50 protein-coding genes, 1 pseudogene, 1 riboswitch and 1 other annotated feature are annotated in these 56001 nt (G+C 28.9%); of the genes and pseudogenes, 7 read left to right on the plus strand and 44 right to left on the minus strand.

The window, feature by feature from the left end; genetic code table 11:
- Positions 1-39 precede the first annotated feature (39 nt).
- The 3 genes from htpG to RH99_RS03540 all read right to left on the minus strand — a co-directional run bounded on the left by htpG (position 40) and on the right by RH99_RS03540 (position 3654).
- On the minus strand, positions 40-1920 hold the full coding sequence (gene htpG / locus RH99_RS03530; protein WP_010234045.1) for a molecular chaperone HtpG: 1881 nt from the start codon (positions 1918-1920) through the stop codon (positions 40-42).
- 399 nt (positions 1921-2319) lie between these two features.
- Positions 2320-2550: a DUF3892 domain-containing protein gene (locus tag RH99_RS03535; RefSeq protein ID WP_010234047.1), complete on the minus strand. Its 231-nt coding sequence runs from the start codon at positions 2548-2550 to the stop codon at positions 2320-2322.
- Positions 2551-2700: 150 nt separating this feature from the next.
- Positions 2701-3654 (minus strand): carbohydrate kinase family protein, encoded by a 954-nt coding sequence (locus RH99_RS03540; protein WP_010234050.1) that lies wholly within the window; start codon positions 3652-3654, stop codon positions 2701-2703.
- Positions 3655-4001: 347 nt separating this feature from the next.
- A riboswitch (cyclic di-AMP (ydaO/yuaA leader) is annotated at positions 4002-4135 on the plus strand.
- Between the two features lies 1 nt (position 4136).
- On the opposite strand from RH99_RS03540, the gene RH99_RS03545 reads away from it, so the two are divergent.
- Both RH99_RS03545 and RH99_RS03550 read left to right on the plus strand, forming a co-directional pair.
- Positions 4137-4982 (plus strand): cell wall hydrolase, encoded by an 846-nt coding sequence (locus RH99_RS03545; RefSeq protein ID WP_010234053.1) that lies wholly within the window; start codon positions 4137-4139, stop codon positions 4980-4982.
- A 354-nt stretch (positions 4983-5336) separates the two neighbouring features.
- Positions 5337-5744, plus strand: a complete 408-nt coding sequence (locus RH99_RS03550; protein WP_010234055.1) for a 5-fold beta-flower protein — start codon at positions 5337-5339, stop codon at positions 5742-5744.
- A 133-nt stretch (positions 5745-5877) separates the two neighbouring features.
- Here RH99_RS03550 and RH99_RS03555 read toward each other — a convergent pair whose 3' ends face one another.
- The 4 genes from RH99_RS03555 to RH99_RS03570 all read right to left on the minus strand — a co-directional run bounded on the left by RH99_RS03555 (position 5878) and on the right by RH99_RS03570 (position 10876).
- The gene (locus RH99_RS03555) at positions 5878-6813 is read right to left on the minus strand and encodes an NAD-dependent epimerase/dehydratase family protein (protein WP_010234057.1); all 936 of its coding nucleotides are present in this window, start codon (positions 6811-6813) and stop codon (positions 5878-5880) included.
- Positions 6814-6859: 46 nt separating this feature from the next.
- Positions 6860-7417, minus strand: a complete 558-nt coding sequence (locus RH99_RS03560; protein ID WP_010234059.1) for a GNAT family N-acetyltransferase — start codon at positions 7415-7417, stop codon at positions 6860-6862.
- A 382-nt stretch (positions 7418-7799) separates the two neighbouring features.
- Positions 7800-8414 carry a serine/threonine-protein kinase gene (locus tag RH99_RS03565; protein ID WP_010234061.1) on the minus strand — a complete coding sequence of 205 codons (615 nt, stop codon included), beginning with the start codon at positions 8412-8414 and terminating at the stop codon, positions 7800-7802.
- Positions 8411-10876 (minus strand): WG repeat-containing protein, encoded by a 2466-nt coding sequence (locus tag RH99_RS03570; RefSeq protein ID WP_010234063.1) that lies wholly within the window; start codon positions 10874-10876, stop codon positions 8411-8413. The genes RH99_RS03565 and RH99_RS03570 overlap by 4 nt, the downstream gene beginning before the upstream one ends.
- A 272-nt stretch (positions 10877-11148) precedes the next feature.
- Here RH99_RS03570 and dapG point away from each other — a divergent pair, with 272 nt between their 5' ends.
- A complete protein-coding gene (gene dapG / locus RH99_RS03575) occupies positions 11149-12369 on the plus strand; it encodes an aspartate kinase (protein WP_010234065.1) in 1221 nt (406 codons plus the stop codon).
- A 349-nt stretch (positions 12370-12718) separates the two neighbouring features.
- On the opposite strand, the gene speD is transcribed toward dapG, so the two are convergent.
- From speD to larE, 7 genes are all read right to left on the minus strand, one after another.
- The gene (speD, locus tag RH99_RS03580; RefSeq protein ID WP_010234069.1) at positions 12719-13531 is read right to left on the minus strand and encodes an adenosylmethionine decarboxylase; all 813 of its coding nucleotides are present in this window, start codon (positions 13529-13531) and stop codon (positions 12719-12721) included.
- Between the two features lie 207 nt (positions 13532-13738).
- On the minus strand, positions 13739-14983 hold the full coding sequence (locus tag RH99_RS03585) for a sensor histidine kinase (RefSeq protein WP_243441440.1): 1245 nt from the start codon (positions 14981-14983) through the stop codon (positions 13739-13741).
- Between the two features lie 347 nt (positions 14984-15330).
- The gene (locus RH99_RS03590; RefSeq protein ID WP_010234074.1) at positions 15331-15603 is read right to left on the minus strand and encodes a hypothetical protein; all 273 of its coding nucleotides are present in this window, start codon (positions 15601-15603) and stop codon (positions 15331-15333) included.
- Positions 15604-16068: 465 nt separating this feature from the next.
- Positions 16069-17310: a class I SAM-dependent methyltransferase gene (locus RH99_RS03595; RefSeq protein WP_010234077.1), complete on the minus strand. Its 1242-nt coding sequence runs from the start codon at positions 17308-17310 to the stop codon at positions 16069-16071.
- A gap of 265 nt (positions 17311-17575) precedes the next feature.
- Positions 17576-18739 carry an MGDG synthase family glycosyltransferase gene (locus RH99_RS03600; RefSeq protein ID WP_010234080.1) on the minus strand — a complete coding sequence of 388 codons (1164 nt, stop codon included), beginning with the start codon at positions 18737-18739 and terminating at the stop codon, positions 17576-17578.
- A gap of 240 nt (positions 18740-18979) precedes the next feature.
- On the minus strand, positions 18980-20419 hold the full coding sequence (locus RH99_RS03605; RefSeq protein WP_010234083.1) for a DEAD/DEAH box helicase: 1440 nt from the start codon (positions 20417-20419) through the stop codon (positions 18980-18982).
- A gap of 226 nt (positions 20420-20645) precedes the next feature.
- The gene (larE, locus tag RH99_RS03610) at positions 20646-21470 is read right to left on the minus strand and encodes an ATP-dependent sacrificial sulfur transferase LarE (RefSeq protein ID WP_010234085.1); all 825 of its coding nucleotides are present in this window, start codon (positions 21468-21470) and stop codon (positions 20646-20648) included.
- Between the two features lie 214 nt (positions 21471-21684).
- Here larE and RH99_RS03615 point away from each other — a divergent pair, with 214 nt between their 5' ends.
- Entirely contained in the window at positions 21685-22827 is a 1143-nt protein-coding gene (locus tag RH99_RS03615) for a DEAD/DEAH box helicase (protein WP_010234087.1), read from the plus strand.
- A 43-nt stretch (positions 22828-22870) separates the two neighbouring features.
- On the opposite strand, the gene RH99_RS03620 is transcribed toward RH99_RS03615, so the two are convergent.
- The 14 genes from RH99_RS03620 to RH99_RS03675 form a co-directional block, all read right to left on the minus strand.
- On the minus strand, positions 22871-24037 hold the full coding sequence (locus tag RH99_RS03620) for an aminotransferase class I/II-fold pyridoxal phosphate-dependent enzyme (RefSeq protein ID WP_010234089.1): 1167 nt from the start codon (positions 24035-24037) through the stop codon (positions 22871-22873).
- Positions 24034-24513: an Lrp/AsnC family transcriptional regulator gene (locus RH99_RS03625; RefSeq protein WP_010234091.1), complete on the minus strand. Its 480-nt coding sequence runs from the start codon at positions 24511-24513 to the stop codon at positions 24034-24036. The genes RH99_RS03620 and RH99_RS03625 overlap by 4 nt, the downstream gene beginning before the upstream one ends.
- A 58-nt stretch (positions 24514-24571) precedes the next feature.
- Positions 24572-24862 (minus strand) — a binding site (T-box leader).
- Between the two features lie 285 nt (positions 24863-25147).
- Positions 25148-25546 (minus strand): GerW family sporulation protein, encoded by a 399-nt coding sequence (locus RH99_RS03630; RefSeq protein ID WP_010234093.1) that lies wholly within the window; start codon positions 25544-25546, stop codon positions 25148-25150.
- A 75-nt stretch (positions 25547-25621) separates the two neighbouring features.
- On the minus strand, positions 25622-26275 hold the full coding sequence (locus RH99_RS03635; protein ID WP_010234096.1) for a DUF2953 domain-containing protein: 654 nt from the start codon (positions 26273-26275) through the stop codon (positions 25622-25624).
- A 169-nt stretch (positions 26276-26444) separates the two neighbouring features.
- A complete protein-coding gene (locus RH99_RS03640; RefSeq protein ID WP_010234098.1) occupies positions 26445-28295 on the minus strand; it encodes a PAS domain-containing sensor histidine kinase in 1851 nt (616 codons plus the stop codon).
- A gap of 56 nt (positions 28296-28351) precedes the next feature.
- Positions 28352-28489 carry a cyclic lactone autoinducer peptide gene (locus tag RH99_RS18480; protein WP_010234101.1) on the minus strand — a complete coding sequence of 46 codons (138 nt, stop codon included), beginning with the start codon at positions 28487-28489 and terminating at the stop codon, positions 28352-28354.
- Positions 28490-28494: 5 nt separating this feature from the next.
- A complete protein-coding gene (locus tag RH99_RS03645; RefSeq protein ID WP_010234103.1) occupies positions 28495-29148 on the minus strand; it encodes an accessory gene regulator ArgB-like protein in 654 nt (217 codons plus the stop codon).
- Complete coding sequence (locus RH99_RS03650; RefSeq protein WP_010234106.1) at positions 29135-29602, minus strand: hypothetical protein; 468 nt, start codon at positions 29600-29602, stop codon at positions 29135-29137. The genes RH99_RS03645 and RH99_RS03650 overlap by 14 nt, the downstream gene beginning before the upstream one ends.
- 550 nt (positions 29603-30152) lie before the next feature.
- The gene (locus RH99_RS18230) at positions 30153-30500 is read right to left on the minus strand and encodes a hypothetical protein (protein WP_010234108.1); all 348 of its coding nucleotides are present in this window, start codon (positions 30498-30500) and stop codon (positions 30153-30155) included.
- A complete protein-coding gene (locus tag RH99_RS18235; protein WP_010234110.1) occupies positions 30497-30922 on the minus strand; it encodes a hypothetical protein in 426 nt (141 codons plus the stop codon). The genes RH99_RS18230 and RH99_RS18235 overlap by 4 nt, the downstream gene beginning before the upstream one ends.
- Positions 30923-31093: 171 nt before the next feature.
- The gene (locus tag RH99_RS03660; protein ID WP_010234112.1) at positions 31094-31960 is read right to left on the minus strand and encodes a tRNA 2-thiocytidine biosynthesis TtcA family protein; all 867 of its coding nucleotides are present in this window, start codon (positions 31958-31960) and stop codon (positions 31094-31096) included.
- A 153-nt stretch (positions 31961-32113) separates the two neighbouring features.
- Positions 32114-33823, minus strand: coding sequence for an adenine deaminase (gene ade / locus RH99_RS03665; protein ID WP_026038389.1), 1710 nt, complete (start codon positions 33821-33823; stop codon positions 32114-32116).
- A gap of 152 nt (positions 33824-33975) precedes the next feature.
- On the minus strand, positions 33976-34374 hold the full coding sequence (locus RH99_RS03670; RefSeq protein WP_010234116.1) for a hypothetical protein: 399 nt from the start codon (positions 34372-34374) through the stop codon (positions 33976-33978).
- Between the two features lie 269 nt (positions 34375-34643).
- Entirely contained in the window at positions 34644-36071 is a 1428-nt protein-coding gene (locus RH99_RS03675; protein WP_010234118.1) for an MATE family efflux transporter, read from the minus strand.
- Between the two features lie 209 nt (positions 36072-36280).
- On the opposite strand from RH99_RS03675, the gene RH99_RS03680 reads away from it, so the two are divergent.
- The gene (locus RH99_RS03680; protein ID WP_373854697.1) at positions 36281-37603 is read left to right on the plus strand and encodes an FAD-dependent oxidoreductase; all 1323 of its coding nucleotides are present in this window, start codon (positions 36281-36283) and stop codon (positions 37601-37603) included.
- A 67-nt stretch (positions 37604-37670) separates the two neighbouring features.
- Here the strand turns inward: RH99_RS03680 and RH99_RS03685 are convergent.
- The 4 genes and pseudogenes from RH99_RS03685 to RH99_RS19160 all read right to left on the minus strand — a co-directional run.
- Positions 37671-37946: pseudogene (locus RH99_RS03685) on the minus strand (ATP-binding cassette domain-containing protein); the annotation flags it as partial.
- Complete coding sequence (locus RH99_RS03690; protein ID WP_081504368.1) at positions 37919-38182, minus strand: energy-coupling factor transporter transmembrane component T; 264 nt, start codon at positions 38180-38182, stop codon at positions 37919-37921. The gene RH99_RS03690 and the pseudogene RH99_RS03685, both read right to left, overlap by 28 nt.
- A 311-nt stretch (positions 38183-38493) precedes the next feature.
- Positions 38494-39945 (minus strand): SSO2105 N-terminal domain-containing protein, encoded by a 1452-nt coding sequence (locus RH99_RS03695; protein WP_243441442.1) that lies wholly within the window; start codon positions 39943-39945, stop codon positions 38494-38496.
- Positions 39946-39953: 8 nt separating this feature from the next.
- Positions 39954-40106, minus strand: coding sequence for a MerR family transcriptional regulator (locus tag RH99_RS19160; protein WP_158511930.1), 153 nt, complete (start codon positions 40104-40106; stop codon positions 39954-39956).
- Positions 40107-40120: 14 nt separating this feature from the next.
- Between RH99_RS19160 and RH99_RS18485 the strand changes: the two genes are divergently transcribed.
- The gene (locus tag RH99_RS18485; protein WP_243441441.1) at positions 40121-40381 is read left to right on the plus strand and encodes a DUF3842 family protein; all 261 of its coding nucleotides are present in this window, start codon (positions 40121-40123) and stop codon (positions 40379-40381) included.
- A gap of 86 nt (positions 40382-40467) precedes the next feature.
- On the opposite strand, the gene RH99_RS03700 is transcribed toward RH99_RS18485, so the two are convergent.
- From RH99_RS03700 to cobT, 9 genes are all read right to left on the minus strand, one after another.
- Positions 40468-41853 carry a SpoVR family protein gene (locus RH99_RS03700; RefSeq protein ID WP_010234127.1) on the minus strand — a complete coding sequence of 462 codons (1386 nt, stop codon included), beginning with the start codon at positions 41851-41853 and terminating at the stop codon, positions 40468-40470.
- A gap of 5 nt (positions 41854-41858) precedes the next feature.
- Positions 41859-43031, minus strand: a complete 1173-nt coding sequence (gene yhbH / locus RH99_RS03705) for a sporulation protein YhbH (protein WP_010234129.1) — start codon at positions 43029-43031, stop codon at positions 41859-41861.
- A gap of 4 nt (positions 43032-43035) precedes the next feature.
- Positions 43036-44964, minus strand: a complete 1929-nt coding sequence (locus RH99_RS03710) for a PrkA family serine protein kinase (RefSeq protein ID WP_010234130.1) — start codon at positions 44962-44964, stop codon at positions 43036-43038.
- Positions 44965-45108: 144 nt separating this feature from the next.
- Positions 45109-46554: an MFS transporter gene (locus RH99_RS03715; RefSeq protein ID WP_010234132.1), complete on the minus strand. Its 1446-nt coding sequence runs from the start codon at positions 46552-46554 to the stop codon at positions 45109-45111.
- A gap of 90 nt (positions 46555-46644) precedes the next feature.
- Entirely contained in the window at positions 46645-47091 is a 447-nt protein-coding gene (locus RH99_RS03720) for a MarR family winged helix-turn-helix transcriptional regulator (RefSeq protein WP_010234135.1), read from the minus strand.
- Positions 47092-47166: 75 nt separating this feature from the next.
- The gene (locus RH99_RS03725; RefSeq protein WP_010234138.1) at positions 47167-47763 is read right to left on the minus strand and encodes a histidine phosphatase family protein; all 597 of its coding nucleotides are present in this window, start codon (positions 47761-47763) and stop codon (positions 47167-47169) included.
- Entirely contained in the window at positions 47754-48497 is a 744-nt protein-coding gene (cobS, locus tag RH99_RS03730) for an adenosylcobinamide-GDP ribazoletransferase (protein WP_010234141.1), read from the minus strand. Before cobS ends, RH99_RS03725 begins: the two co-directional genes overlap by 10 nt.
- 1 nt (position 48498) lies before the next feature.
- Complete coding sequence (gene cobU / locus RH99_RS03735; RefSeq protein ID WP_010234143.1) at positions 48499-49041, minus strand: bifunctional adenosylcobinamide kinase/adenosylcobinamide-phosphate guanylyltransferase; 543 nt, start codon at positions 49039-49041, stop codon at positions 48499-48501.
- 4 nt (positions 49042-49045) lie between these two features.
- Complete coding sequence (gene cobT, locus RH99_RS03740; protein ID WP_010234145.1) at positions 49046-50113, minus strand: nicotinate-nucleotide--dimethylbenzimidazole phosphoribosyltransferase; 1068 nt, start codon at positions 50111-50113, stop codon at positions 49046-49048.
- Positions 50114-50381: 268 nt separating this feature from the next.
- Between cobT and RH99_RS03745 the strand changes: the two genes are divergently transcribed.
- Entirely contained in the window at positions 50382-51557 is a 1176-nt protein-coding gene (locus RH99_RS03745) for a M20 family metallopeptidase (protein ID WP_010234147.1), read from the plus strand.
- 184 nt (positions 51558-51741) lie between these two features.
- On the opposite strand, the gene RH99_RS03750 is transcribed toward RH99_RS03745, so the two are convergent.
- Genes RH99_RS03750 through RH99_RS03760 form a run of 3 tightly spaced genes read right to left on the minus strand, consistent with a single transcriptional unit; the run spans position 51742 to position 55789 of the window.
- Entirely contained in the window at positions 51742-52188 is a 447-nt protein-coding gene (locus RH99_RS03750; protein ID WP_010234149.1) for a hypothetical protein, read from the minus strand.
- Between the two features lie 18 nt (positions 52189-52206).
- Positions 52207-54060, minus strand: a complete 1854-nt coding sequence (locus tag RH99_RS03755) for an ABC transporter ATP-binding protein (RefSeq protein ID WP_010234151.1) — start codon at positions 54058-54060, stop codon at positions 52207-52209.
- On the minus strand, positions 54053-55789 hold the full coding sequence (locus RH99_RS03760; RefSeq protein ID WP_010234154.1) for an ABC transporter ATP-binding protein: 1737 nt from the start codon (positions 55787-55789) through the stop codon (positions 54053-54055). The genes RH99_RS03755 and RH99_RS03760 overlap by 8 nt, the downstream gene beginning before the upstream one ends.
- Positions 55790-56001 lie beyond the last annotated feature (212 nt).

The raw sequence follows: 56001 nt of genomic DNA on the forward strand, positions 1-56001 counted from the left end.
TAAAGCATTCTTTCACTGGTTATTTTTTAATATGATTTACTATATAAGTTTTGTTAATATTTTATTGCTTCTCGATATAAATTTAGCCATAGCTTCTCCATCAAGCTGTTTATGGCTCATCATAGCTAAATCATAGATATGTTCGCCTATTAATTTTATATCTTCTTTTTTACTTTCATCACTACTTTTTGACAATATAGCTTTAACTAGATTATTTTTTCTGTTAAGGACTAAAGTTTCATCATTTTGGAACATATTTGAAGTATCCATACCTTGGAACATACTGTTCATCTGCTGCATTCTTCTTGATTCCTCTGAAAGTAGTATTACTGCCGGAATATCCTCAGATTTTAGACTTTCCACATTTACTTTTACTTTATCATTACTTAAAATATTCTTAAATAGTCCCTCTAAAGTTTTAGTTTCTTCTTCTATTTCTTCTTTATTTTCATTGTCAGAATCCTTATCTTTAAGAGTATCAGATATATCAGAATCTATTCTGTTGAATTTAACTCCATTCTCCTTCATTTCAAGGAAATTTATAAAATGACTGTCTATTTTTGAATTTAAAATAATTGCCTCTAATCCATTTTCTTTAAACATTCTTATATATTGAGCTTGCTGTTTTTCATCATCTACATAGAATACTTTATTTTCATGCTTTTCTTTGTTAGCCTCTAAATATTCCTTTAGAGTCACATAATTTCCGTTAGTGTTCTTAAATATAATAATATCCTTTACTTTATCGTAAAAATCATCTTCTCTCATACAACCATATTTAATGAACATATTTATATCATTCCAGAAATTATTATAAGTTTCTCTTTCCTTCTTGTAAAGTTCTGTAAGCTTATCTGCTACTTTTTTACTTATATGCTTTGAGATCTTTGCTACATTTCTATCGTTCTGTAAGAAACTTCTTGAAACATTTAAAGGTAAATCTGCACAATCTATAACACCTTTTAAAAGCATTAAAAATTCTGGAATTACTTCTTTTATATTATCAGCTACAAAAACTTGATTATTAAATAGCTTAATTTGTCCCTCAATTGTATTCAATTCATGATCTAATTTTGGGAAATAAAGTATACCCTTTAAATTAAACGGATAGTCAACATTTAAATGTATCCAAAACAATGGATCTTTAAAATCATGGAATACCTTTTTATAAAACTCCTTATATTCCTCTTCTGTACATTCGCTAGGACTTTTCATCCATAATGGATGTATATCATTTAAAGGTTTATCATCCTCTTTATTTTCATCTTTATCTTTAGCTTTAGCATTTTCATTTTCTAAATATATTTCTGTAGGTAAAAATGCACAGTGTTTTTTGATTATTTCACGAAGCTTATACTCATCTGCAAATTCAGTACTCTCTTCATTTAAATGTAATACTATGGTAGTTCCTCGTTCAGTTTTATCAGAAGCTGACATCTCATACTCTGTACCACCACTACAAATCCATTTTACAGGCTCTGAACCTTCTTTATATGAAAGAGTATTTATTTCAACACTATCAGATACCATAAAAGCTGAATAAAATCCTAATCCAAAATGTCCTATTATCTGATTTGACTCATCCATTTTATCCTGATATTTTGCAATAAAATCTTCTGCCCCAGAAAAAGCTACTTGGTTTATGTATTTTTTCACTTCCTCATCAGTCATACCTATACCATTATCTATAAATTCAATAGTTTTTTTATCCTTATTAACTTTTACCTTAACAGAATATTTAGTATCGTCACTTACTTTAGCTTCTCCTATAGAGGACAATCTTTTTAACTTATTAACAGCATCACACCCATTGCTTATAAGTTCTCTTACAAAAATATCCCTATCTGAATATAACCATTTTTTTATTATAGGAAAAATATTTTGAGTATGAATTGAAATATTTCCTTTTTCTTGATTCACAAAAATCCCTCCTAATATTATTATATATAACAACTTAATCCTATGTTTTAAAATTTTTCATCATAGAATATTTTATTATTATATGAAAAATAAGTCAAGTTGCTTTATTGTTATATTATGTATATAACAATAAAAACATATTAATTGTATTTTAGAGGAAACTGCTTAGGCATGTGAAAATAAATAGTAAGTCAAAGATGCGACGAATATTTTGAAGTCTACAAGGAAACAGGTTCTGAGGATAGTGGGCTATCTGAGGGTTCTGCTGACGCAGTAGGATTAAAAATAGGCTAGCATACTGACTAGTTATTTATTTGAATATGCCTTAGTATGTTGAAAATTTTAGAGGGCTGTATAAAAATATACTTAATTGTATTTTTATACAGCCCTTTTTATTTATTAGAATGTGGGTTTACTGTCTAAATTATCACTTTCATCTCCATTAGGATTACTTCTTAAAAATTCTCTTCCATTTCTAGCTTTCCCAATGTTAACTCCATCTATATCTCCACTCTTTGTCATTGTAATAGCCTCTTCTATGGAATGAATACTTCCATTTTCAAGCATAACCTCTGTGATATCACCGTCTTTATTTTTCTTCACCTTAGATATTTTACCTTTATTACTCATGGTTATCCCTCCTGTATTATAATTAACAATAATTTGTTAATAGTATTATTTGAGATAACCATAATAAATATACCTATCTATATGTATATTTTAATAGGCCTAATTTAACAATTTATCATTTTATCATTTTTCATAATAATTTCATCTTTATTACATATTTTCTACTTCCTCAAGTGTAGGTAATGATGCTATTGCACCAAGTTTTGTGCAAACTATAGCCCCTACTTTGTTAGCAAATGTTACTATATTTTTTAGTTCGCCAAAGTCTTTGTAAAGCTCTTTTGAATTATTTAATAATGAAATCTTATAAAGTAAAGAACCTACAAAAGCATCTCCTGCACCAGTAGAATCAATGGATTTAATCTTAATACTTGGTACTATTTCTGTCTTCTCATCAGTACTAATCAAAGTACCATCTTTTCCCAAAGTTACTGCAACAATTTTATTTCCACCAGCTCTTAAAGCATCTACAGCTTCATACATATCCTCTTTACCAGTTATAATTTTTAATTCTTCATCACTAACTTTTATAAAATCTGCGAATTCAATACATTTCCTTGATATATTAACAAAATCCTCTATATTTCCAGCCCAAAGATTATCTCTAAAATTAGGATCAAAGGATACAAAAATCTCTCTCTTTTTAGCCTCTTGCATTATTCTTACATAGCTTTCTCTCATATCTCCACTAAGTAAAGCTGTTGCAGAGCCAAAGTGCATTACTTTATTTGAATATATTTTATCTAAATCTAATTCACTATATTTAAGGCATCCATCTGCCCCTCTATTAAATACAAAATCTCTTTCACCATTAGATTTAAGTGAAACAAATGCTAAAGTAGTTTTTTCAATTTTATCCATAAGTAGCATAGAGGTATCAACATTTAAAGTATCTAACGTATCTTTTAAAAATTTACCAAAAGGGTCATCTCCTACCTTACCAACAAAAGATGCCTTTCCCCCTAATCTGCAAATAGCAGCAGTAACGTTTGCAGGTGCTCCCCCCGCTTTTTTCTTAAAGTTTTCTCCTAGGTCTAGACTAGTATTTACATCTGAGCATATAAAATCAATTAATAATTCTCCTATACATAAAACATTATTCATATAAATTTTACCAAGATAAGCTTTAATATCTTGGCCTACACCTCCCTAATATTTTAATAATATAAAATGCCATGAAATTTAATTCTATGAATTAGATAGTATAAATAAAAAACTCAAACTAAAGTGAACTTCATAAATTCATTTTAATTTGAGTTCTACCTGCGTAACAGTTATACTTCCCATAAAGAATGTTAGCATTTTCATATATTTATGTCAATAAATTAAATATCTTTTTCATAATGTTTTTATAAATTATCATTATCCATAAAATTACTCCATAGTATTATTTCACTTGCTTTACCTATGATTTAATATAGCATACCAGTACAAGCTTTGTTACAATACCAATATAAATAAAGCCGAATCTCCATAAAGGAGTACGGGGGAAATCAATCTCTTGGGTGAATCTCATTAGACATATGAGTAGGGTACCTCAACCCGAACCCTTAAGCTAACCTCGAAGGCTAAGGAGGAAATTTTTTATGTTAAAATCAAACAAATTAAAGACGTTACTTTATACCTTTGGTATAACGCTAATGCTGGCTACGCCTGCGTATGCCAGCACTACTTACACTGTAAACCCCGGAGACTCGCTATTCAAAATAGGTAAACTATTTGGCACATCCTACACCACAATAATGAATGATAATAACTTGTCTAGCGATATTATATATCCTAATCAAGTATTTAAGGTTCATGCTGATACTTACACCGTTCAAAAAGGTGATAGCTTACTTTCAATATCCCAAAAATTCAATGTATCAATCAATTGGCTAAGAAAAGCAAATAATCAGTGGACAGACTTAATATATCCTAATCAAAAATTCAATGTACCTTCTACTGTAAAAACTGATACCAATACTTCAGTCTCTAATAAAAGTTCAAGTTCTAATGTAAAACCATTAGCAAAATCTAATACTACCTCTAAACAAACTACACAACAAACTTCTGCCAAGGTAGCTTACGCTCAAGCTGATGTAGATCTTTTAGCTAGACTTATTAACTCAGAAGCAGAAGGACAACCTTATAACGCTAAAGTAGCCGTTGGCGCTGTAGTACTTAACAGAATAAAAGATGCACGTTTCCCGAGCACAATAAGTGAAGTAATTTACCAGAAAGATGGATCTTATTATCAATTTACACCTGTTCTTAATGGTCATATAAATAAACCTGCAACTCAAGACTCTATTAATGCAGCTTATGATGCTTTAAAAGGCGAAGATCCAACTAAAGGAGCTGTTTATTATTTTGATGACAGTACCACTAATAAATGGCTTTGGTCAAAACCAGTAGCATTAAAAATAGATAGAATGATATTTACTTATTAAAAATGATAATTTTAAAGTCGTACAAGCCTTTATAGGTAAATGCGGCTTTATTTTTTATACTCATTCTATTCTACCTAATTTTTTTCATTACATTCCCCACTCTGTTAGGCATGTGAAAATAAATAGTAAGTCAAAGATGCGACGAATATTTTGAATTGAGCAAGGAAGCAGGTTCCGAAGATAGTATGGCTATCTAAGGGTTCTACTGACGCAGTAGGATTCAAAATAGGCTAGCATACTGATTAGTTATTTATTTGAATATGCCTTAATTAAATATTTAATATCCAATAATACTTAATAAGCATATATTATTATGGGATGATAAAGTAGTCAAACTAAAGGGGGGTAAAACAAGTGGAGAGAATATATAACCCAAAGGACTCAACTTGTGGATATTTACGAGGCAATGGAATTTATTGCAAAAAGAATAAGCTAATGGGGTATGTTTACGGAGCATATCTTTATAATTCTAATAGACAATTAGTAGGATATGTTGACGATGGTATTGTTTATAACTGTTATGGATACCCTGTTGGTTATGCTAGCCAGTCTGACTATACTGTTTATGATTCTAATCGTAGACACGTAGGCCACGTACACAGCACCTTTACTTCGTTAGTTGCTGCTGCTGGCTTATTACTTCTACTTGGCGGGATAATCGGCGGACGCAGAAGATATAATTATGGATATGGATATGGTTCCGGCTATAATAACTATGGTTACAATTATGGTTACAGTAACAATAGTGGTTTTTTCTGGTAGCCTTATAAGAATTTATTAAGTTTAAATGAAAGTTTGAAACATCTTTCTAGTTGGAATATTAGATTAATAAAAATTTTATTAAATCTCCATTTTTAATTTTTTATTCAACTGAGAAAGTTGTTTCATTACTTTCTTATATAATACTTTCACTTTTTGAATATTGTTTATAGTAATCTAAAGTTTCTTTAAGTCCTTCTAATATACTTTTTTCAGGTTTCCACCCAATAGCACTATTAATTTTATCATAGGTCATATAGCTATCCCTTATATCCCCTTCTCTTGAATCAGTATACACAGCTGTTACATCTTTATGTAAAATATGATTTATTGTACTTAGTAATTCATTAACGGTAATCTTAGAATTTGTACAAACATTAAATATTCCATGTATGTCAGATTCAATTGCCATTAAATAAGCCCTTGCCACATCTTTTACAAAAACAAAATCTCTTATTTGATATCCATCTCCATATATAAACGGTTTTTCATTATTCAATAGCTTTTCACAAAATATAGCTACTACGCCACCTTCTCCTGAATAATCCTGTCTTGGTCCATATACATTTGAACATCTTAAACTTACATAATCTATATTATAAAGCGATTTATAAACCTTTAAATAGTGTTCAACTGTATGTTTTGTAACTCCATAACCAGATAACATTTCAAGTGGATGGTCTTCATCTATTGGCAAATAAGATGGTTCACCAAAAATTGCTGCTGAAGCCGGATACAAAATCTTCTTTACATTGAATTTTCTAGATGTTTCTAATACATTTATGGTTCCAATAATATTTATACTTGCATCATTTATAGGATCAACTATAGAATTTGGTACACTTATTTGTGCTGCATTATGAATTACAAACTCTGGCTTCTCTTTTTCAAAAATCTTGGAAATATTTTCATCTCTTATATCCATCTCATAAAAAGTAGCTTTTGGATTTATATTTTTCTTCTTTCCATGAGTTAAATTATCAATGATGGAGACATTATAATCATTTTCAATTAATAAATCCACTATATGTGAACCTATAAATCCAGCTCCACCAGTTATTAATACATTCATTTTCTTCCTCCTCAAGTACCTCATTCAGGTATCTTCAAAGAATATATTATTTTTGGTTAAGTTTCAACCATTCCTCGTAAAGTATACCATATAAGTACATATCATACTTCTTACCGTCTCTTTGAACATACTCTCTAAAACAACCTTCTTTTACAAAACCAACTTTTTCATAAAGTCCGATGGCTGGTTTATTATAACTCAATACAGAAAGCTGAATTCTGTGTAAATTTAATTCATGAAAACCAAATTGTAAAATAAGCTGCATAGCCTCTGTTCCATATCCTTTACCTCTTATATCCGAGGCCCCTATGCCAATAGACAGAGTAGCAACTCTATTATTCCATGAAATACTATTTAAATCTATATATCCAATGAACTCATCATTCATTATACTTCTTATAGCAAACACATAATCATTACTGGATTTCTGCTTATCTTTAATCCAACTGCCAATATGCTCTTCACTATATGGATAGCTTGGAATTGTATCGAAAAGCCTTAGTGAATATGCATCATTATACCATTCATAAATTTTAGGTAAATCATCTTCATTTAACGAAGTTAATCTAACATTTTTTCCCTTCAACAAGCTGTTTATAAACAATTCATCATCTCCAAACCTAATAAATATTATATTTTTATATTAAGACATCTCAAGATAAATGACAAGTGTAAGTGAGTGTTATATATCTTACTAAAGTATGAACTTTGTAATACTTTCATTTGATTCTTATATTATCTATATCATATATAATCGTCTGAAATTCTTGAAACTATATAGTTATCTCTGTGATTAAACCCATTAGCTATTATTTCATTATATTTATATTCTTCACAAACTTTTTCTAATTAATTCCCCATAATAGTTTTATCTCCTAATAAGTTTGAATACTGTATGTTCTTAACAACTTTAGCAATACTCCTTTAAAATATAATGATTAAATCCTTAAAGGAGCATTGCCAAGCAATTATTATTTTCTATACAGTCAATCATCTTCTTCTGAAATTTCCCTTATATATTCACGAACTTTATGAAACCATCTCTTGTATAATTTTGGTCTTTTCTCCTTTACTATGTCCATAAAATAATCTAAAACTTCTAACTTTTCCAAACCCTTTGATAAATGTTTTGGAAAATCTCTGTCCTTAGAATAACATTTTTTAGGGTCTATAACCTTAACAGTGCCATCTGGTTGAACAAAAATATCCTTACATCGAATATCTCTTTTTCTAAATTTAAGTTTATCAAATTCCTCAAATAGTAGTATGATTTTTATGGCAAGTTCTCTGTTAAATCCATATTCCTTTATATAGTCTTTTAGGGATGTGCCTCCTACATAATCTCTTATCATATAATTTCCGCACCTGCCGTAGACTTTTGGAAAATATTTGTTTCCATTTACTTTACTTAAAATATAATATTCCCCTCTACAACTTTCCTCTGTAAAACACACCTTTATTACTTTACCATCAGGAAGTAAATATACAATCCCATTATGCCCTTTACCCAAAACCATACATTGCAAAAGATTTATATTAAAATTCTCTATATATTTTTTATAAGCGTTCTTTCTAGAATGCTTATTTTTATGTGTACTCAATTAAATGATCTCCAGAAACTTCCTTGTTTATCTATTATATCTTCAATGTCTTCAAACAATATATGGAATGTGGGAAATCCAGCTGCATAAGGGGCTATTTCATAAGGATAAAAATATATATTTAACATATTTTCAGAAATAAAAAATGGTTGATCTTTTTTTATACCTTTATACTGATCAAGCCATACATCTGAATCTGGACCTTGTGCCTTAATCTGTTTTTCAATAATACTGCTTAGTACTTTAACATAGTTGCTATTCTTTTTAAACAATTCTGATAGACTATATATTCTTCCATCTTTTAATCCCACATGAACATAGATTAGTGTAGGCATGCCATGGGCTGCTCCAAAAGGATAATTGTATCCAGATAATTCTAGAACTAATAAATCCTTTTTAAAATATTCTATAGAAAAATCTCCATAATAGTTATAGTCAAGTTCTTTTTTACTATCTATTTTCTTTACCTGTGCCAAGCTAGCAATTTTTTCATTTATATGTCTTTGTCTTTTTGTATCCTTAACACCTAAAACTTTAGGATAATATACCAAATAGTTTCTATTGGGATTATATTTAATTTCCTGCACCTTAAAGAATTCATTTAATTTAACATCACTGTTTTGTTGCCAAACTACTTCCCCAGATTTATTTAAATATGAAACTCTATTATCCACATTAGCTTTAATCAAGTTTTTTTCTAGATTAAGTGTTCCACTGCCTTTCACAATAGGTAAATTTGATACCTTTTTTCCTAACTTGTCAATAAAGAATGTGTTAGTATTATCATAAGCCGAAGCTAAATTATTTTCATAATTTGAAACTCCATAATAAACAAAGTCAGTAAGAACTCTGCCTTTGGTGTTTGCCAAGGCATATATTGAACCTTTGGTAGGATTATTTTTATCAATAGACTTTCCTACAGCCACCATGCCTTCGTTTAAAAGCTTTATATCATTATAAATTGGTTGTATTATATAGCTTCCTTCCCTATCAATCAAACCATATTTATTTTCAAAATCTGCAGATGCATTTACAATGGCTACATTGTCTTTAAAGTTTTCAACTGACCCAAATTTAGGCTCTATAATAACTTCCCCATTTTCATTTATATAGCCAAATTTTCCATCAAGCTTTTCCTTAAATAAAAGCAATCCATCACTTATATCTCCTACAAGTGGATAAGTAAATATCTTTAGAGTATTTCCATTAGGATCTATTATCTCATAATTTCCCTTTAGAACTTTAACCACTGCTTTACTATCTTTAAAATTATTTGCCACTTCATATTTTGAAGATATTACTACTTTTCCCAATCTATTTACGTATCCATATATCCATTGACCATTTGTATTTACTTCTACAAAGGTAGCTCTATTTTCTTGAAAATTACCAATATAATATTTATATTCAAATATCTTTTTACCTGTCTCTGAAAAAGCGTAGTATCCCTCCTTATTAGTGGCAATAGCTATGCCTTCGCTAAACTTTTCAATGTAATCATATTTGGGTTCTATAATAAACTTTCCATTTGAATCTATAACACCCATATCATTTTTAGATATTATAGCCAAACCATTATTTTGAAAATCCATTGCCGATTGAAAATCAGGTTTAATAATGAATTTTCCTTCACTATTAATGTATCCCCATTGAATACCATCTATAGTTCTAATAGAAGCTGGATAGATTTCCTTAGAGAAATAACCTATAATATTCCTTTTTCCCTCTGCTTTAGCTTTTAAAGCTAGAAATGCCGCTTTTGATGGATACTCCATATTTAAATTTAGTCCTTTATCTATTGATTTTAAGGCTTCTTTATCTTCTCCAGCTTTAATTTGTGCATCGGCTAAATAATACCAATAGAAGGCAGCATCTGGCATCTCTTTAACTTTCTTTTCATAGTACCTAACTACCATTTTGAAATAATCTTTATAAATATCCTTATCTACAAAAACCTTGTCACCGTCTATACCAAATACTTCTATTTTATAAGCCTCACCAGTATCATGCTGCCATATGGCAAAATCCTTTCTATTGCTGCCCTGTACCGAAAATATTTGTAAAATACTGTAATTCATATCTTTTACTATTCTCTTTAGTCCATAGGCCTTCCAAGTAAATATATTCAGTTCAGACCAAATTGATCCTATTTGCCATCCAACTACAATATCTTTCACACCACTATTGTCAAAATCTACATAGTCTAAATAGTTTATTCCCACCCCCTTACCTTTTATTGAAAATACACTACGCCATTGTCCATCATAATTTTTCAATACCATTAAGTAATAGTCATTTAATAGCTTGTAAGGTATTACCGCTTCTAAATTTCCATCTTTATCTAAGTCTGCTACTTTTATAGTAGAAACTTTTTGTGGATTAAGTGAAGTTATAAGTTCTGCCCCTTGAGGTAAAAATCTGATAAAATAATTTATATTTGTACTCTCATTATCTTGAAGCAATTAAATCCACTCCATTCTATATGCTTTCATATTTATTCTATGAAATATATACATAATTTGTGAATTAAAATTATCAATTTCATATTGACTACTAAATTCATATTATTAATAGTAGAAGTACATTTAAATATTACAGCTATTAATAAACTAGTATATATCCATATCTAAAATCACATTTTGCAATATTTATAGTATTTTATGCAATAATTTTTGCAAAACTTGTGTATATAATATTACTATATAAAAGTTATATAGATATTTGGAGGTTAAATATGAAAATAGTAGTACAAAAATTTGGTGGTACTTCTGTTTCCACCAAAGAAAGAAGATCATTAGTATTAGAAAAAATAATAGAAGCAAAGCAAAATGGCTATAGCCCCGTAGTAGTAGTATCAGCTATGGGTAGAAAGGGAGAACCCTACGCTACAGACACGCTTCTATCTCTTATAGATAATAGTTTTAAGGAAAATAATTTACAGGCAAGTGACTTGCTTATGGGCTGTGGTGAAATCATAAGTACTGTAATTATGAGTAATGAACTGAGTAGAAAGTCTATAGACTCAGTACCTCTACTTGGTGGACAGTCTGGAATAATTACAGATAATAACTTCAGTAATGCCTCAGTACTAAGAGTAGATACAAAAAGACTTTTAGCTATAATAAACCAAGGGAAAGTACCCATAGTTGCTGGATTTCAGGGATTAACTGAAGATGGATACATCACTACCTTAGGTAGAGGTGGCAGTGATGTTACTGCTTCTATCTTAGGTGCAGCATTAAATTGTAGCAAAATTGAGATATACACAGATGTAGATGGCATAATGACTGCAGATCCAAGAATTGTTAAAGATGCTTCGCTAATAAAAGAAATAAGTTATAATGAAGTTTTTCAACTTGCCGATCAAGGGGCAAAAGTAATTCATCCTAGAGCGGTACAAATTGCCGCAAAATCTAATATACCTTTAGTAATAAAAAATACTCTTAACCACTGTAGTGGAACTATAATAAATAAAGATGGTACTAATGAATATAAAGGTCTTATAACAGGAATAGCCAATATGAATAATAGAATTCAAATAAAAGTTTCAGTAGATGATAATAAAGGAAATGACAACTATTTTAACATTTTGAATATGCTTGCTGAAAATAAAATAAGTATAGATTTAATAAATGTCTTCCCAAAGAAAAAAATATTTACTATAAATAAAAATCAGTTTGATGAATTCATTTCAGTAATGAAGAATTTAAATATAAACTACACTCATGAAGACGATTGTAGTAAAATTGCACTTATAGGTAATGGAATGAAAGAAGTACCTGGCGTAATGGCAACTATACTAAAAACACTTACAAGAGAAGGTGTTGAAATTTTACAAACTGCTGATTCTAATACAACTATTTGGTGTCTTGTTAAAACAACCGCAGCAATTAAAACTATAAATGCCTTGCACAAGGAGTTTAAATTAGAGTACAAATGTAAATCTATAAACTAAACTTTAAACTGTAAATACATGTACTGTTTATTCTTATAATATAAACTAAAAATGGGTGTCTCACACTGTATTAGAGATCACCCGTTCTTCTTTGTAATTTTAGGCACATTCAAATAAATAACTAGTCAGTATGCTAGTCTATTTTGAATCCCACCACGTCAATAGAACCCTCAGATAGCTCACTATCTGAAGAACCTATTTCCTTGTAGGATTCAAAATATACGTCGCATCTTTGACTTACTATTTATTTTCATATGCCTTATAATCAATTGTTTTTCCCAAAATTTTCTTTATTAAATACAGTTTTATAAAATTAAAGTATAGCTGTTTAACATGATTTTATAATATACTAATTTATATTTATACCATAGAATATTTCTGTCATTTCTTTATCCAAGGCCTTCGTTATGTCATTCCTTTTTTCTTCATTTAAGCTTTTTTCTCTTACATCAAACAAGTAATTTTCTAGTTTTATATCCTTTAACTTCATCTTTGTATGAAATATATTAGATTGATATATATTCATATCAGTCAAAATATATTTATCTATAGTTCTATTAGCAATGAAATTCTGTATAGAATTTATTTTATGATCTATATAATGCTTTTGTCCATTTATATCTCTAGTAAATCCTCTAACTTTATAATCTATAGTAATAATATCTGAATCAAAACTATCAATTAAATAATCTAAAGCTTTAAGAGGTGAAATAGTGCCACAGGTTGCAACATCAATATCAACCCTAAAAGTACTAATACTATTTTGGGGATGGCTCTCTGGATACGTATGCACTGTAACATGACTCTTATCTAGATGCCCCACTAAATTTTCTCTTATCGGTGATATTATTCCCTTATTACAAGATGGATCAAGTACATATAAAGGTACTTCTTCTTCTGAAATCAGTAAAGTTACACTAGCACCTTGAGGTTCATAATCTTGCTTTGCAATATTTAATACACTGGCACCTATTATCTCTGTAACGTCCTTCAAAATACCTGTTAATCTTTCAGAATTATACTGTTCATCTACATATTCAATATACTTTTTTCTATCCTGGTCAGTTTCAGTATAACAGACATCATATATATTGAAGCTAAGTGATTTTGTTAAATTATTAAATCCATAGAGTTTTAATTTGTTGTTATCAACTGCCGACAATTTTCTCCACCTTTTCTCTTAAGACATAGGAAAATAAATAACTAGTCAATATAGTATTAACTTATTATTTATTTTCCTATGTCTAAATCTATTTTAAAATCAATCTAAATAAGTTATATGCATAATATTATCATATCTCTATCTACTAAAACAATATGAATTTTTATATTTTTAGTGCACATTAATCAAAAATATTTTTACTTATATTTATAGGTCAGAAAACTCTATTTCTATCTTTCTCATACTAATATCCTCTGGTTCAAAATTCTTTATATTTTCTTCATCAATAGTCTTACAAGGAAGTATTATATTAAACTTGCACCCATGATTTATATCACTCTCTAAAACAATCTTTCCATTGTGCATTTCAACTAAGGATTTAACTAACGAAAGACCTATCCCACTGCCTTCATTTTCTTTTAACATTCCATCTTTAACCTGGGTAAATCTGTCAAATATTTTTTCCTGCATATGTTTTGGTATACCAATTCCATTATCCTTTATTGATATAATTAATTTTTTTTTCTTTATACACATATAAACTTCTATATCCCCACCCTTTTGAGTAAACTTTATAGCGTTAGAAAGCAGATTTAATATTACCCTTTCAATCTTTTCCCAATCACAAGCCATTACTTTTTCTTCAATTTCCGTATCAAATATAATATTTATACCCCTATCTTCTGCAAAGGGTACAATGGAAAGAGTAGTATCTTCTATGAGCTTTACAATCTCAATATTGTGTAAATCTAATTCCATAAATCCCGCTTCAATCTTACTCATATCTATAAAATTATTTGAGAGTTTTATAAGTCTATAGCAATTTTGTTTCATGGTCTTAAGGTAATCTAATGTTCTATGTTTATTATCTAGCCTTTCTTTTGACAAGTTAAATTCAACTAGCTGAACACTACTAAATATAATATTTATAGGAGTTCTAAGCTCATGAGATATATTTGCTAAAAATTCAGCTTTTAACTTATCAAGTTCATTAGCCTTATTTATTATTTCTTCCTTATTTTTTACTTCTTCCTCAAGTACATTCATATGTTTGTTAAGATCCTTACGTTCATCTTCCATGGTAACTAATATAAGAATTAAAGAAGATGCCAAAGATTGAAGTACATAAAGAGCTAAATCCAAATTAGATGCATAGTTAATTACAAACATAATTAAAATCTGAAAAATCATTTGGGCTATGGGAAAAACAACACAACAAACTCCTAAAAACTTTCTACTTATGTTATTATTCTTACTTTTAAGCATAAGTATACCTATTACTACATAAATAGACATGATTAATACCTTATGAATGAAAACACTTCCCTGAGGAAAAAAATTTAGAGAATATATATCTACTATAACAATAATTAAAGCTGTACATTTATAGATTGGTTTTATAATAATATTTAAAAAATTGAGTAAAGCTAAAATTGCTATAAAATTTGCCATTAAAAAGAATAAAACTGTACTACTGCTAATAATATGATTGAATTGAATAATATTATTGAATATTGAGAAAATAACAGTAAATATGCCCAATATATGACTTACGGAAATTAAGTTTATATATTTTTTAGAATATATTGTATTAAAGGATATGCAGATAAGGGCTAAAGTTGCATAAATAAATAACATAATGAGAAAAAAAGTAATATCATGCATTCTAAACACTTCCAAAAATTATTTTTTCAACAAATTACATCAAAAATCATTATAAATACATTGTAACAGAATCCTCTAATACATTGTAACAAATTTTACAATTATTTAAATTAAAATATTTATATATAAGTCTATTAATCTTCTTCAACGGATATTTCTTCTATAACAAATTTATCAAAATCAATTTCATCTATGAAATGATTTTCATTAAATGTAGTTTTTCTTCTTCTATTGTATTCTTTTACATTAGGAGGCAACCAATAAGGTTTAGATATATCTAATTTATAACATAATTCTTTAATACACAATTTTAAATTATCTTGATAACTCCCATCTATATCAGAAACTGCTACTTCATTTTTTATAATTTTATTATTTTTTATAACTTTTCCCCATATTCTTATCATGTGATTCTCCTATCTAAAATTAAGTACCGTGTAATAAGTTACATTTAAATAAATAGTTAGTATGCTAGTATATTTTAAATACTACTGCGTCAACAGAACCCTCAGATAGCTCACTATCTTAGTCAACTGTTTCCTTGTATAATTCGTAATAGACTTCGCATCTTTGACTTAATATTTATTTTCATATGCCTTAAATTAACTTTTTAACTTATTTTATAATTTTAATTTTTACCTGTCAAATATATGTTAAAAGAAATTTTTATCCGATGTATAGTTATCCTCTATACTTTCACTTAGAGTATAAATAAAAAATAATCTATAAATATTCAATGAAATGTACTTAAACATTTCATTAAATATTTATAGATTATCTTCAAAATTCAAATTAAATAACGATGCAATTTAATCTAAGAATATTTTTTATATTTATTATGTTATTAAATTCCATACTAAATAGATTTTTATCTATTTATACATATATTCTCTTGTCAATGGTATATTGAATCCAGGCTTTTTAGGTGACTTACTTAAAAGCACTTGATATATTGATATAAGACCAGCTCTAAAGTTTAATGCACAACCTGTCATATATAATAGCCAAGCTCTATATGTTTTATCAGAAGTAAATCCTATTGCCTTATCTTTATTTTCCTGTAAATTTTTAACCCACTGAACTAAAGTTTTATAATAATGTTCTCTTAGGCATTCTACATCACAAATTTCGTAGTTTTCATCTTCCATTATGGATATTCCACCACTTATTGTATTTAATTCGCCACCTGGGAATATGTATTTTTCTATAAACTCACTTTCATCTTTACCTACTTGTGAATTTTTAGAATGAGTTATACCATGATTTAAGAATAGTCCATTCTCTTTTAAGAGCCTATGCATAGTACTAAAATAAACCGGCAAATTCTTTATTCCTACATGTTCAAACATTCCTATACTTACTATCTTATCGTATATGCCTTCACCTTCAACATCACGATAGTCTTTAAGTTCAACAAAACATTTTCCTTCAAGATTTTCATCTTTTATTCTCTGAGATACATATTTATACTGCTCTTCACTAATTGTTACTCCATGAGCTTCAACACCATAATGTTTTGCTGCCCAAGTAATCATAGTGCCCCATCCACAACCTATTTCAAGAAGTTTTTCACCAGGCTTAAGTCTTAATTTTTTACATATATGATCTACTTTATTTTCTTGAGCTGTAGTCAAATCATCTTCCTGATCCTTATAATAAGCACAAGAATATGTCATACTTGAACCTAAAAATAATCTATAAAAATCATTAGATATATCGTAATGATGGGATATATTTTCTTTATCTTTCTCTTTTGTATGTAAGCTTATACTTGGAAAAGAAGTTCCCTTTAATAATAGAGTAACCTTATCCTTATTTGATATTTCTATATCTTCAAACTGATCTTTTAAGGTCAAGGCCTCCATAATATTTCCTTCTATATCAAAAGTCTTATCCATATATGCTTCTGCAAAATTCATAGTTGTAGGATTGGCCAATATCTTTTTAAAGGTATTCTTATCATTGAACTTTAATACAAATTCTGGATTTTCTGTATAGTTAATAATTTCACCATTCCAAAATACTATATTGAAATTTTTCTTAGTTTGTTCAAAAATACGTCCAACTGCTTCAAGTAAATCTTTGTCTTTATTTTTCTTAGTATCAAAAGCCATTGTATCCCCTCCAAATATCAATACCAAAAAAATTTTTTACATGCTTAAAGCCTATAAAAAATTTTTTCAATATATTAATTATAATATTCCATTTTTTTTCATTCAAACGAGTATATTAAAAAAAAGCATAGTTGTAAACGTTTATTACTCTATAATTCTATGAAACAGTTCATTATTCTTCAATTTTTGCAATTTTTACTGCAACTTTAAATTACTATTGCAATTTTACATTTTTGTAAATATATATTTATTATTATAATACCTTTTAAACTAATCTTTCCAAATGTGCATCCATATTTGGATATTCATCCATAACTTTTAAATCAAAGGCAGCTTTTACAATGAAATCTGCAGTTTTCATTGTAGCTTCTGGATCTCTATATTGCCTTTGAGATTCCATTATTTCTCTTAACATCTTTCCATCTTCAGATAATAATTTCTTAACTGCATTATTTAAATTTCTATAATCCTTACATACTATTCCCAAATTATTTTCCTCTATATAATAAGAATTTTCACTTTCTTGACCTAAAAGTTCACCAGTAATTATTATTGGTAAATTTGAAGCAACAGCTTCCATTAGAACATTTGGGCTTCCACGGGTAATTAGTATGTCCACTTCTTCCATAAGTTTATTCACATTATTGACATATCCATAAACCTCTAGTCTTTTACCATACTTTTCACTAAGTTTATTTTCAAGTTTATTTTTCATAACAGAATTCTTTCCTGCAACTATTTTAACATTACAGTTAAAGTTTTCTAATAAAATTTCTGCAATGTTGCCAAGTTTACCTACCCCTTCTCCTCCACTCATAAGAAGAAAATTCAAAGCATTCTCGGCATCATTATTTATAATAAGATTTTTTCTATTCTTTTTATTATAAAATCTTGATCTTACAGGAAATTTATCAATTATCACTTTTAATTCATCCGCACCAAAATCAATACATCTTTTCTTAGCTTCTATTGTGGGAGCAATTATATAATCTGCCCTTTTGTCCACCCACAAGGGTGTTATACTTATTAAATCAGCTAGCAGTGTAATAAAAGGTATGTTGTATCCATTTTTATACAATATATTTAATACCGGTGCATTAAAATTAGGATGTATAGATAATATTAAATCTGGTTTCTCTTCATTTATAATTTTTAAGAATCCTTTTTCCATTGAAGTTTCAGTAAACTTAATCATAACTTCAGGTTTTCTTAATGAAATATTCCATACAGCTTTCCATATGACTCTTGCTCTTCTAGTTAAAAATCCATAGGACTTACTAAAAGTACTTAACAATATTCCATTTGTAGCAAAGCCTTCAATAACTTTTACATTTACATTAGGAATATTTTGAAACTGTTCTATTAGAGCCTCAGCAATACTTTTATGACCAGATCCAGTGTTATTTGAAGATATAATTAATATATTCACGATTTTGCCTCCTTATTTCATATAGAGATAACTAAAATCTTCAAAAATGTATTAGTATTAAGTAAAATTTTAAATTATATTATTTTAAGATTTGTAATAATTATAAATATATAATGATTTCAAAATAGATTAATTAAAACCTATTTTATACACCTTTATTATGCAATAACTAATATAGAAATGCAATAGTTCTATACTTCCAATACATCAAAATTTTATAACTATTACACTTATTTACATTTACCTTTGTGCTTTTTCACATCTGATTTTTTTACCCTTAATAGTCTTTTTCTTCAATGCCTCAAGTACTAAAGAACCTTTGCAATTTAGTATATCAATATAAGATAGATTATCTTGTATATCTATTATACCTATGTCCGCAGCTTCTACCCCATTTATATTAGAAATAGTACCAACTATATCTAAATTTCTTATTTTTTTCTTTTTACCGGCATTTATATATATCTTTGTTATGTCCTTATCTATTTCAAAACTTTTTTTCTTCTTTAACTTAGGTTTATTTTTAATTCTATCATAAAATAGTTTTTTACCTTCTTCTATATCTTTTATCTCAGGTAAAACCCCTTGTTCTATGGTTCTGCCAATATATTCTTCAATTTCACTCAAAAACCTGGCTTGATTAGGTGTTGCAAAACTTATAGCCTTTCCCGTGTTTTCTGCACGTCCTGTTCTTCCTATACGATGAACATAGCTTTCCTTTTCAAAGGGTATATCATAACTTATAACATGAGTAATATTATCTATATCAATTCCTCTAGCTGCTATATCTGTAGCAACTAAAAAGGTGAATTTCCCTCTTTTAAAATCTTCCATTACATTTAGTCTATCCTGTTGAAGCATTCCACCATGAATTAACCCGCAAGGAAATCCCTTTTCCTTTAACTGCGAGAATAGATTTTCTACAGTGTTTCTCGTACTACAAAATATTATACAACTATCAGGATTTTCACTATATATTACCTTTTCCAGCAAATCAAGCTTTTCTCTTCCCTCAACATAATAATAGTAGTCTTCTATTTTTTCAGTTATTGCCTTTTTAGATTTTATATTTATTACTTCTGGTTCCCTCATGTACTTATTGCAAAGTAATTGTATATTTTCTGACATAGTAGCTGAAAATAACATGGTCATTTTATTCTTTGGTAATTTATTGATTATATCTTTAACTTGATCTATAAATCCCATATTAAGCATCTCATCGGCTTCATCAATAACCAAATACTTTATCCTACTTAAGTCTATTGTTCCTCTCTCAATGTGATCCATCGTCCTTCCAGGAGTACCCACTACCACATGAACTCTTTGTTTTAATTCCTTAACTTGAGATGAAAAAATCTGCTTGCCAAAAACAGCTGCACATCTAACTTTTTTAAATCTTCCTATATTGGATATATCTTCCTTGATTTGAACGCATAATTCCCTAGTTGGTGTAAGTATCAATGCCTGAGGATAGCTATTTTCTATCTCTACCTTTTCACATATAGGTATGGCAAAAGCAGCAGTCTTTCCACTACCTGTTTGAGACTTTACTATTATATCTTTATTCTTCAAAACTAAGGGTATTACTTTTTCTTGAACTTCTGTAGGATTTTTATATCCAAGCTTATCTAAACATAATATAATCTCATTATCTATGTTAAATCCATTAAAATTTGCCATTATTACTTACCTCTTACTATATTTATTTTAGATATATTTAAATAAATAACTAGTTAGTATACATCACATCTTTAACTTGCTATTTACTTTGGAGCGTCTTATATATTTTTCTCTAATAAATACGGACCAGCTTTAATGCTGGTCCGTATTTATTAACTTTTACTGATTAAAATACTCATTATACTATAAATCATTATTGCCAATATTTCAATAATTTATTTGTTATTTATACTTGTTTTTGTTGTTTTGTAAGAACTTCATTCATACTTCCAGTTCTATATCCAAATAAATCTAAAGTTACATATTTAAATCCAATCTTTTTTAATTTGTCAGCAACCTTGTCCATTAATCCTAAATCAAAGAACTTTTCTCTTTCCTCCGGAGAAATCTCTATTCTAGCAATATCACCATGATGTCTAACTCTGACTTGACGGAATCCTAAATCTAGTAAAAATTGCTCTGAATCCTCTATCATTTTTAATTTATTAATGGTTATCTCACTTCCATAAGGTACTCTTGAAGATAAGCATGCAAAAGAAGGTTTATTCCAAGTCTTTAGTCCCATAACCTTTGATAATTCTCTTATATCCTTTTTAGATAATTTTGCTTCTTTTAATGGGCTAATTACCTGAAGCTCCTTAGCAGCTTCCATGCCAGGTCTATAATCTCTTGTATCATCCAAATTTGATCCATCTAAAACTTCATCCAAATTATTTTCTTTTGCAATTTCACCTATCTTTGTAAATAGTTCTCTTTTACAATAATAACATCTATTAGTAGGATTTTTTGAAAATCCTTCAATGTCAAGTTCTTCTGAAACTATTACAATATGCTTTACTCCTATTTCTTCAGTAAATTTTTTTGCTTCGTTAAATTCTCTTTCAGGATAAGTTGAAGACTTAGCTGTTACTGCAATAACTTTATCTCCAAGAACCTCTTTTGCAACCTTTAACAAAAAAGTACTATCAACTCCACCGGAATAAGCTACTGCCACACTCTTAAGTTTTTTTATATTACTCTTTAAAATATCTAGCTTAGAATCAATACTCATATTTATTCTCCTCACCACATAATAAAAATCAATAAAACATTATAAATTAATACTTACTTATTAAAATAATTTTATATATTCCTTTGTCAATTGTCAAGATTTCCAACTTCATCTAAATTTCCCGGGAAAATTGACAAAAACATATACAAAGTATACAATTATTAGAGTTTTTAGACAAATTAAAGATATAAAATATGATTTTAAGGAGAAAAAAATGACTACTTCATTTGAGGAATTAGGATTAAATATAGACTTAATAAACAGCCTCCAAAAACAGGATATAAATATCCCTACTGATATACAAACTAAGGTTATCCCTTTGGCCCTTGAAAATAAGGATATAATAGCACAATCTCAAACAGGTACTGGAAAGACTCTCGCTTACTTGCTTCCCGTATTTCAAAAAATAGATTCAAGTAAAAAGGAAATGCAATGCATTATCTTAGCACCTACCCATGAATTAGTAATGCAAATAGATAGAGAGATAGAACTGTTATCAGAAAACTGTGATAACACTATAACTTCTTGTACAATAATAGGCGATGTTAATATGTCACGACAAATTGAAAAGCTAAAGAAAAAACCACATATAATAGTAGGATCCACAGGACGTATTTTTGAACTCATTAAAAAGCGAAAAATAACGGCTCATACTATTAAAACTATTATTATTGATGAATGTGATAAATTATTAGATAAAAATAACATATCTAAAGTAAAAGATATTATAAAGACTACTATGAGAGATAGACAGCTTATGGCATTTTCTGCAAGTGTAAGTGATAGCACATTAAACTCTGCTTCACTATTAATGAAAGAACCTTCAATTATAAAGATAGAAAACGAAATACTTAATACTCACGTTAACCATATGTATTTTTTATCAGAACAAAGAGATAAATTTGAACTGCTTAGAAAAATAATAGCTTCTGAAGAACCTTCAAAATCTATTATATTTATAAATAAATCAGTAGAAATAGACTTTATAGTATCAAAACTTCAATATCATAATATAAGCTGTTATGGTTTATATGGAAATGCTAAAAAAGAAGAGAGAAAAAGAGCCCTAGAAGACTTTAGAAGTGGCAAAATTAAATTTTTAGTAGCTTCTGATATTGCAGCTAGAGGACTAGATATTAAAGATATAACTCACATATTTAACTTAGATTTACCTGAAGATCCAAAAGAATATCTTCACAGAGTTGGTAGAACAGGACGAATGAATACCTCAGGTACTACTATTTCAATTATAAGCAAGAATGATTTATCTACTATAAAAAAATATGAAAAGAATTTTAATCTAGATATTAAAGAGAAACATATATTTAAAGGTAAAATTATAGATAAAAACAAATAAATAATATAAGAAAAGGGGGTATTTCGCCCTTTTCTTATATTATTTACTTTATTGACTTTATGAATCTCTCTATTCTCTTCATAGCTTCTAATATATTATCCATGGATGAAGCGTAACACGCTCTAATAAAGCCCTCACCACATTCTCCAAAAGCATTTCCTGGTATAACCAATACCTTTTCTTTTTGTAAAAGTTCTTCACAGAATTTATCTGATGTCATTCCTGTAGATTGTATAGACGGAAACACATAAAATGCACCTAATGGTTCAAAACATTCTAGTCCCATCTTTTTAAAACTACTTACCATTACACGTCTTCTTCTGTTATATTCTCCAATCATTTCCTTAACAGAGTCTTCTCCATTTTTTAGAGCTTCAATAGCAGCATATTGCGCAGTAGTAGGAGAGCACATTATAGCATATTGATGAATTTTCTTCATAGCTCCTACTAAAATTTTATTTCCACAGACATACCCTAGTCTCCAGCCTGTCATTGCATAGGCCTTTGAGAAACCATTTATTACTATAGTTTTATCTCTTATTTCTGGAAAACTTGCTATAGATACATGTGTTTTTTCATAGGTTAGCTCTGAATATATCTCATCAGATATAACTATTATATCTTTATCCTTTAGTACTTCTACAATAGCCCTCAGCTCATCTCTTGTCATTGTAGCCCCAGTAGGATTGTTAGGAAAAGGTACTATTACAACTTTTGTTCTTGGTGTTATAGCTTCCTCTAGAAGCTGTGCAGTCAATTTAAATTCATCACAAGCCCTAAGATTTAATATCTTAGGAGTTGCCCCTGTAAAGGCCGTACATCCTTTATAAGCAACAAAACTTGGTTCTGGTATTATAACTTCATCTCCTGGACCTACTAATGCTCTTAATGCTATATCAATACCTTCACTTCCTCCAACGGTTACAATAATTTCATTGTCTGGATTATAATCTAATTCATATTTACGTTTTAAAGAATTAGCTATTCCCCTACGCAATTCCATGAAACCAGCATTTGAAGAATAATGAGTATGACCTTGCTCTAATGAATATATTCCGGATTCAACTACATTCCAAGGAGTAACAAAATCAGGTTCTCCTATTCCAAGAGATATAGCATCATCCATATCATTCACCATATCAAAATACTTTCTTATGCCTGAGGGTGGCATATTTCTTACATTATCCAGTATCATGTCTTTAAGCATCATATAAATAAGCCCTCCCTGTCATCCTTTGGTCTATCTCTAAAAATAGTTCCTTTATCCTTATATTTCTTAAGTACAAAATGAGTAGAAGTACTCAGAACATATTCCTGAACAGCTAATTTTTCTGCTACAAATAAAGCCACTTCTTTCATGGTTTTACCTTCTATTATAACTGTTAAGTCAAAGCCTCCAGACATCAAATAACAAGACTTAACTTCTGGAAACTTATATATTCTCTCAGCAACTTTGTCAAAGCCCTCGCCTCTTTGTGGTGTTATTCTAACCTCTATTAATGCTAATACTTCCTCTTTACTTGTCTTTTCCCAGTTAACCAGTGCAGGATACCCTACAATAACATTATCTTCCTCATATTTTTTGATAGCTTTTGTAACCTCATCTATAGTTTTTCCAGTCATTTGAGCTATTTCTTCTGCAGTATACTTACTGTTTTTTTCAAGAATCTCAAGAATCTCTTCCATAAAATTTCTCCCCTTAGTAAAAATTATATTTATATATAGAAATACTCCTTCATCCCATGTGAGGGACGAAGGAGTATTCGCGGTACCACCCTAATTAAAGTCTTCTTAGACTTTCTCTTTAGCAGAAAATAAATTCTTTCCCCAGTAACGCGAGGACACGTCTTTATCTATTATAGTAATTGGTTATGGTATCTTTAACTTGCTATTTCTTTTTGATACCTTACCAATTCCAATTTCTCAATAGGAAACTCCGAGGCTGCATTCCATAAGATCTATTGTTGAACTTTCACCTTACATCAACTCTCTTTGAATAAAATACTTATGTACTCTTCCCCATCACGGTCTTTATGGCTAATTTCATAATTAGTTTTCATCAATTATATCAAAAGAATCATTATTATTCAAGATTTTTAGAACTTATTTTTAGCATTAGGCACATTCAAATAAATAACTAGTCAGTATGCTGGTCTATTTTGAATCCTACTACGTCAACAGAACCCTCAGATAGCTCACTATCCTCAGAACCTGTTTCCTTGTAGACTTCAAAATATCCGTCGCATCTTTGACTTACTATTTATTTTCATATGCCTTATAAATAATTACCCTTTAATATAATATATTTATTTACAGTATATTATTTTTCTTCTTTCGGTGTATCCTTAGACTCTGTTTGATTCTTACTTGATTTTTTAAATTTAAATTTTGAAACTATTTCTGGTACCATATTAAGTATGCTGTCTAAATTACTTTTACCTGTTATAGGTAAAAGTGTAACCTTATCTCCTGTAATTGATATTACTGCATTTGGAGTAACCTTAGCTGCGGCACCAAGACCAGTTCCACTTTTAGATTGGCTTTTAGTCCCATCATTTCCTCCACCGGTTCCACATCCAAATGAAAGACTTATTATAGGTATTAACGTAGTTTCACCTACTACTATTGGTTCACCTACCACTGTTTCTGTCTTTAAAAATTTTTCAAGATTAGTAAACAAAGTATCTAGATTTTCTTTTAACGAAGTTTGATTCTCCATCTTATACCCTCCCCACAATACTTTAAATTATAACTATTATTTAAGCTTTTTTAATATTATATTTCTTAGTCATATTCAAAATATTCGTCGCATCCTTGACTTACTATTTATTTTCATATGCCTTAAGTCTTTATTTAATAACAATTTTATAGTTCTAAATCCTATTAATAAAAGATTAAATTTTCCCTTAATATCAATAAAAATTTCTAAAATAACTTCATTAAAGATAGGATTCATGTCTATTTCAGCTGATAAAAATCTTGATTTAATCATTGAAATTATAGCACTTATAACCCCTGTATTACAAGGATCTTCTAATCCATATATGCCTTTAATTTTAACCTTATTAGGTTTTACTATTAAAAGTATATATTTAAAATATTCAATTAAGGTTTCTACAGAATTTAAATTTAAGACCTTACTAAAATTCATTTTATTAAATACAGTCTTTGTGCCTATATTTTTTTTTACTTTCTTATGCTTTTTTAAATTGGAATAGATACAAAATATAATAAAATAAACTTTCATCTCAAAATTATCTGATGTCTTCAAACATGTAAATCTAAGTATTCCAAGCAACCACTTAATTTGAAACTTTACATTAATATTTTCCTTAATATCTCCCTTAAAAACATAGGTATATGGACTTACTAATAACATAAGTATTAAAGCTATAACTATAAATAATATAATTATTAAAATTTTTAAAGCTAAAATTATCCCTTCCATATTTTCTACCTGCTCTCAAAATACTAATCATAATCTTTTACAAAATTCCTATTCATTATAGTGAAGATGTCTATTATAAACTCCTCCTACATAATGATATCATTGATAAATAAAGCTAAAGATTCACTTAATCTTAACACTAATTATGTCAATGCAAATCTACTATAAATTAGGAATATATATCTGAAAACTCAATATTTATTCTTTCAGTATCAGTTTCATAAAAAGCTTTATTTTCAGCATTTTTTTCTACATGTTTAACTGGTAATTCTACAATAAAATTACTTCCTACGCCAACTTGACTCTCAATATGAATAGTTCCACCATGAAGTTCTACAAAGGATTTTACAAGAGACAAACCCAGTCCAGTGCCCTCTCTATTTCTACTAAGTGTCTTATCAACTTGTCCAAACCTTTCAAAAATCAACTTTTTCTTATCATCTGGTATTCCAATTCCCGTATCTTTAACAGAAATATAAACTTTGTCGTCTTCATCTACTACATTAACTAATATTTCTCCACCTGAATTTGTAAATTTCACTGCATTAGAAAGCAAATTTAACATGATTCTCTCAATTTTATCCCCATCAACAGCCATTACCTTTTCTTCTACATTAGTATCAAAAATAAGATTTATTCCCTTACTTTCTACATAATCTGATATAGATAAAGTTATATCTTCTATCATGGCTACAATATTGGAATTTTCTAATTGAAGCTTTAAAAATCCACTATCAGATTTAGTTAAATCTAATAAATTATTTATAAGTTTCAATAATCTATAACTATTTATCCTCATAATATCCACATAATAATTTCTCTTTATTACATTTCCGCACTGTTTCTCTTTATTATTATACAATTTTATCATCTGCAATGCAGAAAAAATAAGATTAAGTGGTGTTTTTAATTCATGAGATATATTTATAAAAAACTCTGTAATCATAGTATTAAATTCTCTAGATTCTTTCAAGAGTTTTGTATTTTTCTCTACATCTTTTTGTAATTCTTCTACTTCTTTTTCAGAAGTTATATTCCTTAAAATACTGAGTATAGTAGGTTTTCCCTCATATATAAAAAAAGAAGAGGTGTTTTCAATATTTATGATATTATTATTATTATTTAATAGTTTTTCTTCAAATACAAACTTAGGTAATTGTTCTCTATATATTTTACAAAATCCATCTTTAAGATTACTCCTCTCCTCCATAGGTAAGAGAGACATAATAGATTTACCAATAAGTTCCGAAGGACTATTAAAATCTAAAAGCTTTGCTGCACTTTCATTTACAAATATCAATTTATTATTACGATGTACTAAAATAGCCTCATAGCAGTTTTCAATAAGTAAATTATAACAGGATTTATTTTTTATTAACCCTTCTTCAATAAGGCTTCTTTGCTTATCCTTCTTTTCCAATTCACTACTTAAAAACTTTAATTGCACATCCTTATTTTCAATTCTTTTATCTTCTATTTCCTTATAATATCCTAATGGCCATGCCGTTAAAATAAAAACTCCAACTATAATTAAATCATTTTGGAAATAATAATTTATATCTCCATTTGATACATAAGTAAAATCAATTATTAAGATTATTACAGATGAAATAAACGCTGTAAGGAGACCCATTTTCTTTCCAAGTTGAAGTGTAGCTGATATGATTACAAGTAGAAAAAGACACTTTATTTGGTTAGAATAGGTGTTAGTTATAAGTATTAAGGCTGTATAGATAATAATAAGTATAGTATTTTCAATCATTCTTATTAATTTAATATACCTAACCTTATATACATTTGATGCCATATGCGAAAATAACCACCATAGAAATATACCTGAAAATAAAAGTAATCCCGTAGAATTTACCTTAAAAAAATCTTTATAGGTATCTCCAAATAAATTATTCTGGAATACCTTTTCATATATAACAATCACACAAAAAAATAATGATACTAATTTTACAATAGAAATCATCTCATTTATTTTCTTTTCACCATTTTGTTGCTGAATTTGTTTCATATCCTTCACACACCTATTTGTAAAATGAATAATATAAGGACCTTACGGTCCTTATATTATTTCTTTTGTAAACATTTTGGTTCTTTTGGTTGATAAAAACTATTATAACAAGCTGAAGCTGAAGTAGAAAAAGCCACACGTTTAAATAAAGACTTAGATACATCTTTTACAGTTCTTTTCAATTTATTTTTCATAGTTTTCACTCCCTTATAATATATTTTAAGATACTATCGACTTTGCTCATAATAATATGACCTGCAGTAGTAAGAGTAAAACACTGCCACAACAAAGCAAGGCATATGCACTGTGATAATTTTAATAAAATTAAATATTTATAATTAATATATAAAGCTATTAACACAATTGACATAATTGACATAATTGACATAGTTAATACAGATTTCCATTTTAGTTCTTTTCTGAATTCCATACTTAATATAGGCTTAGCTGGGCTATCTACAGGTGCTAACTTAAATATAGTATAATAGCAGAATAAAAGACTCGTTAATGTGATAAAAATAACTAAACTAAACCGTGAATATATGTAAACTTCATTTATAAAAATAGGACAAATAATAGCACTAAGAGTTCCAATTGCTATACATCTAGTTGGAGAATCTGAATGTACCCCACCTGAGTACTTTCTTAAAGTACAAGTAGTAAAATAGAAAACCAAAGCTTCTAAAAGTACACCAAATATTAGTGAAAATATTACTACCATTAACACACCAATTAATTTTAATATTAAAATTAATGCTCCATATTCTATTATCTCTCTTTCATCTTTGTCCATCTCTGAAGTATTGTATATATTAGCCACAATATTCTTAGATAACCTTTCAATGAAAAACATCTTTAAATCTCCTACAAATTCTATTTCTAATTATATAAATTATATAAACCATAATTGCAAACATAATCAAAGATGGTAAATTACATATAAATTTTAAATAAGAACTATTAAACTCATCTATCTTAAATACATTAATTAGTAAGATAGCATTCAACCATTCACATAAAGAAATTAAAATTACAGATATAAATATTGAAAAAATACTTACGTTAATCGGTATTTTAATAATATATAAAGCTATTACTATAAAAATCATCATGTTAATTATAGTATTCACTCCAAAACTAATGGGCAATAATCTTACTCCATATGTTATAAGAGCTATAATTAAACTAGCTATGATAAATCTACTTTTACATATCTTTTTATTAGCAAATAAATAAGCAATGACTACTATCAAAAACGACTCTGGAATAGTTCTAAAGAAAAACTCCAATGCTGATAATTTTAACATATAGCACATCCTTCCAAAATATCTTTGGAATCATTATATCATTTTATAATAAAAAATAAAATATATGTCAAAAACATATCTATTTAGTAAATTCATTGTTTTTCATAGAAATTTATAATATATCATGTGTAAAACAATAATATTATTGTGTAAATTTTATATTTAAAGTAATACTTTTATAAACCTTAACATATAAACTTGCTCCTAATAATATCCTTTAAATTATTATACCATGTTATAATAAAATAAAATATATGTCAAAAATATATTTATTAGTAAAGTATTTATTGTTTTATAAGATTTTATGATGTTGTATCTTGTAAAATTATAAGTATTTCTTATAAAATTGTAATAATAAGGAATATATATTGCTAATAATGTATATTTAGATATATTATTTAGATATTCGAAATTGAAGGAATTTATTATAAAACAATATTAGACAAATTAAAATTATTTTTTCAATATAAAGAATTTAAAATATTTTAAATAAAAAAAGTTCCTCTCATTTTATTTGTAGCAATAAGAAGAACTTTTTTTTATTTATAACTCAACTTTCGTATGACAAAAACACTAGCTTTTCCTTTATAAAAGCAGGTAATGTTGATATAAAATAGTCCAAAAACAAGTTAATTTGTTCTTTGGTCAAAGAAAGTTTTTCTTGTAATGCGTTTTTAAGTAATTCTAAAATAATTATAATAGATTCAAAAAATTGTATATCTTCAAGTTCATCACAACAATTAAAAAATAAGCCACCTATAGTACGTAAATCTTCATTGTTGCGACTTTGTGTAGATAGCGTAATATATCGAGTAAATACAATAGTAGTATGTGCAACCATTGATTCATAAGAACGTCCTTGAAATTGTTTTGCAAGATTAAAAAAAGATTTATTCATTTTGAAGAAAACTTCGATTCCCAACGTTTTCCGTATATTCTTATAATTTCTTCATCACTTAATGAAATATCTGTTGAAATTAGTGCTAACCAGTTTTTTGATTTATTTTTATCTTTAACAAAAACTATTTTTGCCTTTATAGGCGTAGCCTGCTGCGAGTCTTCACCTATTTCAACAATTATAGATGCTTTAACTTTAGCTTTTCCACGTTTTTTCTTTAGCGTAGCATATAAGGATTTTAGATTCAATTTTCTATTTTCATAAGTATAAAAAACTTTTGGCATAGCTTTAACCATAGCTATTGTGTGAAATTTAAGTTCTAAAATTCTTATTAAAGTTTTTGGATAAGTAAACCAACTATCAAATAAAACATAGATTCCAGGTATAGCATAAGCTGTCGCTTGTTTTATTAGATCAATCATTATAAGGGAATGTTCTTCATTTTTTTGCTTCTAAATACTGAAATCACAGGCTATCGCCGAAAAAATTCATGTGCGAAAGTTGAGTTTATAACTATCTATTAGTTACTTATTTTATATAAATTTACGTCTATTAACATCTAATCCTTAAAATAACCTTATCAATTATTTTTCTTATTCTTCATCATATATATCTAAAAATGAATATTTTTCTCCACCTTTTTCCCATCCTACAATAGAATCCAAGTTTACATTTTGTGCAGATTGAAAAATTGATTTATCTACATCGTTAAAATTCTTTTTCAATTCACTTATTAAATCTTTAATTTCTTTTCTCTTACTAGAGGTTTTTTGTGCTGCTACTATACATCCACAGTTCATAGTTGATAACCCATTATTACGTACAAACTTCTTAATATCATTTTCTTCAACATAGTACAGCGGTCTAATTAATTCCAAGCCCTCAAAATTCTTAGATTTTAGCTTTGGCTTCATAGTCTTAAAATTTCCAGAATACAATACATTTAACATAGTAGTCTCTATAACATCATTAAAGTGATGCCCTAGTGCCAGTTTATTACATCCAAGCTCTTTTGCTTTAGTATAAAGCGCCCCTCTACGCATTCTTGCACACATATAACAAGGATACTCTTTAGCTATATTCTCTACCACTTCAAAGATACCAGATTCAAAAAGATGTACAGGAATATTTAAATATTCGCAGTTATTAAGTAATAAATCTTTATTGCTTTTATGAAATCCAGGATCCATAGCAATAAATTCCAATTCGAAATTTATTTGAGGATGATATTTTAATTGCTGAAACATCTTAGCCATAAGTAAACTATCCTTACCACCTGAAACGGCCACTGCAATTTTGTCTCCCTCTTCTACTAATTTAAAATCTTTAATTGCCCTAATAAATTTTGTCCATAAATATTTTCTGTACTTTTTGACAATACTACGCTCTATTTCCTGCAGTGGCTTTCTTTCACATAATGGTATTACTAATTCGCAGCCACTTCCTCCGATACTATTCATTTTTACACCTCATTTAATTTATTTAAACTCACGTTTTTTAATTTTTATACTTTGGTTAACACCATTTATCCAATGAATAGTTCATAGACAATTCATATAAATCACAATATCAATACTATTTTAAGTATTAATGTTGTATTTTTCAACACTATTTTAAATAAATTTAAACTGAGTCACATCAAAGAGTCCTTGATCTGTAATTCTAATTTCAGGAATTACAGGCAGTGCTAAAAATGATAAGGTTATAAATGGATCTATATTCCTATTAATTCCAAGCTTTAAAGCTTCCTGAATCATATTATTTAAAGTTGTTTCTACATATTCTGCGTTTCTATCACTCATTAAACCGGCTATAGGAAGTGGTAATGTTCCTTTAACCTGACCCTTACTTACAACAGTATAACCTCCGTTTTCCCTTTTAAGTTCTTCAATAGCTATTATCATATCCTCATCATTGTCACCTATTACAATTAGATTATGTGAATCATGAGCTACAGTACTTGCAATAGCTCCATTTTTAATATTAAAATTACTTACTATACCAAGTCCTATATTACCAGTAGCCTTATGTCTTTCTATTACTGCAGCCTTTGAAAAAGTTTCATCTGCTACAAAATTACCTTTTGAAGTCTTTACTTTTTTACTTTCTTTTCTTGTAATAAGTTCATTTGGCATAAGCTTTATTACTGTGGTAACATCACTATTAAGTTTTATTTTTAAGTCTTCAGTTCCTATATCCTTTACTCTAACTGTATTAAATACATTATTATCATCTATATTTGAAATAATTTTAGTACATATTTTCTTGTCTTCATACACTATCTTTCCTCTATAAAGTACTTTATCAACATCAAAATTATCCAAGTCATCTAGTATTATCATATCTGCTGAATACCCTGGAGCCACAGCACCTAGTCTCTTTAATTTATAACACTGGGCTGCATTTATTGTAGCCATGCATATAGCATCAATTGCACTTACCCCGTACTTTATTGCCTTTTTAATATTATAACTTATATGACCATTGTGTCTTATATCATCTAAATGCTTATCATCAGTACAGAAAACGCATCTATCAAATCCCATATGATTTTTAATAAGACCCTGAACTAAACTTTTTAAATTTCTTGCTCCTGAACCTTCTCTTATTTGAATATACATTCCAAGTCTCAAACGTTCCAGTGCTTCTTCTATAGTAGAACATTCGTGATCTGTCATAATCCCTGCTGTTTTATAAGCGTTTAGTGCATCTCCTTTAAGATTTGGTGAATGTCCATCAATGATTTTATTGTCAAATAAGTCAATCTTCTTTAACATTTTTTCATTTCCATTAATAACAGAGGGATAATCCATTACCTCACCAAGCCCAAGAATCCTATCATTTGATAAAAATGGTTCAATTAGTTCTGCTGTTAAATCGGCTCCATTGTTTTCGAAAGGAGTACTCGGCACACTAGAAGGCATCATATAGTAAATATTTAGTGGTAACTCCTTAGACTGATTAAGCATAAAATTTATTCCGTTAATTCCACAAACATTAGCTATTTCATGGGGATCTGCTATAAGTGTTGTTGTTCCATGAGGTATTATAGCTTTAGCAAACTCTGGTGGAATAACCATAGTTGATTCTATATGCATATGACTATCTATTAAACCTGGACAAACATATTTTCCATTTACATCTATTTCAGTAACTCCTGAATAATCTCCTATTCCTACAATTTGATCTTTACAAATTGCTATGTCTCCCTTAATTATTTCCTTCGTAAATACATTAACTATATTTGCATTTTTTATAACTAAATCGGCCTTTTCTCTTTTCATAGCCATATTTATTCTTTCTTTTTTTAGCTCTACACTCATATATTATATTTAGTGAAGGTATGTATTATAATTACAAAACCCCCACTAAATTTCACCTCTTTTCGATTAATTTAAAAATCAGTGGGTAATAATCCACTCCACTGATTTTCTAACTTAGTAGAGTATAATTTTAGATAAAACTTATACTCTTATCAATTGATTTCTAAATCAGCATATATTTGTTCTCCATTTATATTTAAATCTAAAATTTTAACCCCAGAGAACTTATCTATAAGTAATTTATTTATCTCTACTATTACCCTTTTATTATGCACATAAACAAAATTTTCACTGTCGGTTTTATTAATGAATCCCATGAACATATTTATAATAGTATCATTTGAATTTAAGGTGAAATACAGTTTTCCATTTTCATACTTATTATATATGAGAATCACCTTTATTCCTGGCAAAAAACTACTTATACCAACAGTTATTTCAATTTGATTATCATTGATAACTTGAAGTTTTCTCACTCTCTTCTTATCATAGTCTGCATTTTTTTCAATTAAAGTTAGAACCTCAGAAATAGAAATATTTAAACGTGCCATATAATAAAACTCCCCATAAATTATTAAGGCATGTGAAAATAAATAACAAGTCAAAATAGACTAGTATACTGACTAGTTATTTATTTGAAGATGCCTAAGTCTTATAAATATAATAATCTTTATAGTATAATCATATGTTTTAGTTTTGCACTTTAAAATAAAATTTCTATAATTTTTTATACTATTTAGTTTCTACATTTTTAATCATATTAGTTATGATATTTTAAGGTTAACTATAATTAAACTATATATTTTGTAAAATCAGATTTTTAGGTAGTTTGATTTTTGGAAATATTTTTATTTGTCTTTATCACTACAATATTTTTCCATGCTCCCTTTCTAAATCTAATTATATATAAAATTCCTCTCACAAGCCAATCTATGTACATTCCAAGCCAAACTCCTATTAGACCTAATCCTAAAGGTATTCCCAGCACATATCCAAGTGTTATTCTAAATACCCACATACCTATAATTGATGTAATCATAGTATACTTGGCATCTCCTGCGCCTTTAAGTCCAGCAGGTAAAACAAAACTAATGGCCCAAATCGACATACCTAGTCCATTTATTATTAATACTCTTGTAGTTAAATTTATAATATCAAGATTCTGAGTGTATAGTGATGAAACTCCTCTAGCAAAAGGTATGGATACAAATCCTACTGCCATTAATGCAAGAGTAGAAATTTTTGTTATATATGCTAAACATTTTCCAGCCTCTTCACTCCTTCTCCTACCCATATACTGACCTACTAAAGCAGTGGCCGCTATACTTAGGGCATTACCTGGTATATTGAGCATATTAGTTATAGAAACACTTATTGCATTTGAGGCTATAGTCACTGTTCCTATGTCCACAATATATATTTGAGTGATTAATTTACCACAGTTAAAAAGTAGTGACTCTATACTTGCAGGAATTCCTATACCAAAAATAGGCCTTAATAATTCTTTATTAAACCTGAATGCCTTTAACTTAGTTAATTTTATTATCTTAGTTCCTCTCAGTAAAACTATTAATACTATTATAGCTCCAATTATTCTTGCAGTGGCAATAGCAAGTGCAGCCCCTTTTATCCCAAAACTTGGGGTATGTATATTAATAATACCATCATCAATATTTATCCCATATATAAGAATATACCCTAAAATTACATTTATAATATTCATAAAGATACTAATTTTCATTGGAGTTTTAGTATCTCCAGCACCTCTTAAAATTCCATTACAAATCAAATCTATAGCTATTAATGGATAAGTTAATAGTGTTATTCCAAGATAAATATAAGTATCATTTATTACAGTTTTATCCGCTGAACCAAAGAGAAGTGATATAAGTGAATTATGAAATATCCAGGTAATAAATGTTATGCAAACAGCTATTAATAATCCAGAATATAAAACCTGTTTTACAGATTCATTGGCCAATTTAGTATTTTTCTGTCCTATAAACTGAGCAACTACAACAGTTCCCCCTACAGCTAAAGCAGAAAAAAATGCAATAAATATATTATTTATTGAATCTACCATTCCAATAGCAGATACAGCTTCCTTACTTATGTGCCCTGCCATCATTGTATTAACCATACCTAGAGACATAACAAATAATTGTTCTGTAAATATAGGAATTGTCAAATTAAATACATCTTTTCTTATAAACCTCAATTTATAGCCATCTCTTTTCTTTAAATACATTTTAAAAATACACTTAAATTTATATTACATTATATAAATTTTATCTAATGCAACTTCAAAGAAATAACTGATCTATTTCTTCTTCTTATCTATTTCCACATGGCTAAAACTATTTATTAATAAAATAAGTGTCTTTTTTAGGATAAATCAAATCATTCTAAAATTCAATACATAAAATATATAAAAAAGTTGCAAGAAATTTGAAATGAATGAATATGATAGTAATAGTAGCTTTAATTGAAAGGGTGAGCTTTTTGAAAGTTATAATTATTGGTGGTGGCTGGGCTGGCTGTGCAGCAGCTATTGCAGCTAAAAGAGCAGGTGCTGAAGTAAGTTTATATGAAAGAACTGATTTATTATTGGGACTTGGAAATGTTGGAGGCATAATGAGAAACAACGGTAGGTATACCGCTGCAGAAGAACTTATAAATCTTGGTGCAGGAGATTTAATTCACATAACAGATAATAATGCTACACACAAAAACATTAACTTCCCTGCTCATGATCATGCATGGCTTTATGATGTAAATAAAATTGAACCAGAGGTGAAGAGACATTTAATTGATTTAGGAGTAGAAGTAAATACATTATCCAGGGCTTTAAACATAAAAAAAGAGAGAAATAAAATTAAAAGTATAAAATTTGAAGATGGCAGTTTCATAAATGGTGATGTATTTATAGATACAACAGGATCTACTGGTGGAATGAATAATTGTTATAAACACGGTAATGGCTGCGTAATGTGTATTTTAAGATGTCCTACTTTTGGAGGAAGAGTAAGTATTAGTGCCTTAGCTGGTGCAACAGACATAGTGTCAGAGAGAAGCGACGGGAGCATAGGAGCCTTTAGTGGTTCTTGCGAAGTATCAAAAGAAAGTTTATCCAAAGAAATAGTAGAACAGCTAGACACTAAAGGTGTAGTTATACTAAAAATTCCTGAGGAGGATATAAATGTTGAAAAATTAAAACTAAAAGTTTGTCAGCAATATGCCCTTGAACAATTTGCTGAAAATTTAATACTACTGGATACAGGACATATAAAACTTATGACACCTTTTTATCCACTTGATAAATTAAGAAAAATAAAGGGTCTAGAAAAAGTTAGATTTACAGATCCTTATTCTGGGGGCAGAGGTAATTCTATTAGATACTTAGCAGCAGCTCCAAGAACTAATGACCTAAAAGTTGTAGGTGTAGATAATTTATTTTGTGCTGGAGAAAAGGCAGGATTCTTTATAGGACATACTGAAGCTATGTGTACTGGTTCTTTAGCTGGTTATAATGCAGTTAGATATTTAGCTAATTTAGATCCTTTAATCTTACCTGATTCCACTACTATAGGGGATTTAATTTCCTATTCAAATTATAGAATGAATGTAGAAAATGGTAAAAAAATTAAATTTACTTTTTCTGGAGCCGAATATTTTAATAGAATGAAAAGAGTTGGTTTATATTCTACTAACAATACGGAAATCAAAACCAGAATAAAGAATTTAGGTCTTCAAAATATATATAGGAAAAAACTAATCTAATAGTTAAAAATATTATTCTTTATATGAGAAATTTAAAGTTCTAAATTCCTCATATAAAGAGTATTATCTAAATTATATTATTTTCATATAAAAATTTTCTATCTTCCATTATTTCTTCATAGTCACCATCTCTAATAATTGTATGATCCTTAGAAAATACAATTGCTCTTTTAAAAATTTGCTTTACATATTCAAAATCATGAGTAGAACATTTAACTTCATCTTCATTCATACCCATTTGCCTTGGTCCAAAAGCAATTTCATCATATACATTAGAACAAAATAATTGAACTTCTGAATTTTGAAACACAAAACTCAATCTTTTATGAAAAAGCTTATAATACATATATAATCAGCTATTTTAAATTTAAATTTCTTATAAATTTTATATTCACCAGTGAATCCTCTACACTCCATTGCACTATACATTTCTTCTGACATATCCTTTGACTTTATAAACATAGTACCTATAATACCTGAAAGTGCTAAATTCTTATTTTTACTTCTGCCAACAGCTCTAAGTTTTAAAGCATAAACCATATTCAAAGAAAATTCTCCTAAAACAATAATATGCTTCATGCTGGAGCAAACATTGGTATAAGTGGCGAACCTGATTTCTAAATATTAGACAAACTTACCAATCTAATATTTTCACTTTATCCGCTAATAAAGTGGTAGTATCACAGGATTCAACTACTAAGGTTAATACTCTCGTATTAAAATTCCATATATCTATTACCAGACTGCCTTTATAATTCAATTATCATTAATATTCTTACAAAGTCCAACAGAATTGTGAGTGTTACTCAACCCCTAAAATATATTTTAATCGCATAAGCCTTTCCTACTAGGTGTACTTATGCAGTTTATTATCTATTTTAAAGTTAATACTAAACTATTAGTCCTAATAATATTTTCCTATTTACTATCCAAAAATCAGGATTTTTCACCTCTTCTTTCTTTTTAATATTTCTATCTATTATCGACCACTTTTTCCATTCATGATAGTAATTAAATTTATATTTATACTTTTCATTTACATATTTATCTATCAATACTTGTGGTACACTTTCTTTATATTTATAACTTCTTCTTGCTATAACCATGGCTGCACCGTTATGTACAACCATACCATATTGATGGCAGTATTTATATAATCCTATTTTACTTGTATAAGCAGGATGTACTTTTAACAATTCTACTCCTTCTCTATAGCAGGCACTTTCCAGCATAGTTAGTAGCTTGGAATAAATAAAATTATTTTTAATTCTAGCAAATTTACTATTTACATCTTTATCATTTTTAAACTTTAAATTTTCAATAGATATACCACATTCATACACTTTAGCTATTTTTACAACTTGAGCAATTAATTCACCACATAGATTTTCTCTTCGATTACCTTTGGAATATAGTAACTCATGTTGTTTTAAATAAGTATGCCATTTATAATTACCCTTATTATCAATCATAGTTAAAGCAAAACCATCTGGATTTGTGTCTATACCTATAACTCCATTATGTCCAGTATATATAACATCTGTTTCAGGTAACTCAAAGGTTATATGACAATAATATTTATCATTCTTTTTTATAATTTCTACCTGATAAACTTCACCTGTTTGTAAATGATTTAAAAATAATTGTCTGTAATTAATACCATTAATTTTCTTTGATAGTTCCTGTGGTAAATATATAGGTACTTGTATTTTAACAGCTCTATTTGATTCAGTTTTCTCTAAAGTAGATATTTCTAAAAAAGTCATATTATCTTTTACAATAACTCTTAAATTAGGATTACCATTTTTAGTTTTATCTCCACGAGAATATATTCTATTATTTCTACAATCTTTCCATTCTTTATTAGTAATTAGTCCTTTACATCTTCTTAGAAACATTTCTTTTGTTCCAAACGTTACAGATGGAATGGTATTAGTAACAATAAAATTGTTCCAATAATCTAATTTTCTTTGTCTTTTAGCTAACTTACTTAATAAAGCATTTTTCTTTCTATCTGATAATTTTTTATTTTTATCAGATAGTATTTTTTCTATAGCTTTAACTTTTTTAGAATAATCATCATAATTCATTTTAATCAATTCTTTTTGTGATCGAATTGTTTGTCTTGCTGATTCCACAGCATCTTTCGCCTGTCTAATATTAAGATTATATTTCTTTGCTGCCATTTTTTCTAATTCAGATATTTTGATACCATTCAATATTTTTTTAAAAGAATATCTAATAACAGTACAAAATACTAACATAATATTATCAATTACAGATTTATTTATATCAGTTTCATTTATTAGAATTGCTTTCATTGTTATCTTCACTATTTTCATCTCTTTCATTAAGCTTTTAGTTTATCTTTATTATCTCCTCTTCTCAAAGTTTTAGTATTTACTCCAAATAATTTACTTGCTTTAGTTGTATCTATTCTTAGTAATGAGATGAAATATACTTTATCCAGCAATTTTATATAATTTTGTATAGCTTTATCCAATTATTCAGCAACTGTTGCTACCTCCAATTTGCCTGTTTTGCAAAGCAAATCATGTAGATTGTATAATAGGTCCTATTGGAATAATCTGTAGTGGTGGCATAGCTGGAGAAATTACCCCTATGCTTTCTGAATCCATATTTAATATGAATTGTATTAAATACATACTACCTTTAAAAAAACATGGCATATATATTCCCGGTACAAGACATCTGCAAATAAAAGAAATCATAGATGAGATCATACTAGATATAAAAAAAAGGGTCAATACATATTAAATGATTATTTAATATGTATTGACCCTTTTATTTTCATTTAATTTATAATTCATCAAATTTTATGAAAAATAAGTTTTTTTATAAATCTATATTTTGGTCTGAGTCATTCTCTTTATAACTCTATCCTTTCCCTCACATATTAGATTCAATTCTCCATCTTCGATTTTAGTCTTTAGAACTACAGTATGCCCCCATAATTCATATATATATTTTATTGTGGATTCAGCATAACCCATATTCAGTTCTCTTCCATCATATACATGTTCTAGTGTCAATGTCTTATCTTTTATGGACATATCCGTTATTCTAATAAGCGGAATCATTCCCATGCCACAAGAACTACATAATGTATTTCTTATATTTATCCACCCTTCATCATCTGGTACATCTTTTACAACATAGTTTTCATCTTGCTTTGCATATTCAAATAAATTAAGCTCATAACACAAGTCTTTTGTCAAATACCTTCTAATAAAAGATTCATCTCTTTCAAGCTTTCTAATTTCAAATATCTTTTCCTTGCCATACTTTTTATGCAGATATTCAAACATCTTGAATCCAATAAAGTAAGGATTTATAAAACCCATTCCCGGTGCTATAACATCATTATGACGCTTAATAAATTCTAAATACAATTTATCAGGAAGATTAAGTTTTTTTAAGATATTGTAATGCCAATAACTAGCCCAACCTTCATTCATAATCTTCGTTTCAATCTGTGGTATAAAATAAGCTGTTTCTTTTCGTACAACTTGAAGTACATTCTTTTCCCATTCATGAAGATTTCCATACCTTATAATAAAATATAACAGATCGTCTTCAGGTTCAAGCGGTATTTTACTTATATCTGGGACTTCATCCTTTTTATAAGGCTCTATTATGCTCCTATTTGTATTTTTATTTGCATATTCATGCATAATCCTACCTTTAAATTCTTCATCACTTATTCTCTTTTCTCCTACCACTCTTGAAGTCTGCAATTTTATAGCATGTGCTGCATCAAGTATCCTCTCCACATTTTCATATCCAATACTTGGATCCTTTATATAACTTCTTATCATATCTGCATCAGTTTTAAACATTTCAACTGTATAATCTGCTCTAGTACCCTCTGCAAAAAGTCTATTATTTTTAAAGAAATCATTGTGACCATATACATGAGCCATAGTGAGGATCTGTAAAAGCAATGTATTCTCTTGCATTAAATACGCCATACAAGGATCTGAGTTTATGACCATTTCATAGGGAAGACCACTTAAATTATAGCTATAAGTGGTACTATTTTTTTCATATGACTTTCCAAAACTCCAGTGAGGATATCTAGAAGGCATACCAAGATATGCCTCATAGGCAAGCATATCTTTGTACCCTATTATTTCAAACTCCTGCTCATAATAGTTAAGACCGATATCATTTACTATTTTTTCAATTCTATTATTCCAGTCTTCTAATCCTGCTACTGTATACTCCAAATGTATCACCCCACTTGTTCCTTTTTAAGCATATCTTTAAGTGCATTCCACAAATCATTTTTTTGTTTAATGGACACAGCTACAAAATTTTTATCACTTACCTCTTTAATAAGCTTATCTTTAATATTTGTAGAATAATATCCACTCATAATCTCTGCATATCCGAACATATTACATACTTCACAAAGTTTTTTTGATGCTGTTACCGCTCTATTATTATCTTCGGTCCAGTTATCACCATCACTAACATAGAAAGTATATATATTCCAATTATTAGGATTATACCTTTTCTCGATTATTTCCAAAGCCGTATTCAATCCACTGGATATATAAGTACCTCCTGATTCTACTTTATGGAAAAATTCAAATTCGTTTACCTCTCTTGCCACGGTAGAATGTGCCACAAATGCTATCTCTACATTAGAATATTTTGTTCTAATAAATTGAGATAGAATAAAGAAGAAAGAACGAGCTAAATATTTCTTTGTATTATCCATAGAACCTGAAACATCCATAACACATATAATTACTGCATTACATTCCTTTTTAAAGGTTTTCTTTATTCTATAATATCTTAAATCCTCATTTTTAAAAGGGAACCTTTCTATTTCTTCATCACTATCTTCTTCTCTTAATGCCCTTTTCTTTCCCTGTACCCTTTTTAATTTTTCAATAGTAGTTCTCTTCTTTGCCAATCTAGGATTAATACCATGTTTTTGATATCCTGCTTTTTTTGTTCCATTTTCGGTAAGTACATCTGCAAACTTCTTTTTATCCATCTCTGGTAATTCTAAATCATTCATGAGATAGGCCATAACATCTTCTAAAGTAATTTCTGTTTCGTAAATATCTTCGCCTTCATCATTACCTGCTCCTTTATTGCCCTTTCCCCCACTTTCAGACTTATCCTTTCCTACTACCTGGCCTCTTTTCTCACTTCCATCACCGCTGCCAACTCCAGGTGTATTTTTTCCATAAATAAATTGATATTCTTTAATACCTCTAATGGGTATCTTGATTTTTTTATCTTTAGTTTGACCTATTATACTCTCTTCAGATAATATATCGCCTAGATTATCCTTTATGGATTTTTCAACAAGCTGACGATGTCTTCTTCTATCTTCTACTGCTCTATCATGTCCTAAGGATGTTGAATTATGATCTCTGAATAATGCCATTATATCAATCCTTCCATAAATTGTTAGCAGCATATTTCAATACGACATCGCAGCAGTGATCGCAGTAACCATTTTCTTTCATCTGTTCTACCATAGCATTATATTTCTCATATTGTTCTTTATCTCTAACTCTTGATTTAGTTATTATTCTTGATAGATCTTTAACGGATGTTGTCAATTTTTTCTCTATAGCCTCTTTTAATGGCTCATAAGAAGTATAGTCAATTTTTCCACCATTTCTAACTACATAGAACATATAAGAAGTAACATCACTTCTGAATCCTTTAGCTGAATTCTCTGAAATTCCTATTTGTTCTTCTATAGATCTCATAAAGATTTCATCTGGTTGAAGCTCTTCGCCAGTAGATTTATCTTTAAGTTTTGTCTTATTTACATATGCTTCTGCATTATCTAAATAATTATTAAATAAGCTCTCTGCTTGCTCTCTAAAACTATTTATAAATGCCTTAGTAACTTCTTTCTCTAAAGTCTTATTGTACTCTTTTCTTATTGTATCCTGTATAAATCCTAAATACGTCTTCTTCTGATCTTCAGCTATATCAAGATCTTTAACTGACCTAACTATGCTTTCCATAATACTTAATGGGTTTATGCAAGGATGTTCTGAATCTGAAACTGAAAGAGCATTGTCTATAGCTTTTATTATAAATCTTGTAGATATACCATGCATACCTTCATCAAGTCCTGCCTCTTCCCTAAGCTCAGAAATATCAATTTTTTTAGTAGTTCCCTTTTCCACAATATCTTCACCGTTATATATTTTAAGTTTAGTAAGAGGATCTGCTTTATTGGAAGCTTTTAATCTACTCAATATTGCAAATTCAGCTGCTGTTTCTATTGTGTGTGGTGCTATATGAGCATCAAATTTACTCTTTTTAAGTATCTTTTTATATATCTTAACTTCTTCATTTAATTCTAGGCAATAAGGAACCTCAACTTTAACAATTCTGTCTAGTATAGCCTCATTTGTGTGATCTGATTTAAATCTATTCCATTCAGCTTCATTAGAATGGGCAAGAATTATACCATCAAAATATATCATTGATCCTTTTCCTGGAGAAGGAACTGATTTCTCTTGAGTAGCAGTTATAATAGTATGCAAATATTCAACATCATTTTTGAATACCTCTATAAATTCTACAAGTCCTCTATTACCAACATTGAATGCACCATTTAGAGAGAATATCCTAGGATCATCCTCTGAATACATATCCATCTTTGAAATATCTACAGATCCTGTAAGGATAGACGTATCTTGATTATTTGGATCTACTGGTGGTACAACACCTATACCTTTTCTTGATCTTATAGAGAAAGTACTGGTTTCTACAGGGAATTTTTCATATTGTCCATCATACTCATGTAATAATTTATATTTACATGCTGGGCATAAATCCCCTTCAATTTCCAATCCTAAAAGATCATTGAATTTTTTTCTAAGATGATTTGGTATTAAATGTAAAGGTTCTTCATGTAAAGGGCAACCCTTTAAGTGATAAATAGGTGGAGCAGATTCTAAAGACTTTTTAAGTGCATCTACTAAAGATGACTTTCCTGCTCCAACTGGACCTACTAAATACAGTACCTGTCTTGATTCTTCACCCCTCATAGCTGCTGAATAAAAATAATTTACTATTTTCATAACAACTTTATCTATACCAAAAAAATCATCTTTGAAGAAATTATACCTTTTCACAACATCATTTCCATATATCTTTCTTATCCTAGGGTTTTCTTCTGGTTTTAATACTTCAAAACCACCTTTCATAATTATGTCATATAATCTCTTATGTGCCAGTTGTGCTATATCTGGATTTTTCTTAATAATCTCAAGATAATCCAAAAATGTGCCCTCAAATTTTTTGTTACGCTTACTTTCCCTGTCATTTTTTATTAAATCCTTAAATTCCATACTGCACCCCCTGATACTAATTTATATTTAATTAAATATAGTCTTTTAATTACTTGTTTATAAAATATATATGTTAGCACTATCCCATAACATGATAAATAATTAAAAAAAACGTATTAGAATTTTTTCTAATACGTTTTTGGATTAATATTCTTCTATTACTTCTTCATTATTTTCCTTACTGGAATACAGCCTTATTGCAGTTATAATGGCACCTATAGCACACATAACTGCTGACCCTATAAACACATATCTCATACCATATATAAAAACATCATTTCTTCCTTCTACATAATTAACTACACGATACCCTATTTTATAACTCATTCTATTATATAAAATCAATGTAGACAAGGATACACCCAATACCATTCCTAAATTTCTAACAAGTGCATTTACACTACCTGCAATACCCAACTTATTTTTCGCCACAGTAGACATAACTAAGGAATTATTAGGTGATTGAAACATACCATTTCCAACAGTCATAATAGCTATAAACGCAGCTACAATAAGAAGACTTGAATTCTCATTTAAAGTAGCCATAAATACAAAACCTATACTCATGAGTATAAGTCCCAAAAATGTAAGGAATTCTGATCCTATTTTATCAGATAAATACCCACTTACCGGAGAGACCACAGCTAAAATCAATGGTGAAATCATCATAAATATTCCTGTTATTGCTGGAGATAATTTAAGTACATCCTGTAAATAGAAGGGTAGAATAATTGTTACTGCACTAATGGCAATAAAGGAAACAAATCCGCAAAAGATACTTAAAGAAAATAAATTATTTTTAAAAATATTTAATTCAAGAAGAGGTATTTTTACTACTTTCTCCATAATTATAAAAGATACCAATGATATAATAGCAATAATAAACCCAATAATAATTATAGGATGTTTGTATCCTATATTCTGTCCTTGAACCAGTGATCCAAATAATGATACTATACCAATTATAAACAATATTGATCCTCTAGCATCCAATTTTTCCTTTAATATATTATTTGCTCTAGGAAAAATCTTCATAGAAATAATAAAAGTCATTACACCTATAGGTACATTTATTAAAAATATATATTCCCAACTAAATGCCGAAACTATAATTCCTCCAATAGGAGGTCCCACCATAGTTCCTAATGCCACAAAAGTTCCAGATATACCAAGTGCCCTTCCTCTCTCATTAACTGGAAATACATGAGTTATAATTCCCTGACTATTAGACATAGTAGCTGCAGCCCCTACGCCTTGGATAATCCTTGCCAATACCAATACTAAAAGTGAATTTGTCATACCACATAAAAAGGATCCAATAGTAAATAGTGCAATACCAAATTTAAATATTTTTGTTTTCCCCTTAATATCACCTAATCTCCCAAATATGAGGATCATAGCAGATATAATAATAAGATAGCTTGTAATTACCCATTCAATAGATCCCATAGTAACATTTAATTTTTTTGACATAACAGGTAAAGCCACATTTACAATACTAGTATCCAGACAACACATAAATGTCATTAGAACAACTGTAAGTAAAATAAGCCACCTGTTTTTATTCAAACTTTTATTTTCCTTGTTCAAAACTAATCAATCCCCTCTTTGCATTTTTCCTTATACATCTTCAGAAAAATAACCAGTCCATATGCTAGTTTATTTCGCATATTTCACTTGTTATTTTCTATCACATGTCTTATGTTTCTTTGCATTCAACAGAACCTTATCTAAAAATTCAATACCAATCTGCATTTCTTCCTCACTACAACCCTCAACTAATATACCTATCCAATTATGAATTACCTTTATAATCTCTGGAATCATTTTTCTTCCGCTCTCTGTTAAAAATAGTTTATATGCTCTTACGTCCTCTTTATTTTCTTTCTTTTCTATATATCCAAGTTCTATAAGCTTCTTTACTGTTCTCGCAGACATAGCTTTATCAACATTTAGTTCTCTACTTATTTCATTTTGACTTATACCTTCATTTTCATTAAGTATGAGCAAATATGGATATATTCCTGTACTCAATTTAAACTTTTCCAGTCTTTTATCAATGTAACATTGAGTACTTCTATAAATCTTACCATTCAATTTAGTTAAAGATGTTATTTTATCATTCATCTATGAATTCCTCTCTCTTTATCTTCTAAAGTAATATTACTACCCTATTGTTGATTAGTCAACGATAAATATATTTTATAACACATCCACTATATTATCTCTACAATTTATTCCTTTAATATACATGTATCCCTGTTCTATTGAGACTACTGATGCCATACCATGCATTACTTTAAACTTATAAAAATAATCCTGCTGTTTGAAAACTAAGGATAGAACACAGGCAATTACTCCTCCATGAGTAACTACAAGTATCTTTCCATTTCCCATTCCATTACTAATACTATCAATAAAATCTTTTGTTCTATTAAAAAGATCCTTAAGGCTTTCCCCCTCTGGTATTCTATAGTTTAATACATCTTTTATCCAAGCTTTACTTTCCTCAGGATACTTATCACATATATTATCATAATTTAACCCCTCAAATATACCAAAATTTAGTTCTGACAACCTGTCATCTATTCTGTAGCTTTCAGTAATTAATCTTGTACTCTCAATAGCTCTTTTTAAAGGACTTGTATACACAGAATCAAATTCTATATTTTTTATATATTTCTCTATATTTTTTATTTCAGATATGCCCTTTTGTGACATTTTCACATCAGATACTCCACCATATACATGGTTTTCATTTAGTTCAGTACTACCGTGTCTTATAAATACTATATCCATCTCATCACCACAAGAAATGCTATAAGGGATACTATTTCACTCAGTTCACAATTAGCTCCGTATACATCTCCTGTAACTCCTCCAATCACTTTATAAGAATATTTCATAAAACATAATGAGAAAATAATTGCTGATAAAAAAGCTACCACAAAAGCATATTTCCCAATAAATACTCCAAATATAATTAATATCACTAGTGTAAAAACAAAGTATATTTTAGAATTCTTATTCATAAATATCTCTCCCATACCACCAGGCCTTGCAGATTTTCCAAAGGAAAATAACATTGTAATCATTGTTCTCCCAATAGCACAGGATAAAACTAGTGCTGGAACAGCCATCTGTACTGTCATGTTTTTTAATAAAACATATTTAAACATTATATCAAACACTATGGAAATGACTCCAAAGGCACCTACTCTACTATCTTTCATAATTTCAAGTATTTTTTCTCTAGGTCTTGAAGAAAAAAATCCATCTGTAGTATCAGAAAGACCATCTATATGAAGTCCACCCGTAACCAATACTAAAGATAATACTGCCCCTAAAGCTGCAATATCATTATTTAAAAAACTTAGCAAGTAATATATACCACCACTAATTCCACCTATAATCATGCCTATTATAGGGAAAAAAATTGGAGTTTTACTTAAATTATTTTTATTAAAGTCTATTCTTATATTTATGGGAAGTCTCGTTAAAAACTGAAGTCCAAGTATAAATGCTTTAAGCATATTATTTTATCCTCCTAGGTATGCCGCAAGTTACAAAATACACCTCTGTACAAAGCTTGGCAACTCTTTGATTTATTCTACCAATGATATCCCTATAAACCCTGGATATATGATTATCAGGTACTATAGAATATCCAACTTCATTTGTAACCATAACAAGTTCCCCATTTATAGCTTTAACTTTATCCATAAGAGCTTCTATTTCACTTAAGACTTTATTTTCTACCTCTTCTTGTTTTTCAAATGGAATCACCTTATAATCTTTAGTAATATCAAACATAATATTAGAAGTCATAACTGTGATACAATCTACAATATAACTTCTAATATCTCCAACCGCCTTATATATATCATAAGTATCCTCATAAGTAGTCCATTCATTAGGTCTTGATTTTCTATGTAATTCAATCCGTTGTCTCATCTCTTCATCATATATTTTTGATGTAGCTATATATGTAACTTCTTTAATCCCATCAAATATAGATTCTGCAAAGCTGCTTTTCCCACTTCTTGCTCCGCCAGTCACTAAAATTATTCTAGACATATATTCACCTCATATCAACTAAATAGTCTGTTTCCATTTTTAATTCCTCAAAGGTCTTCATATTGTTTATTATAGCCAAAGAAGCCTCTATTATATTAAAAGCAAGAGGACATCCTGAACCTTCTCCCAATCTCATATCCATATGTAAAAATGGTTTCATCTGAAGTTCTTCCATGATGTAAGTAGCTCCTGGTTCCATAGACAAATGAGATGGAAACATAAAATCTCTAGTATCCTTATTTAGTCTATATGCACAAAGAGCTGCCACAGATGCTATAAATCCATCTATAACAATAGGTACTCTATTTTTAGCTGCTCCTAAAAAGCATCCACACAGACCAGCAATATCAAATCCTCCAACCTTTGATAATACATCTATTACATCATCTTTATCTGGTATATTACAATCTATAGCTTGCTTTATAATCTCTTTCTTTTTTTCAAACATATTTTCTGTAAGTCCTGATCCCTTTCCACAGGTATACTCTAAATCTATATTTAAAAGTACACTTAATACTGCAGAACTGGTAGACGTATTCCCTATACCCATTTCTCCTGTACCAAAAATATCATAGCCCTTTTGCACCAAATCATCCACTATTTCTATACCCGTTTCTATAGCTCTTATAGCCTGTTCTCTGGTCATAGCTGGACCATTTTTCATATTTCTAGTTCCATAGGCTATCTTTTTGTTAATTATATCATCATTTTTAAAGTTATAATCTACACCTATATCAACAACAGTTATATCTGACTTTTCCTGCTCAGAAAGTACACAAACTCCAGAATTACCCTTTGTAAAATTTTCTGTAACTATAGCAGTTAAGTTTTTAGGACAAGAGCTAACTCCTTCTTCTGCTATTCCATTGTCAGCACACATTATAATTATATTTTTCTTTTTTATGCTGTTTTTAACATTTCCAGTTATTCCTGCTATTCTCCAAGCTATTTCTTCAAGGCCTCCTAAACTTCCAATAGGCTTTGCTAAAGCATCCAATCTCTTTTTAGCAAGAATAGTTTTATCATTATATAAAGGTTTAATATTTTCTAATGCTTTCGCTAATATTTTCATAGATCCTCCAAAAAAATTATATATTTCAAAATATACGTCACATCTTTGACTTGTTATTTATTTTCACATGCCTTATTCGATTATATCCATATTAATATTTTAATGTCAATAAAAACCTTCTTTTTCTCCTTTCCAACATATTTCCATATTAAAATCCTAAATATTATAGTATAATTAATTTATAAGAATAGATCAAAATTAGTGATAATTCATATAATATATTATATAATAATTAATATTAGTTAGTAAGTGATTGGAGATGAGATATATGAATATTAAATCTATTGCACCAAAGTACAAAGATTATATGATAGAATTAAGGCGACATTTTCACAAATATCCTGAACAAAGTTTACAAGAATTCGAGACCTCAAAAAAAATAAGAAGTGAGCTTGACAAACTTGGAATACCTTATAAAATATCAAGCAGTACAGGTACTGGTATACTTGCAACTATTGAAGGTGGTAAACCTGGAAAAACGATTGCTCTTCGTGCGGATATAGATGCCTTACCAATTACCGAATGTAACTTAATAGATTACAAATCAAAAAATCCAGGACTTATGCATGCCTGTGGTCATGATGGACACATGGCTTCATTACTGGGAGCTACTAGAATCCTTAAAGAAATTCAATCTGAATTAAGTGGAACAGTTAAACTCATATTTCAGCCTGGTGAAGAAGCTGGAAGTGGAGCTAAATCTTTAGTTACTGAAGGTTTTTTAGATGGAGTAGACAGCGTATTTGGTATACATTTAATTCCCGATATAGATTGTGGAAAAATATCTATTGAAGGTGGACCTAGAATGGCTTCCTCTGACAAGTTTAAGATAACTGTAAAAGGTAAGAGCGGACATGGTGCAAAACCAAATCAAGCTGTAGATGCTTTAGTTGTAGCATCAGCTATAGTCTTAAACTTACAGTCTATTGTAAGTAGAGAAGTAGATCCACTAGAGCCTCTAGTAGTAAGTGTTGGAACTCTTAATGCTGGTACTCAATACAATATTATAGCTGATACAGCTGTGTTAAAGGGTACTACTAGATGTTTCAATGAAAATATAAGAAAAAAAATACCTCATGCTTTAAAGAGAATAATAGAGAGCACAGCAAAATCTTATAAAGCTAGCGCAGAATTAGAATATAAATTCACTGTTCCGCCAGTAATAAATGACTATACCTTAGCACTAATCGGTAGACATGCTGTAGAAGAAATATTATCAAGAGATGCTATAGAAGATAAAATGACATTTTTAATATCAGAGGATTTTGCAGAGTATCTTCAAGAAGTTCCAGGTGTTTTTGCATTAGTTGGAGCAAGAAATCCTGAAAAAGATGCAATCTATTCCCTTCATAACGATAGATTTAATATTGATGAAGATTCTATGCAGATAGCAAGTAGTTTGTATGCTGAGTACGCTTATGAATATTTAGAAAATTCAAAATAATGTATAGTTCTAAAAAAATCTTAGCCTTGCTTTATTTGAATCCTAATGTGATTGAAAATTGCATGGCTAAGATATTTCTGGTATTTACTCTAATGTTATACGCAATTCACCTTCAATGTTTTGACCTTATTTAACTCTTATTAAGATTGAAGGTTTTAAGACTTCTAGAACTTTTAAACTCACTTCAATAATTATATATAAGTTTTTTCTTGTATTTTAAAAGTTCTGTATAGAAGTGTTTTATTTTTTGCTCATCTTTATCATTTATAATAACAAAGTCTTTTCCCATAATTATATATAAATAAGGCCCTTTACTTGATTCTAAGAAAAGAAATCCCTCTCCTAATCCCTGTACATTAAATTTACCTCGGTTAATATTTCCCATATCAACGCCATTAATCTTATTGAATTTAGGTATTGTATCTTTCAAATATACATCAGTTATAGCATTAGATTTATAGTACCTATCTGCTAATCCCGCTTTAATTTCAATCTCATTATCTAATATATTTAAATTTGTTTTGGCCATACGTTCTTCAAATAATAATATAGAAACAGGTGTAACTACTACAACAATAACTACAATAATCATTATCTTAGATAGAGTTGTTAATTTACTGTTATAATTCATTTTATTACCTTCTTAACATTAAACTTTTTCTATGTCCATGTTGTTAAATTGTTTAAAATACATATTATAATATACACCTTTTTTTACTATAAGCTCTTCATGATTTCCCTTTTCTATAATTTGGCCTCCATCTATTACCATAATAACATCTGCATTACGAATAGTACTCAATCTATGGGCTATAATAAAACTTGTTCTACCTTCCATTAACTTTAACATAGCTTCTTGTATTTTAAGTTCCGTCCTGGTATCCACATTACTTGTGGCCTCATCTAATATTAGTATATATGGATTTGACAATACTGCCCTTGCAATAGCTAAAAGTTGTCTTTGCCCTTGGCTCAGATTATTTCCACTTTCCGAAAGCAATGTATTGTATCCCTTAGGCAACCTTTTTATAAATACATCTGCATTTGCCACCATAGCTGCTTTTTCTATTTCTTCATCCGAAGCATTTAATTTGCCATACTTTATATTCTCCTTTATGGTACCAGCAAATAAATAGGTATCTTGTAGTACTATACCAAAACATTTTCTAAGACTATCTCTAGTATATTCTCTTATGTCTATACCATCAATACATATTTTACCACTAGAAGCATCATAAAATCTAGTGATTAAATTAACAATTGTAGTTTTTCCGGCTCCTGTAGGCCCTACTAAGGCAACACTTGCCCCTTCTTTAGCTTCAAAACTAATATTTTTAAGCACTGCTATATCTTTACGATACCCAAAACTAACATTGTCAAATAATACTTTTCCTTTAACTTGCTTTAATTCCCTAGCATTCTTAATATCTTCTACTTCGTTTTTCTGGTCCAATATATCAAATACTCTCTCAGCTCCTGCAATAGCAGATTGAAGGGTATTAAATACACTAGCTAAGTCGTTTAGTGGTCTTGAAAATTGTCTTGAGTAACTTAAAAAACTGGCTATAACACCTACCGTAATAATATTTTTCACTGCTAGAGTTCCCCCAACACCTGCAACTACAGCAAATCCAACGTTATTGATTACATTCATTATTGGCATTAAGTACCCAGACCATATTTGTGCTTTTAATCCAACTTTATATAGTTTATTGTTTATTTCATCAAATATTTCTATTTCTTTAGTTTCATGATTGAAAGCTTTTACTACATGAATTCCAGATATAGCTTCTTCAATATGACCATTTAACTTTCCAAGCTCCTTCTGTTGATCTTTAAATAAAACACTAGTATTTTTAGCTATAGTTCTTGTTAATAGAAATACTAGAGGCACAGTAACCATACTAGCTAAGGTTAAAATTGGACTAAGTATAATCATCATAATAAGTGAACCTAAAATTGTTATTGCACCAGACATTAACTGTGTAGTTGATTGAGCTATGGTACTGCTCACATTCTCTATATCATTAGATAGTCTACTCATAATATCTCCATGAGTATTTATATCAAAAAAAGATACAGGAAGCTTTTGAAGCTTTGCAAAAAGAGTTTTACGTATATTCATTACTATACGCTGCGCCGCTCCAGCCATAAACCACCCTTGAATAAAAGTCAATAGTGCATCTCCAAAATATGATATTACCAGTACTACAAGAATTATCTCCAATAATTTAAAATTAACTTTTCCACCAATTGACATGGAATCAATGGCTTTACCAATAAGATAAGGTGCCGATAGACTTATAACCGCATCTATAATTATTAATACAAATATAATTATCAACAGATTTCTTTCTTTACCAAAATATGTCCACAATCTTTTCAAAGTTTCTTTGAAGTTTTTCGGTTTTTCCACAGGTCCCATATTTCTTCTACCACCACGTCGTGGTCCCATACTAGGCATATTTATGGTTTTTCTTTCAATCTTATTATTCTCAGTCATTGGATATCATCTCCTCACCTAATTGAGATTTAAAAATATCCCTATATATATCACAATTTTGCATAAGTTCTTCATGGTTTCCCACTCCCTTTATCTCACCGTCATCCATAACAATTATTTTATCAGTTCCCATTACAGATGTAATACGTTGAGCAATTATTATATACGTGAGTTCACTAGTATATTTTTTTAATCTATTTTTTATGTTAGCCTCTGTAGTTACGTCTACTGCACTAGTAGAATCATCAAGTATAAGTATTTCAGGTTTTTTAATTAATGCACGTGCTATTGCAACACGTTGCTTTTGTCCACCTGAAAAATTAACACCACTTTGACCAATCCTTGTATCATATCTTTCTGGAAAAGTTGAAATAAATTCATCTGCTTGTGAAACTTCTGCCGCTTCTTTAACTTCTTCAAAAGAAGCATTTTCCCTTCCCCATTTTATATTTTCCATAACACTACCGGTAAATAATATAGTTTTCTGAGGCACTATAGCGATTTTTTTCATTAACTCATCTTTATTCATAGACTTTACATCTATACCATCTACCTTTACAGTTCCCGAAGTCACATCATAAAAACGTGGTATAAGATTAACTAAGCTAGTTTTTCCAGAACCGGTAGAACCTATAATTCCAATGGTTTCACCAGGCATACAAGTGAAATTTATATCCTTTAACACTGGTTTGTCCCCATCATTGTTATAAGAAAAATACACATGTTCAAAATCTATTCTTCCCATATATTTAAACTCATTTTTAGTATTTCTCTCATATTCTATAGTGTTCTTTTCCATAAGAACTTCACCTATACGTTCTGCTGAAGCCCTTGCTCTTACAGACATATTAAACACTACAGATATCATCATAATTGAAAAAAGTATTTGGGTCATATAATTTATAAATGCTATTATCTTTCCAACTTCCATATCTCCCATATTAACATGTATTGCCCCAATCCATAAAATTACTACTATGCCTAAATTCACAACTATGGCATTAGCAGGTGAAAATACTGCCATGATACGCATTGCTGTAATTGATAGCTTACCATATTCACTATTTACTCTTTTAAATCTAGTAGTTTCATAATTAAACCTGTTAAAAGCCTTAACCACTCTAACTCCAGATAAATATTCTCTCATAATACTATTAACATTGTCTAAAGCCCTTTGAACCTTAACAAAATACGGATATCCAATATTCATATTACAAAGTATTAATAATCCAACTATAGGTACTATTGCAACTAATACCACAGAAAGTCTAAGATTGAGTCTTACAGCCATAATAATACTACCAATACATAGAATAGGCGCTTTAACAAAAATTCTCATAAGACCATTTGCGAAATTTTGCAGTTGTGTTACGTCATTTGTAATTCTCGTTATAAGAGAGGCCTGTGAGAATTTATCAACATTATCTAGGGAGAAGTTTTGTATTTTTTTAAATATATCCGATCTTATGTTTGCTGAAAATTTTTGTGATACACTGCTAGACAAAAAATTTCGGCCACAAGCAGATAAAGCACCTAAGGCTGTAATCATAAGCATTATTGCTCCCATTTTTAGTACGTAATCCATTTGTCTATTTTTAACTCCAACATCAATTATCTTTGACATTATAGTAGGTTGAAGTAAATCACAACAAGCTTCTAGTATAAGAAACACTATTGCTAAAGAAAATCCTTTCCAATACTTGTCAACATATTTTTTTAATACTTTCATTTTATACACCTCTTTATCTGTGTGTTGAAGCAAGTTCTTAATTCAGGTGGGGATTCTTTTACCCCATCTGAATTTTAGAACTGCAAATGCATGGCTTACTTGGCGTTGAACTCCCCCTTGAAGAAAAGTAGAGAACCCAAATTTTAATTTGGTGTGAATCGCTTTCACAGAGTGCGTGGGAGACTTACACCAAGTTAGTCAGGTTAAAATAA

This window comes from Clostridium arbusti SL206 (assembly GCF_000246895.1).
GTDB lineage: Bacteria > Bacillota > Clostridia > Clostridiales > Clostridiaceae > Clostridium_I > Clostridium_I arbusti.

Coding starts and splice junctions, on each gene's coding strand:
- RH99_RS03615 (WP_010234087.1), top strand. CDS start 21,685: ATGACTACTTCATTTGAGGAATTAGGATTAAATATAGACTTAATAAAC.
- RH99_RS03590 (WP_010234074.1), bottom strand. CDS start 15,603: ATGATAAGAATATGGGGAAAAGTTATAAAAAATAATAAAATTATAAAA.
- RH99_RS03725 (WP_010234138.1), bottom strand. CDS start 47,763: ATGGATATAGTATTTATAAGACACGGTAGTACTGAACTAAATGAAAAC.
- yhbH (WP_010234129.1), bottom strand. CDS start 43,031: ATGGCATTATTCAGAGATCATAATTCAACATCCTTAGGACATGATAGA.
- RH99_RS03630 (WP_010234093.1), bottom strand. CDS start 25,546: ATGGAGAATCAAACTTCGTTAAAAGAAAATCTAGATACTTTGTTTACT.
- RH99_RS03670 (WP_010234116.1), bottom strand. CDS start 34,374: ATGGCACGTTTAAATATTTCTATTTCTGAGGTTCTAACTTTAATTGAA.
- RH99_RS03755 (WP_010234151.1), bottom strand. CDS start 54,060: ATGACTGAGAATAATAAGATTGAAAGAAAAACCATAAATATGCCTAGT.
- RH99_RS03650 (WP_010234106.1), bottom strand. CDS start 29,602: ATGTTAAAATTATCAGCATTGGAGTTTTTCTTTAGAACTATTCCAGAG.
- RH99_RS18230 (WP_010234108.1), bottom strand. CDS start 30,500: ATGAATAAATCTTTTTTTAATCTTGCAAAACAATTTCAAGGACGTTCT.
- RH99_RS18235 (WP_010234110.1), bottom strand. CDS start 30,922: ATGATTGATCTAATAAAACAAGCGACAGCTTATGCTATACCTGGAATC.
- RH99_RS03535 (WP_010234047.1), bottom strand. CDS start 2,550: ATGAGTAATAAAGGTAAAATATCTAAGGTGAAGAAAAATAAAGACGGT.
- ade (WP_026038389.1), bottom strand. CDS start 33,823: ATGAGTGTAGAGCTAAAAAAAGAAAGAATAAATATGGCTATGAAAAGA.
- RH99_RS03625 (WP_010234091.1), bottom strand. CDS start 24,513: ATGGAAGAGATTCTTGAGATTCTTGAAAAAAACAGTAAGTATACTGCA.
- RH99_RS03690 (WP_081504368.1), bottom strand. CDS start 38,182: ATGAAGCATATTATTGTTTTAGGAGAATTTTCTTTGAATATGGTTTAT.
- RH99_RS03640 (WP_010234098.1), bottom strand. CDS start 28,295: ATGAAACAAATTCAGCAACAAAATGGTGAAAAGAAAATAAATGAGATG.
- RH99_RS03635 (WP_010234096.1), bottom strand. CDS start 26,275: ATGGAAGGGATAATTTTAGCTTTAAAAATTTTAATAATTATATTATTT.
- RH99_RS03645 (WP_010234103.1), bottom strand. CDS start 29,148: ATGTTTTTCATTGAAAGGTTATCTAAGAATATTGTGGCTAATATATAC.
- cobU (WP_010234143.1), bottom strand. CDS start 49,041: ATGTCTAGAATAATTTTAGTGACTGGCGGAGCAAGAAGTGGGAAAAGC.
- RH99_RS03745 (WP_010234147.1), top strand. CDS start 50,382: ATGAATATTAAATCTATTGCACCAAAGTACAAAGATTATATGATAGAA.
- RH99_RS03675 (WP_010234118.1), bottom strand. CDS start 36,071: ATGTATTTAAAGAAAAGAGATGGCTATAAATTGAGGTTTATAAGAAAA.
- RH99_RS03680 (WP_373854697.1), top strand. CDS start 36,281: ATGAATATGATAGTAATAGTAGCTTTAATTGAAAGGGTGAGCTTTTTG.
- RH99_RS03605 (WP_010234083.1), bottom strand. CDS start 20,419: ATGGCAAATTTTAATGGATTTAACATAGATAATGAGATTATATTATGT.
- RH99_RS03750 (WP_010234149.1), bottom strand. CDS start 52,188: ATGAATTATAACAGTAAATTAACAACTCTATCTAAGATAATGATTATT.
- RH99_RS03545 (WP_010234053.1), top strand. CDS start 4,137: ATGTTAAAATCAAACAAATTAAAGACGTTACTTTATACCTTTGGTATA.
- larE (WP_010234085.1), bottom strand. CDS start 21,470: ATGAGTATTGATTCTAAGCTAGATATTTTAAAGAGTAATATAAAAAAA.
- cobS (WP_010234141.1), bottom strand. CDS start 48,497: ATGCTTAAAGCATTTATACTTGGACTTCAGTTTTTAACGAGACTTCCC.
- RH99_RS03695 (WP_243441442.1), bottom strand. CDS start 39,945: ATGAAAATAGTGAAGATAACAATGAAAGCAATTCTAATAAATGAAACT.
- cobT (WP_010234145.1), bottom strand. CDS start 50,113: ATGAAAATATTAGCGAAAGCATTAGAAAATATTAAACCTTTATATAAT.
- RH99_RS18480 (WP_010234101.1), bottom strand. CDS start 28,489: ATGAAAAATAAATTGAAAAGAACTGTAAAAGATGTATCTAAGTCTTTA.
- RH99_RS03555 (WP_010234057.1), bottom strand. CDS start 6,813: ATGAATGTATTAATAACTGGTGGAGCTGGATTTATAGGTTCACATATA.
- RH99_RS03760 (WP_010234154.1), bottom strand. CDS start 55,789: ATGAAAGTATTAAAAAAATATGTTGACAAGTATTGGAAAGGATTTTCT.
- RH99_RS03540 (WP_010234050.1), bottom strand. CDS start 3,654: ATGAATAATGTTTTATGTATAGGAGAATTATTAATTGATTTTATATGC.
- RH99_RS03620 (WP_010234089.1), bottom strand. CDS start 24,037: ATGATGCTTAAAGACATGATACTGGATAATGTAAGAAATATGCCACCC.
- RH99_RS03660 (WP_010234112.1), bottom strand. CDS start 31,960: ATGAATAGTATCGGAGGAAGTGGCTGCGAATTAGTAATACCATTATGT.
- RH99_RS03710 (WP_010234130.1), bottom strand. CDS start 44,964: ATGGAATTTAAGGATTTAATAAAAAATGACAGGGAAAGTAAGCGTAAC.
- dapG (WP_010234065.1), top strand. CDS start 11,149: ATGAAAATAGTAGTACAAAAATTTGGTGGTACTTCTGTTTCCACCAAA.
- RH99_RS03595 (WP_010234077.1), bottom strand. CDS start 17,310: ATGGCTTTTGATACTAAGAAAAATAAAGACAAAGATTTACTTGAAGCA.
- RH99_RS03585 (WP_243441440.1), bottom strand. CDS start 14,983: ATGGCAAATTTTATAGCAATTTTAGCTTTACTCAATTTTTTAAATATT.
- RH99_RS03720 (WP_010234135.1), bottom strand. CDS start 47,091: ATGAATGATAAAATAACATCTTTAACTAAATTGAATGGTAAGATTTAT.